The 56,301-nt window shown below is 56.7% G+C and carries 57 protein-coding genes (2 of these 57 running past the window's edge); 34 read left to right on the forward strand and 23 right to left on the reverse strand.

Annotation, left to right across the window (positions count from 1 at the left end; translation table 11 throughout):
• The 4 genes in view from mmsB to Q0915_RS12195 are tightly spaced (at most 54 nt apart) and all read right to left on the reverse strand, a layout consistent with a single transcriptional unit that may run on beyond the window.
• Window positions 1-227 carry the 5' end (the start) of a 3-hydroxyisobutyrate dehydrogenase gene (gene mmsB / locus Q0915_RS12180; protein WP_299471771.1) on the reverse strand. The gene continues 763 nt to the left of window position 1, outside the view, so the window shows 227 of its 990 coding nt (coding positions 1-227); the start codon lies at window positions 225-227; its stop codon lies off the left edge, out of view.
• A complete protein-coding gene (locus Q0915_RS12185) occupies window positions 224-643 on the reverse strand; it encodes a DUF6163 family protein (RefSeq protein WP_299471773.1) in 420 nt (139 codons plus the stop codon). Before Q0915_RS12185 ends, mmsB begins: the two co-directional genes overlap by 4 nt.
• Window positions 644-661: 18 nt before the next feature.
• On the reverse strand, window positions 662-1,696 hold the full coding sequence (locus tag Q0915_RS12190; protein WP_299471775.1) for an enoyl-CoA hydratase/isomerase family protein: 1,035 nt from the start codon (window positions 1,694-1,696) through the stop codon (window positions 662-664).
• 54 nt (window positions 1,697-1,750) lie between these two features.
• Window positions 1,751-2,890, reverse strand: a complete 1,140-nt coding sequence (locus Q0915_RS12195) for an isobutyryl-CoA dehydrogenase (RefSeq protein WP_299471777.1) — start codon at window positions 2,888-2,890, stop codon at window positions 1,751-1,753.
• Between the two features lie 271 nt (window positions 2,891-3,161).
• Between Q0915_RS12195 and hemB the strand changes: the two genes are divergently transcribed.
• The 3 genes from hemB (at window position 3,162) to Q0915_RS12210 (ending at window position 6,026) form a co-directional block, all read left to right on the forward strand.
• The gene (gene hemB, locus Q0915_RS12200; protein ID WP_299472322.1) at window positions 3,162-4,157 is read left to right on the forward strand and encodes a porphobilinogen synthase; all 996 of its coding nucleotides are present in this window, start codon (window positions 3,162-3,164) and stop codon (window positions 4,155-4,157) included.
• The gene (locus tag Q0915_RS12205; RefSeq protein ID WP_299471779.1) at window positions 4,154-5,407 is read left to right on the forward strand and encodes a threonine ammonia-lyase; all 1,254 of its coding nucleotides are present in this window, start codon (window positions 4,154-4,156) and stop codon (window positions 5,405-5,407) included. The genes hemB and Q0915_RS12205 overlap by 4 nt, the downstream gene beginning before the upstream one ends.
• A 112-nt stretch (window positions 5,408-5,519) precedes the next feature.
• Window positions 5,520-6,026, forward strand: a complete 507-nt coding sequence (locus tag Q0915_RS12210) for an RDD family protein (RefSeq protein ID WP_299471781.1) — start codon at window positions 5,520-5,522, stop codon at window positions 6,024-6,026.
• A gap of 74 nt (window positions 6,027-6,100) precedes the next feature.
• On the opposite strand, the gene Q0915_RS12215 is transcribed toward Q0915_RS12210, so the two are convergent.
• The gene (locus Q0915_RS12215) at window positions 6,101-6,586 is read right to left on the reverse strand and encodes a TspO/MBR family protein (RefSeq protein ID WP_299471783.1); all 486 of its coding nucleotides are present in this window, start codon (window positions 6,584-6,586) and stop codon (window positions 6,101-6,103) included.
• Window positions 6,587-6,861: 275 nt separating this feature from the next.
• Between Q0915_RS12215 and Q0915_RS12220 the strand changes: the two genes are divergently transcribed.
• From Q0915_RS12220 to Q0915_RS12240, 5 genes are all read left to right on the forward strand, one after another.
• Window positions 6,862-8,013 carry an ABC transporter substrate-binding protein gene (locus Q0915_RS12220; RefSeq protein ID WP_299471785.1) on the forward strand — a complete coding sequence of 384 codons (1,152 nt, stop codon included), beginning with the start codon at window positions 6,862-6,864 and terminating at the stop codon, window positions 8,011-8,013.
• Between the two features lie 62 nt (window positions 8,014-8,075).
• Entirely contained in the window at window positions 8,076-9,149 is a 1,074-nt protein-coding gene (locus Q0915_RS12225) for an iron ABC transporter permease (protein WP_299471787.1), read from the forward strand.
• Window positions 9,146-9,919: an ABC transporter ATP-binding protein gene (locus Q0915_RS12230; protein WP_299471789.1), complete on the forward strand. Its 774-nt coding sequence runs from the start codon at window positions 9,146-9,148 to the stop codon at window positions 9,917-9,919. Before Q0915_RS12225 ends, Q0915_RS12230 begins: the two co-directional genes overlap by 4 nt.
• The gene (locus tag Q0915_RS12235; RefSeq protein WP_299471791.1) at window positions 9,903-10,382 is read left to right on the forward strand and encodes a pseudoazurin; all 480 of its coding nucleotides are present in this window, start codon (window positions 9,903-9,905) and stop codon (window positions 10,380-10,382) included. Before Q0915_RS12230 ends, Q0915_RS12235 begins: the two co-directional genes overlap by 17 nt.
• 7 nt (window positions 10,383-10,389) lie before the next feature.
• A complete protein-coding gene (locus Q0915_RS12240; RefSeq protein WP_299471793.1) occupies window positions 10,390-11,070 on the forward strand; it encodes a class I SAM-dependent methyltransferase in 681 nt (226 codons plus the stop codon).
• 186 nt (window positions 11,071-11,256) lie between these two features.
• Here Q0915_RS12240 and Q0915_RS12245 read toward each other — a convergent pair whose 3' ends face one another.
• Window positions 11,257-12,159, reverse strand: a complete 903-nt coding sequence (locus Q0915_RS12245) for a LysR family transcriptional regulator (protein ID WP_299471794.1) — start codon at window positions 12,157-12,159, stop codon at window positions 11,257-11,259.
• A gap of 98 nt (window positions 12,160-12,257) precedes the next feature.
• On the opposite strand from Q0915_RS12245, the gene Q0915_RS12250 reads away from it, so the two are divergent.
• The 5 genes from Q0915_RS12250 (at window position 12,258) to Q0915_RS12270 (ending at window position 16,949) form a co-directional block, all read left to right on the forward strand.
• Window positions 12,258-12,662 (forward strand): MAPEG family protein, encoded by a 405-nt coding sequence (locus Q0915_RS12250; protein ID WP_299471796.1) that lies wholly within the window; start codon window positions 12,258-12,260, stop codon window positions 12,660-12,662.
• Window positions 12,662-13,336 carry an SDR family NAD(P)-dependent oxidoreductase gene (locus Q0915_RS12255; protein ID WP_299471798.1) on the forward strand — a complete coding sequence of 225 codons (675 nt, stop codon included), beginning with the start codon at window positions 12,662-12,664 and terminating at the stop codon, window positions 13,334-13,336. Before Q0915_RS12250 ends, Q0915_RS12255 begins: the two co-directional genes overlap by 1 nt.
• Window positions 13,336-14,001, forward strand: coding sequence for a cupin domain-containing protein (locus Q0915_RS12260; RefSeq protein WP_299471800.1), 666 nt, complete (start codon window positions 13,336-13,338; stop codon window positions 13,999-14,001). The genes Q0915_RS12255 and Q0915_RS12260 overlap by 1 nt, the downstream gene beginning before the upstream one ends.
• Before the next feature lie 307 nt (window positions 14,002-14,308).
• Window positions 14,309-16,144 carry an SLC13 family permease gene (locus Q0915_RS12265; RefSeq protein ID WP_299471802.1) on the forward strand — a complete coding sequence of 612 codons (1,836 nt, stop codon included), beginning with the start codon at window positions 14,309-14,311 and terminating at the stop codon, window positions 16,142-16,144.
• A gap of 31 nt (window positions 16,145-16,175) precedes the next feature.
• On the forward strand, window positions 16,176-16,949 hold the full coding sequence (locus tag Q0915_RS12270) for an arginyltransferase (RefSeq protein WP_299471804.1): 774 nt from the start codon (window positions 16,176-16,178) through the stop codon (window positions 16,947-16,949).
• A gap of 18 nt (window positions 16,950-16,967) precedes the next feature.
• Here Q0915_RS12270 and Q0915_RS12275 read toward each other — a convergent pair whose 3' ends face one another.
• Complete coding sequence (locus Q0915_RS12275) at window positions 16,968-17,636, reverse strand: uracil-DNA glycosylase (RefSeq protein ID WP_299471806.1); 669 nt, start codon at window positions 17,634-17,636, stop codon at window positions 16,968-16,970.
• Window positions 17,637-17,645: 9 nt separating this feature from the next.
• Entirely contained in the window at window positions 17,646-18,239 is a 594-nt protein-coding gene (locus Q0915_RS12280) for an NYN domain-containing protein (RefSeq protein WP_299471808.1), read from the reverse strand.
• Between the two features lie 377 nt (window positions 18,240-18,616).
• On the opposite strand from Q0915_RS12280, the gene rpoZ reads away from it, so the two are divergent.
• The 9 genes from rpoZ (at window position 18,617) to recO (ending at window position 26,564) form a co-directional block, all read left to right on the forward strand.
• Complete coding sequence (gene rpoZ / locus Q0915_RS12285; protein ID WP_299471810.1) at window positions 18,617-19,018, forward strand: DNA-directed RNA polymerase subunit omega; 402 nt, start codon at window positions 18,617-18,619, stop codon at window positions 19,016-19,018.
• Window positions 19,019-19,126: 108 nt separating this feature from the next.
• The gene (locus Q0915_RS12290; RefSeq protein WP_299471812.1) at window positions 19,127-21,373 is read left to right on the forward strand and encodes a bifunctional (p)ppGpp synthetase/guanosine-3',5'-bis(diphosphate) 3'-pyrophosphohydrolase; all 2,247 of its coding nucleotides are present in this window, start codon (window positions 19,127-19,129) and stop codon (window positions 21,371-21,373) included.
• Between the two features lie 30 nt (window positions 21,374-21,403).
• Complete coding sequence (pyrE, locus tag Q0915_RS12295; RefSeq protein ID WP_299471814.1) at window positions 21,404-21,985, forward strand: orotate phosphoribosyltransferase; 582 nt, start codon at window positions 21,404-21,406, stop codon at window positions 21,983-21,985.
• Window positions 21,986-22,019: 34 nt separating this feature from the next.
• Window positions 22,020-22,622, forward strand: coding sequence for a DUF2062 domain-containing protein (locus Q0915_RS12300; protein ID WP_299471816.1), 603 nt, complete (start codon window positions 22,020-22,022; stop codon window positions 22,620-22,622).
• A 61-nt stretch (window positions 22,623-22,683) separates the two neighbouring features.
• Complete coding sequence (gene acpS / locus Q0915_RS12305) at window positions 22,684-23,115, forward strand: holo-ACP synthase (RefSeq protein WP_299471817.1); 432 nt, start codon at window positions 22,684-22,686, stop codon at window positions 23,113-23,115.
• Between the two features lie 116 nt (window positions 23,116-23,231).
• Window positions 23,232-23,984 carry a signal peptidase I gene (gene lepB / locus Q0915_RS12310; RefSeq protein WP_299471818.1) on the forward strand — a complete coding sequence of 251 codons (753 nt, stop codon included), beginning with the start codon at window positions 23,232-23,234 and terminating at the stop codon, window positions 23,982-23,984.
• A 46-nt stretch (window positions 23,985-24,030) separates the two neighbouring features.
• Window positions 24,031-24,738, forward strand: a complete 708-nt coding sequence (gene rnc, locus Q0915_RS12315; protein ID WP_299471819.1) for a ribonuclease III — start codon at window positions 24,031-24,033, stop codon at window positions 24,736-24,738.
• 109 nt (window positions 24,739-24,847) lie between these two features.
• Window positions 24,848-25,747 carry a GTPase Era gene (gene era, locus Q0915_RS12320; protein ID WP_299472323.1) on the forward strand — a complete coding sequence of 300 codons (900 nt, stop codon included), beginning with the start codon at window positions 24,848-24,850 and terminating at the stop codon, window positions 25,745-25,747.
• A 58-nt stretch (window positions 25,748-25,805) separates the two neighbouring features.
• Entirely contained in the window at window positions 25,806-26,564 is a 759-nt protein-coding gene (gene recO, locus Q0915_RS12325) for a DNA repair protein RecO (RefSeq protein WP_299471820.1), read from the forward strand.
• Window positions 26,565-26,568: 4 nt separating this feature from the next.
• Here recO and lepB (Q0915_RS12330) read toward each other — a convergent pair whose 3' ends face one another.
• Window positions 26,569-27,231 (reverse strand): signal peptidase I, encoded by a 663-nt coding sequence (lepB, locus tag Q0915_RS12330; RefSeq protein WP_299471821.1) that lies wholly within the window; start codon window positions 27,229-27,231, stop codon window positions 26,569-26,571.
• 233 nt (window positions 27,232-27,464) lie between these two features.
• Between lepB (Q0915_RS12330) and parC the strand changes: the two genes are divergently transcribed.
• Window positions 27,465-29,717 carry a DNA topoisomerase IV subunit A gene (gene parC / locus Q0915_RS12335; RefSeq protein ID WP_299471822.1) on the forward strand — a complete coding sequence of 751 codons (2,253 nt, stop codon included), beginning with the start codon at window positions 27,465-27,467 and terminating at the stop codon, window positions 29,715-29,717.
• Window positions 29,718-29,726: 9 nt separating this feature from the next.
• On the opposite strand, the gene Q0915_RS12340 is transcribed toward parC, so the two are convergent.
• Complete coding sequence (locus Q0915_RS12340) at window positions 29,727-30,632, reverse strand: AraC family transcriptional regulator (RefSeq protein WP_299471823.1); 906 nt, start codon at window positions 30,630-30,632, stop codon at window positions 29,727-29,729.
• Here Q0915_RS12340 and Q0915_RS12345 point away from each other — a divergent pair.
• The 3 genes from Q0915_RS12345 to Q0915_RS12355 all read left to right on the forward strand — a co-directional run bounded on the left by Q0915_RS12345 (window position 30,631) and on the right by Q0915_RS12355 (window position 32,749).
• Window positions 30,631-31,038: a DUF2000 family protein gene (locus Q0915_RS12345; protein ID WP_299471824.1), complete on the forward strand. Its 408-nt coding sequence runs from the start codon at window positions 30,631-30,633 to the stop codon at window positions 31,036-31,038. The genes Q0915_RS12340 and Q0915_RS12345 overlap by 2 nt on opposite strands.
• 92 nt (window positions 31,039-31,130) lie before the next feature.
• Entirely contained in the window at window positions 31,131-32,294 is a 1,164-nt protein-coding gene (locus tag Q0915_RS12350) for an iron-containing alcohol dehydrogenase (protein WP_299471825.1), read from the forward strand.
• The gene (locus tag Q0915_RS12355; RefSeq protein ID WP_299471826.1) at window positions 32,291-32,749 is read left to right on the forward strand and encodes a thioesterase family protein; all 459 of its coding nucleotides are present in this window, start codon (window positions 32,291-32,293) and stop codon (window positions 32,747-32,749) included. The genes Q0915_RS12350 and Q0915_RS12355 overlap by 4 nt, the downstream gene beginning before the upstream one ends.
• 186 nt (window positions 32,750-32,935) lie before the next feature.
• On the opposite strand, the gene smpB is transcribed toward Q0915_RS12355, so the two are convergent.
• Window positions 32,936-33,415: an SsrA-binding protein SmpB gene (gene smpB, locus Q0915_RS12360; protein ID WP_299471827.1), complete on the reverse strand. Its 480-nt coding sequence runs from the start codon at window positions 33,413-33,415 to the stop codon at window positions 32,936-32,938.
• A 34-nt stretch (window positions 33,416-33,449) separates the two neighbouring features.
• Window positions 33,450-34,328, reverse strand: coding sequence for a 4-hydroxy-tetrahydrodipicolinate synthase (dapA, locus tag Q0915_RS12365; protein WP_299471828.1), 879 nt, complete (start codon window positions 34,326-34,328; stop codon window positions 33,450-33,452).
• Between the two features lie 269 nt (window positions 34,329-34,597).
• Between dapA and Q0915_RS12370 the strand changes: the two genes are divergently transcribed.
• Complete coding sequence (locus Q0915_RS12370) at window positions 34,598-35,527, forward strand: alpha/beta hydrolase (RefSeq protein WP_299471829.1); 930 nt, start codon at window positions 34,598-34,600, stop codon at window positions 35,525-35,527.
• Between the two features lie 149 nt (window positions 35,528-35,676).
• Here Q0915_RS12370 and Q0915_RS12375 read toward each other — a convergent pair whose 3' ends face one another.
• Entirely contained in the window at window positions 35,677-36,837 is a 1,161-nt protein-coding gene (locus tag Q0915_RS12375; protein WP_299471830.1) for a porin, read from the reverse strand.
• Between the two features lie 566 nt (window positions 36,838-37,403).
• On the opposite strand from Q0915_RS12375, the gene Q0915_RS12380 reads away from it, so the two are divergent.
• Window positions 37,404-37,688 (forward strand): hypothetical protein, encoded by a 285-nt coding sequence (locus tag Q0915_RS12380; protein WP_299471831.1) that lies wholly within the window; start codon window positions 37,404-37,406, stop codon window positions 37,686-37,688.
• Here the strand turns inward: Q0915_RS12380 and pbpC are convergent.
• From pbpC to phnC, 9 genes are all read right to left on the reverse strand, one after another.
• Complete coding sequence (gene pbpC / locus Q0915_RS12385) at window positions 37,671-39,788, reverse strand: penicillin-binding protein 1C (RefSeq protein WP_299471832.1); 2,118 nt, start codon at window positions 39,786-39,788, stop codon at window positions 37,671-37,673. The genes Q0915_RS12380 and pbpC overlap by 18 nt on opposite strands.
• Window positions 39,789-39,808: 20 nt before the next feature.
• A complete protein-coding gene (locus Q0915_RS12390; RefSeq protein ID WP_299471833.1) occupies window positions 39,809-45,301 on the reverse strand; it encodes an MG2 domain-containing protein in 5,493 nt (1,830 codons plus the stop codon).
• A 140-nt stretch (window positions 45,302-45,441) separates the two neighbouring features.
• Window positions 45,442-46,083, reverse strand: a complete 642-nt coding sequence (gene parA / locus Q0915_RS12395; protein WP_299471834.1) for a ParA family partition ATPase — start codon at window positions 46,081-46,083, stop codon at window positions 45,442-45,444.
• Between the two features lie 138 nt (window positions 46,084-46,221).
• Window positions 46,222-47,421, reverse strand: coding sequence for a lytic murein transglycosylase (locus Q0915_RS12400; RefSeq protein ID WP_299471835.1), 1,200 nt, complete (start codon window positions 47,419-47,421; stop codon window positions 46,222-46,224).
• Between the two features lie 140 nt (window positions 47,422-47,561).
• On the reverse strand, window positions 47,562-48,110 hold the full coding sequence (locus Q0915_RS12405; RefSeq protein ID WP_299471836.1) for an isochorismatase family cysteine hydrolase: 549 nt from the start codon (window positions 48,108-48,110) through the stop codon (window positions 47,562-47,564).
• 73 nt (window positions 48,111-48,183) lie between these two features.
• The gene (gene phnE / locus Q0915_RS12410) at window positions 48,184-49,521 is read right to left on the reverse strand and encodes a phosphonate ABC transporter, permease protein PhnE (RefSeq protein ID WP_299471837.1); all 1,338 of its coding nucleotides are present in this window, start codon (window positions 49,519-49,521) and stop codon (window positions 48,184-48,186) included.
• An 11-nt stretch (window positions 49,522-49,532) separates the two neighbouring features.
• Window positions 49,533-50,381, reverse strand: coding sequence for a phosphonate ABC transporter, permease protein PhnE (phnE, locus tag Q0915_RS12415; RefSeq protein ID WP_299471838.1), 849 nt, complete (start codon window positions 50,379-50,381; stop codon window positions 49,533-49,535).
• 271 nt (window positions 50,382-50,652) lie between these two features.
• Window positions 50,653-51,570 (reverse strand): phosphonate ABC transporter substrate-binding protein, encoded by a 918-nt coding sequence (gene phnD, locus Q0915_RS12420; protein ID WP_299471839.1) that lies wholly within the window; start codon window positions 51,568-51,570, stop codon window positions 50,653-50,655.
• A gap of 55 nt (window positions 51,571-51,625) precedes the next feature.
• Window positions 51,626-52,459 (reverse strand): phosphonate ABC transporter ATP-binding protein, encoded by an 834-nt coding sequence (gene phnC / locus Q0915_RS12425; RefSeq protein ID WP_299471840.1) that lies wholly within the window; start codon window positions 52,457-52,459, stop codon window positions 51,626-51,628.
• Between the two features lie 392 nt (window positions 52,460-52,851).
• On the opposite strand from phnC, the gene Q0915_RS12430 reads away from it, so the two are divergent.
• From Q0915_RS12430 to Q0915_RS12455, 6 genes are all read left to right on the forward strand, one after another.
• Entirely contained in the window at window positions 52,852-53,478 is a 627-nt protein-coding gene (locus tag Q0915_RS12430) for a DapH/DapD/GlmU-related protein (RefSeq protein ID WP_299471841.1), read from the forward strand.
• A 143-nt stretch (window positions 53,479-53,621) separates the two neighbouring features.
• A complete protein-coding gene (locus tag Q0915_RS12435; protein WP_299471842.1) occupies window positions 53,622-53,996 on the forward strand; it encodes a GFA family protein in 375 nt (124 codons plus the stop codon).
• On the forward strand, window positions 53,993-54,403 hold the full coding sequence (locus tag Q0915_RS12440; protein WP_299471843.1) for a VOC family protein: 411 nt from the start codon (window positions 53,993-53,995) through the stop codon (window positions 54,401-54,403). The genes Q0915_RS12435 and Q0915_RS12440 overlap by 4 nt, the downstream gene beginning before the upstream one ends.
• Before the next feature lie 78 nt (window positions 54,404-54,481).
• A complete protein-coding gene (locus tag Q0915_RS12445; protein ID WP_299471844.1) occupies window positions 54,482-55,054 on the forward strand; it encodes a helix-turn-helix transcriptional regulator in 573 nt (190 codons plus the stop codon).
• 48 nt (window positions 55,055-55,102) lie between these two features.
• Entirely contained in the window at window positions 55,103-55,723 is a 621-nt protein-coding gene (locus tag Q0915_RS12450; RefSeq protein ID WP_299471845.1) for an HD family hydrolase, read from the forward strand.
• A 130-nt stretch (window positions 55,724-55,853) separates the two neighbouring features.
• On the forward strand, window positions 55,854-56,219 hold the full coding sequence (locus Q0915_RS12455; protein WP_299471846.1) for an STAS/SEC14 domain-containing protein: 366 nt from the start codon (window positions 55,854-55,856) through the stop codon (window positions 56,217-56,219).
• A gap of 72 nt (window positions 56,220-56,291) precedes the next feature.
• On the opposite strand, the gene Q0915_RS12460 is transcribed toward Q0915_RS12455, so the two are convergent.
• Window positions 56,292-56,301 carry the final stretch of a hypothetical protein gene (locus tag Q0915_RS12460; RefSeq protein WP_299471847.1) on the reverse strand. Its footprint extends 1,106 nt past the window's final position, so only the last 10 of its 1,116 coding nucleotides appear in the window; its start codon lies beyond the right edge, outside the window; the stop codon is at window positions 56,292-56,294.

A 56,301-nucleotide genomic window follows, 5' to 3' on the forward strand; every position in this document is an offset into this window, starting at 1 on the left:
TCGGCATGAGCCGACATTGCATCCCCAGAGAGATCAAATCCAATGACGCGGTGTCCGGCCTTGACAAGATTGGCAGCCATCGGGCCACCCATGTTTCCAAGGCCGATAAAGCCGATTGTGCTCGCCATGTTTTTTCTCCCAGGTGAATTTCGTGAATGTAAAGAGTCCCTTGGATGGCTCTTTTGATGATTTGATTCAGCGCGCGCAGATCCGCCGCGGAACCTCAACCGGTTGCTGTGCGGTTTTCCTTGTGCATGAGGTAAGCGAGTCCAGCATAGATCGCGACCGTCACCACATAGAAGGTGATTTCGTAGGGTCTGCGGCCATAGAGATCGCTGAAGGCCGTGTGCATCACGATCTGGCATCCGCACCGGAAGACCCACATCACCGTGCCCCATGACACCGTGAGCCAGAGCCCGGTTGCCGCAACAAGATCCAGCACCGCAAAAAAGACGGTTGCTCCTTGCAGCGTGACCGGCATGTCCCAGAAAAAATTGCCGTGCCACTCGACGACGCCGATGATGCGGGCCCAATAGATAACGCCACCGCCAATCAGGATGATGGCGATACAGCGCAGATAAAGAATGAGGATCGTGCTCCAGGGTGGGCGGGCGTCGATGAGGTCCTGAAAGCTGGTGATCATGGCCGGTCCGGTCGCGGGTTAAAGAGGAAGGTCTCCGTCAGACGGTTCCTCGAAATACGATGCCAAATTGGCGCTGTCCACTTGTCCGAGTTGCGTAGGCGTCCATTTTGGCGCCTGGTCCTTGTCGATAACGACCGCGCGAATGCCTTCAAAGAAATCGACGCCATGCAGGAGACGCGATACGATCCTGTATTCGAGTTTCATGCACTCGTTGAAGGAAAGATGCGCTCCGCGACGCATCTGTTCAAAGGTTATCAGGATGCTTGTTGGGGATTTTGTGCGGATTGCTGTCGAGGCCTTCCGGCCAAAATCCGTATCAGAGCGTTGCAGCCGCTCAAGCACTTCACCGACAGAACCAGCCGAAAATGCCTCTTCGATGATGGTTTCGTTTTCTTTCACCGGGCCCGGTTCAGGAACAACGAGAAAAGCCTCAAGTGCCGCATCAATGTCTTCGGCTGTCTCCAACGCACGCTCCAGTTCAGTCAAACTGGATTGCGCGACAGCGTGGGTCAGGACGCCCGTTGCGAGCGCATCACCCTGTTTGAGCCTGCTCGCCGCCAGGGCACAATAAACCCCCGTCTTTTTTGGCATGCGCGGCAGGAAATAGGTGCCTCCGACATCAGGAAAGAATCCGATCCCGGTTTCCGGCATGGAAAATAGGGTTTTTTCGGTTCCGATCCTGTGGCTGCCATGCACGGACACGCCGACACCGCCGCCCATGACGATGCCGTCGATCAAGGCGATATAGGGTTTCGGGTATGCCTTGATATAGGCATTCAAGGTGTATTCATCGCGGAAGAACTGCTTAAGTCCGTCCACCTCGCCTGCCTGTTTCGCGTCATAAATGCTGCGGATGTCCCCGCCTGCGCAAAAAGCCTTGTCCCCTGCTCCCTTTATGACGACACGGGCGACGGTGGGGTCGTCCGCCCAGCGCTTTAACTGTTCGGCTAGCGCGATAACCTTTGAATGTGTCAGCGCATTGAGCGTTTGCGGCCTGTTCAGCGTCACGAAGCCGGCCTTGCCACGAACTTCAAAAAGGATCTCGTCGCTCATCAGTGCGCTTTCTGGAAAGAGAGTCGTTTCAACGGTTAAACAGGCGGATTTCAATCAGTCTTTCAACAGATCGCGGGCGATGATCAAGCGCATGATCTCGTTGGTGCCTTCCAGGATCTGATGCACCCGGACATCGCGGAAATAGCGTTCAATGGGATAATCGCGCAAGTAGCCGTAGCCACCGTGCAGCTGCAGCGCCTCATTGACGACCTTGAACCCCGTGTCGGTTGCCAGTCGCTTTGCCATGGCCGCGAGACGCGTCGCCTCATGCGACTTGGCGTCAACAGCGACGGCCGCCTTGTGCAAAAGCAGGCGCGCAGCCTCAAGCTCCGTTGCCATATCGGCAAGGCGGAACTGAAGCGCCTGAAAGTCGGCGATCGGCCGTCCGAACTGTTTGCGCTCCTTCATGTAACCGAGCGCGAGGTCCAGACAGGCCTGCGCGGCTCCGAGCGAGCAGGCGCCAATGTTCAGCCGCCCGCCATCGAGAGCCGACATGGCTATCTTGAACCCCTCTCCTTCCTCTCCGATCAGGTTTGTCTTTGGTACGCGGCAATCCTGGAAATTCACCTGTGCCGTAGGTTGGCTTTTCCAACCGAGCTTAACCTCGTTGGCGCCGAAGCTGAGGCCCGGCGTGCCCTTTTCAACCAGAAGACAGGAAACGCCGGACGGCCCCTCGCCGCCTGTTCGCACCATCACCGCGTAGAGGTCGCTCACACCGCCACCGGAAATGAACGCCTTTGAGCCGTTGAGAACATAGTGGTCGCCATAATCTCTGGCGCTTGTCCGCAGGCTGGCCGCGTCAGAGCCGGAACCGGGCTCCGTCAGACAATAGCTCGTGAGGAGTTCCATGGAGCAAAGGCTCGGGAGAAATTTCCGGCGCAGATCGTCTGAAGCATATGTGTCGATGATCCACGCGACCATATTGTGGATCGAAAGATATGCGGCCGTTGATGTGCAGCCCTTGGACAGTTCTTCGAAGATCAATGCCGCGTCCAGGCGCGATAGTGCGGATCCGCCCACGTCTTCGGTCACATAGATGCCGCCGAAACCGAGTTCCGCCGCCTTGCGCAGCGTCGGCACCGGAAAGACACTGTCCTCATCCCACTGTTTGGCGTTGGGCGCGAGTTCGTCCCGGGAAAAACTTGCGGCCATGTCCTGAAAGGCGCGCTGATCTTCGTTCGGTGAAAAGTCCACGTGTGTCCTCCCTTCGCGCTGGCGCGACTGCTCCTGGAACGCCAGTTATCCTCCAAGCGTTGCGTGCGCACTAAAACACATTTGACGCGAACGTCAAACAATCTCTTTTTTGTTTTTATTTTCAGTTATTTTACAGACTGTTGGACTGCGTCAATCTGCGTGATAGATTGACGTCTCACTTCCGCCAGAATGAATCTCGCCATCAATAACTATCGAGCCAACAGATCCGATGCCGTCCAAACCGCCTCTTCCGCCGATCACATCCGACCATATGGATACGCTGCTCGCCGGCACCCGCATGAGACGCAACCGCCAGACGGACTGGTCGCGCCGGCTCGTGCGCGAAAACGCACTTACAACGGACGATCTGATCTGGCCGATTTTTCTGGTGGACGGCACGAATGTGCGTGAACCGGTTGCCTCAATGCCGGACGTATTTCGTCTCTCGGTCGATCAGGCAGTCCGTGAGGCAACGCGTGCGGCCGAGCTTGGCATTCCGGCCCTGGCCCTCTTTCCCTACACCGATCCTGACCTTCGTGACGACATCGGTTCGGAAGCGCTGAATTCACAGAATCTGACCTGCCAAGCGCTTCGCGCGATAAAGGCGGAGGGGTTGAATATCGGTCTGATGACTGACGTAGCGCTCGATCCCTATACCAGCCACGGCCATGACGGGCTGATGGACGGCGACACGATCCTCAATGACGAAACCGTCGATCAGCTTTGCCGCCAGGCGCTGGTTCAGGCGGAGGCCGGATCGGACGTCATTGCCCCATCGGACATGATGGACGGCCGGATCGGCGCTATCCGGCAGGCGCTGGACAGCCAGGACTTTCGCGGAACGCAGATCATGGCCTATTCGGCAAAATATGCATCCGCCTTCTACGGACCGTTCCGGGACGCCGTCGGATCATCCGGAACGCTCAAGGGTGACAAGCGCACGTACCAGATGGACCCGGCAAATACCGATGAAGCCCTGCGCGAAGCGGAGCTCGACATCGCCGAGGGCGCGGACATGGTCATGGTCAAACCCGGCCTGCCCTATCTCGACATCGTCCGGCGCATCAAGGACGAGTTCCAGGTCCCGACCTACGCCTACCAGGTCTCAGGTGAATACGCGATGATCAAGGCGGCCGGCGCCAATGGCTGGCTCGACGGCGACCGCGCGATGCTCGAAAGCCTTCTTGCCTTCAAGCGTGCCGGCGCGGACGGGATCCTCACCTATTTCGCGCCCAAAGTCGCCGAGATGCTGGCGCCGGGGAAATGACCGCGTCTCCAGTTCAAGCGGACGCATCCGAAGTCACATTCGAGCGCATTCAGGCAGCTGCTGACCTCCTCAAGGGTGCCGTGCTTGAAACGCCGTGCCTGCCCGCACCGCGCCTGTCACTGCTGACCGGCGCGGATGTTTTCGTCAAGTATGAGAACATGCAGGTGACCGGCGCCTTCAAGGAACGCGGCGCGTTGGTGAAACTTACCAGCCTGAACGAGCAGGAAAAGGCACGCGGTGTCATCGCGGTGTCCGCGGGCAACCATGCACAAGGTGTTGCCTATCATGCCGGGCGCCTCGGCATTCCGGCAACGATTGTCATGCCGGTGCTGACCCCGTTCGTGAAAATTTCCGCAACAAGAGGCTACGGTGCGGAAGTGGTTCTGGCGGGAAACACCCTGGCGGAAGCCAAGGCCGAGGCAGACCGGCTTGCCGCGGAAAAGCATCTTGTCTGGGTTCATCCCTATGACGACATGCATGTCATTCACGGACAGGGAACCATCGCGCTTGAGATGCTTGCCGCCCAGCCTGATCTTGACGCGATCGTGGTGCCGATTGGTGGCGGCGGGCTGATCGCAGGCATTGCCACGGCAGCGAAAGCGATCAAGCCTTCGGTCCAGGTAATCGGCGTTGAAACAACGCTCTATCCCGGCATGTGGGGCGCGTTTTATGGCAAGGAAGTCATGTGCGAGGGCGCGACGATCGCGGAGGGTATCGCCGTTCGCGACATTGGGCTTCTGACCACCGAGGTCGTCAAGAGATCCGTCGATGACGTTGTCCTTGTTTCGGAAAGCAGCATTGAGCAATCGATCAATGCCTATCTGACGCTACAGCGCACCATCGCCGAGGGCGCCGGTGCTGCCGGTCTGGCTGCGCTTCTCTCCGACAGAGCCCGGTTTGAGGGCAAGAAAGTCGGCCTGGTGCTGTGCGGCGGCAATATCGATCCCCGGCTTCTTTCCAAGATCGTGGTGCGCGAACTCGCGCGAGACGGCAAGCTCGTCTCCATCCGGATCGACACGCCGGACCGCCCCGGCACACTCGGCGAAATCGCAACGGTTATCGGCGACATGCAGGGCAACGTCGTCGACGTGGAACACCACCGGCTCTTCCTGAACGTTCCCGCCAAGGGCGCCACGCTGGATGTCTCCTTCGAAGCCTTCGACCGCGAACACGGCGAGCGCATCGTCGCGGCCCTGCGCGACCGAAGCTACGTCGTCCGCTATCTGGAGATCGGCGAGCGGATGGACTAGGCCTTCTAAGGTCTCGTGGTCGTTGCTTTTACTGTTTTCGCTGAAGCAGCACATTTGCGTTTCCGCCTCACAATCCCCACATCAGCGTCATCACGTTTTCGGGAGCCGATTTATGTCAGCAGAGACTTCGACCGACTATGTCCGCCAGGACGTTTTTGACCCTGCCCGCCATCCGGAATTGTTTTCAGGCGTCCGCAGCCGGCGGATCTTTGCGTTTTTTATCGATGTGATCGCTATCGCGATTTTTACTGTTCTTGCAGGCATCGCGGTGTTTTTCCTGGGCGTCTTCACACTCGGTCTCGGCTTCCTGCTCTACGGCATCCTGCCGGCAACGGTCGCACTACTTTACGTCGCCTTCACGCTCGGCGGACCGCAGGCCTCGACCCTCGGCATGCGCGCCATGGGACTGGAAATGCGCCTTTGGTACGGCGCTAAGCCCTATCCCCTGCTCGCGGCCGTGCACGCGCTGCTGTTCTGGTTCTCTGTTTCGCTGCTGACGCCGCTGATCCTGCTGGTCTCCCTCTTTTCAGACCGCAAGCGCCTTTTGCACGACATCATCCTGGGCGTCGTCGTGATCAATTCGGACTATCACCGACAGTATGTGGACGGGCGTTACTGAGCTGGGCAGGTCTGCCAAAATCTGCAGACCCTCGCCTTCGTTGATTATTTCAGCCTCGAACGACACTTGGCCTGTCAATTCATCAGCGCCAGCGACAGGTTGAGCAAACCGGCAAACCCAACCCAGGTCGCATAAGCGCAAAAGAGCAGAGCGGAGGCCGGGTCGGGGTGCCAGCGATCCTTGATGAAAAGCAGGATCAGCGCAAACATGCAGGCGATCACCGCGAACGCGTTCCAGACCTGATGCAGCACGAAAAAGAGCGGTGACCAGGCCCAGTTGAGGGCCATCTGGCCATACCAGAAGACCATTGCTTTCGAGCGCGGGGCCGCCCGAAAGGTTCTCCATCCGGCGACTGCAATGAAGACATAGAGAACGGTCCAGACCGGTCCGAAAATCCAGTTGGGAGGGTTGAAGAACGGTTTGTTCAGGTTCGCGTACCATGCCCCCGGTGCCGACTGCGTTCCGATAAAGATCCCCATTCCAAGAACGACGATCAGGAACAGCGCCAGAAGCGCCATTGCGCCCGGACCGCGCAGCCGGGGTGACGTGTTATTTGTCATTTCTTTGCAATTTCTCCCGTTCTCGCTTCACACATACTCGATACAGTTTTCATTGCCGATGAACGGCTTGCCTAACATACGCAGTTGACGTGTCCCGAGACTTCCCAGGCCACGAGAATACGGATGCGATCCGAAACCAGGGGCGTAGTTTTTGTTTTTTTCTCCGGGCTCTACCGCAACGGGCAAGCCTGATTAGAATAAACCTGAATATTTTAGTCGACTTTAAATTTCGAACCTGTTATTGCTGCGCAGCAATCTAACTAACGGAAAACGCTATGTCTTTCTTCAAACGCGTAGGCGCACTGACGTGCGCTGTCGTGGCCGGCACCTTGTTGACTTCTCAATCGACAACCGCCCACGCCGAGGCCCTCACCTTCACCGATATCGCGGGGCGTGAAGTCACCCTGCCGGAAATGCCGGACAAGATCATCCTTGGCGAGGGTCGGATGATGTATGGCATTGCGCCGCTGATCGAGGGCAACCCGTTCGAGAAAATCGTCGGCTGGAAGAGCGACCTGGTTCAGTACGATCCGGATGCCTTCCGCAAGTATGAGGGCGCTTTTCCGGAAGACACTGCGCGGATGATCGACTTCGGCAACCCTTATGCGGGCGACTTTTCCGTCGAGGCTGTTCTGGAAGCGGAAACCGACCTTGTCATCCTCGATGTCGGCAACCTCTTCAAGGCAGAAGAGACCGGCCTTATCGAAAAGCTCGGCAACGCTGGCGTACAGGTGGCCTTTATCGATTTCCGCCGAAACGCGACTGAAAACGCCGTTCCTTCAATGCTGATTCTCGGCCGGATCTTCGGCGAGGAAAAGCGCGCCGCGGAATTCATCGACTTCTATATTGCGCAGATGCGCAAGGTGACGAATATCGTCGACACCATTCCGGCGGAAGACCGTCCGCTCGTCGTCGTTGAGAATGCCGCCGGCTGGCAGGATGATTTCTGCTGCTGGTCGTTTGGCCCCTACAACTATGGCCGGTTTGTTGAACTTGCCGGTGGCAAGAACCACGCCTCAACGCTTGCTAACGCCTATTCTGTTGACCTCAGCCTGGAAGGCATCATTGAGGCGGACCCGGATGTTGTCTTCGGGACAGGTGCCAACTGGAAAGAAGCGCGTCCGGAAGTCACGTCGACTTTGCTCGGCTATGAGGGCGATCCGGAAGTCAACGCTGAACGTCTCGCTGCCCTTGCCGCGCGCCCGGGGTTCGCTGATCTACGCGCCGTCAAGGACGGGCGTTTTCACTCGATCTATCACCAGTTCTACAATTCGCCCTACCATTTCGTTGCGATCCAGGTGCTGGCGAAGTGGTTGCATCCGGACGACTTTGAAGATCTGGACCCCGAGGCGACCTTCCAGGAGCTGCATGACCGGTTCCTGCCTTACGAGACCTCCGGTCAATTCTGGATCACGCTCAACCAATAAGGCAGTTCATTGCACAAGGCTCCGCGGCGGTTTGCTGCGGAGCCCATTTCCATGGGTCATTTATGTCTGACAGTTCACTTGTCTCCGGCGAAGCGTTGTCGCTGGTGCGTGCCTACAAGCTTCGCAATGTGCGCAGGGCCGCGCTTATCGGAATTGCCTTCCTGCTTCTTGCCGCTCTCGTCGTCATCGACGTTACGACCGGTCCGGCGAATCTTTCGATCTGGCGAACGATCGAGGTCATCTTCGACCGCTCGCTGGCAACACCAAAGGAAGACGTCATCATCTGGCAGCTTCGATTGCCCGTAGCCATCATGGCGATTGCGGTCGGCGCCATGCTCGGCGTCGCCGGTGCGGAGATGCAGACGATCCTCAATAATCCGCTGGCCGATCCGTTCACGTTGGGCCTGAGCTCTGCAGCCGGTTTCGGCGCCGCCCTTGCCATCGTTTTGGGTTGGTCCGTCATCCCCGGCGTCGGCGGCCTGTTCGTTTCGGTCAACGCGTTCATTTTTGCCATGTTGACCTCATGCGCGCTGTTCCTGTTCACGCGGCTGCGCGGTGTCACGCCTGAAGCGATGATCCTGGTCGGCATTGCAATGCTCTTCACATTCAATGCCCTACTGGCGTTTCTGCAATACGGCGCGTCCGAAATTCAGCTGGCGCAGTTGATTTTCTGGCAGCTGGGTTCCCTGGCGCGCGCAACCTGGACGAAGGTTGGCGTCTGCTTTGTCATCCTCGCGCTCATTTTGCCGTGGTTCATGTATCGCTCCTGGGCACTGACGGCCCTGCGTATGGGTGAGGACAAGGCGGCTGCTCTTGGTGTCAATGTCGGGCTCTTAAGGATCAGCGTCCTTGCCGGTGTCTCGCTCCTTTCGGCGGTCGCCGTCTCCTTTGTCGGAGCGATTGCCTTTGTCGGGCTCGTCGGACCGCACATCGCACGTATGATTGTCGGCGAGGATCAGCGCGGGTTCCTTCCCCTCTCAGCACTGTGCGGCGCGCTCATCCTGTCCGGCACCTCCATCGCCTCCAAGGCCATCACACCGGGGATCGTCTATCCCATCGGCATGATCACATCGCTGATAGGCATACCGTTCTTCATTCTGTTGATCCTCGGTCAGCGCAAGAGGCACTGGCAATGAGCGCTCTAACGGCAGAAAACCTCACATTTTCATACGGTGCGCGGCGGATATTCGACGGTGTTGGCTTCGACCCGATCATACCCGGCCAGCTGACCGCGCTCATCGGCCCGAACGCGGCAGGCAAATCGACGCTTTTCCGGCTGATTGCAGGCCTTTTGAAACCGGAAACTGGCAAAGTCCATCTCGGAGATACCGATCTCGACACGCTATCAACGCGCCGCCGGCTGGAGCGTGTCTGCTTCATGCCCCAGTTCTTCACCGCCAATGCCGCCCTTTCCGTCTTTGACGTCGTCATGATGGCGCATAAGCAACTGAAGGGCTGGCGGGTGAGCGAAAACGACATGATCATTGTCGGCACGGCTTTGCAGGAAGCCGGTATCGGTCATCTCTCGGAAGCCTATGTCAGCGAACTTTCCGGCGGCCAATCCCAAATGGTTTCCGTGACACAGGCACTGATCCGAAAATCTGATGTCTACCTGTTCGACGAACCGACTTCGGCGCTTGACCTCAGGCACCAGCTGGAAGTGCTGGGGCAGATCAAATCCGCTGTGGCGGACAGAGACGCAATCGGCGTCGTCGCCTTGCATGATCTCAATCTCGCAGCGCGCTTTGCTGACAACCTGATCCTCATTGGCGAAGGGCGGATCCTTGCGCAGGGACCGCCTGCGGAGGTGCTGCGCGCCGATGCCATTTCAAACACTTACGGTGTTGCCATCGAAACAACTATAGGCCCGAGAGAGGAACTGATTGTTCATGCTTACGCGTCGTAATTTCGTGTGCTCGGTTGCAGCGATGGCCGGTGCCGGATCTGCGCTCGCCTGCCCGGCTCCGGAACAGACCGGAAATGCGCACGGGATCCTCATGCTGAACGCGGCCTGCGGCGATCCGGATGCGCCCAATGTCTTCGAACCGGCGATCTTACGCATCAACACAGGCGACAGCGTCACATTTGTTCCGACCGACACAGGGCACAATTCAGCCTCCAAGCGCGGGATGATCCCCGATGGCGCGGAACCCTGGAACGGTGCGATCGATGAGAACCTGACAGTCAAATTCACGGTTCCAGGTATCTACGGGCATATATGCGTGCCTCACTATGAATGGGGCATGGTCGGGCTGATCGTCGTTGGAAACGACTTCTCCAACTTCAAATCAGCCAAGAAAGTCAGGCACCCGGGCAGCGCGCGCAAAGTCTTTCGCGCGCTCCTGAAGGAACTGGAAGCAGAGGCCTAGACCCAAAGTGAAAGCGAACCTGATCGACACCTGGTCCAACATTTCCTCGGAAGAAGACACAATGACGGCGGATCACACCTGGATCTGGTGTGAGATGATCGAGGCGATGGACGAACGCAATCTTGCGAACGCGACCGTCCTTGATTTCGGCTGCAACCAGGGCGGCTTTCTGAGGCTGCTTTACGATCTGCGCCATTTCAAATCCGCCGTAGGCGTGGATATTGCCCGTCATGCCGTCGACCTTGCCGAGGCAGCAAAGGGAAACCGGCCGATTACGTACCGGTCGACAACCGACATATTAAAACTGGAGGAACGCTTCGATCTGGCGTTCAGCCATGAAGTCATCTATCTGATCGACGACCTCAAAGAGCACGCCAAACAGATTGCCGGTGTTCTGAAAGCGGGCGGGAGCTACTATGCAGTAACCTGCTGTCATCGCGACAGCCCGCTCTGGGGGATGTGGCGGCCCCAGATCCAGGCGTTTTCGAACGTTCCGGTTCCCAATCACAGCGTCGCAGACATTGCAGGTGCATTCCGGAAATCAGGGTTCAACGTGTCTGTACGCCGGTTCCTGGCCAACGCTTTCATCCCGCTTGCCGAACCAAGCGACTATTTTCCGACCGATGTTGACCGGCTCGAAGTCTACAGCCGATGGAAGCTGATGTTTCGCTTTGAATTGGAAGCTTAGCGAAAAGCGTCGTCTGCCGATCTAAATCGCCGCGCGCTTACCAGGCAACACCGGCGGCCGAGTTCGAGATGCGGAGTTGGCATGGGGGGCCGGAACTTGTGGCAATCCGCAAGGCTGTTTTCTCATTCCCGCGCGACAGAGCCATGTACTGGCAATATCTGTTGGCGATACAAAGGCCTGATCAACTCAGCTGCCGTCAAGAGTGCCGTTTTCGAGTAGAGAAACCAGCCTGGCGACATGCCGTGCCTCTCTGGGTGTTGCGGACCAGCACGCAAAGAGCTCCAGCATCGCCGCCCGCCCATCCGTTTCCAGGATCGGAAGGCACGGTCCCTGCCGCAATCTGGAAACCTTGCTTGCCGGCAACAAGGCAGCGCCCAATCCGAGATCGGCCCAGTTTTCCAGTGCCGCATAGGAAATCGCACGCCCTGGATAAAGATCAAGCGACAGGCCCTCAGTCTCAAACATCGCTTCTGTCGCCTGCGACAGGCCGCAATGTCCGGAGGTCAGGATCAAGGTCTGACTCTCGAGTTCACGAAGCGATACGGCACCGTCGCCAAAACGATCGAGCTCGGCACCACTTGGCAGAAAAACCCAAGGGTCTTTGTAAAGCCGGGACGTTGCAATCCCCTTTCGCTCGATGGCGGTTTCCGGAAGGATTGCCAAATCAAGGGTCTCTGAGTGCAACCGGTCATGCAGGTCGTCGATGAAACACTCCTTGAAGACAAACTCCACTCCAGGATACTGCTGTTGATAGTCCGCAAAAAGGTCCATGATCCGTGGAACTTCGACGATGGGCGACACGCCGATACGGATCAGTTTGACCTCGGGCTTCAAGAGCTGCCTCACCTGAGCCAAAAGCGCCTCTTCCGATGCAACAACGTCTGAAATTGCCGGAAGAACCTGTCGACCGAATTCGGTTATGGCAACGGAGCGCGTACTGCGCTGGAAAATCTTCGCGCCGAATTGATGCTCGATCTGCTTGATCCCGGCGGAAAGCGTCGGCTGGGTCACGTTGCAGGCGTCCGCTGCCGAACGGAAAGATCCTGTTTCTGCAACGCTCAATACGAACGCCAAATGCCGTATATTCATTGATAGAATTCTCCTATCAATAATTAAGATTATTCAATTTCTCCGAAATTACGGCAAATGATACCCAGTGATCAACCGAAAATCACAAGAGGTTCCAAATGCAAACCACTCCTGAACTTGCCTGGTTGATCGCAATCTCCATTTTTACCGCAGCGTTGTGGATGCCTTACGTTCTTGAAAGCTTCGTGCGGCGGGGCGTCTTTGTCACAATGGGAAATCCATCGCCGGATGATCATCCGATGCCTGCCTGGGCGGACCGGGCGAAACGGGCTCACCTCAATGCCGTGGACAATCTTGTCGTCTTCGCAGCCGTCGTTCTTGCGGCCGTGCAGCTGGGAACGACTGGCGGCGCTATCCTCACAGCAGTTCAAGTCTATGTCCTGGCGCGCATCGCGCACTATGTCGTTTATGTCGCGGGCGTGCCCGTCGCACGAACGCTGACATATCTGATCGGCTTTTTCGCAACGCTGTTCATAGCTGTTGACGCTCTGGGAGGTATTTGATGAAGAACAATCTCGCAATCATAGCAGGTGCCGGAGGCGCGCTCGGGCCAACGCTCGCACACGCTCTTGACCAGGCCGGCTACGACACGGTCGGCGTTGCCCGCAACAATCCGGGTGACGCCTTCAAGGAATTCGTGCAGGCCGATCTGTCTGCGCCACAAGATGTCGAGAGTGCGTTTTCTTCCATTCTCTCGCGTCACGGGGCTCCGGCGGTATTGATCTACAATGCGCACAAGTTCCTGATTGAAACCTTCGAAGATACTTCGATCGAGCAATTCGAGGCCGTCTGGCGAACCGATACCCTCGGCGCGTTTGCCGCGGTCAAGACCGTGCTTCCGGCGATGCTGGAAAGAGGCGGCACAATCCTCTTTTCGGGCGCGACTGCGTCGACCCGTGGCAGCGCAAAATTCGCCGCGTTTGCCTCTGCGAAATTCGCCCTGCGCGGGCTCGCGCAAAGCCTTGCCAGAGAATACGGGCCAAAGGGAATTCACGTTGCCCACGTCATTATCGACGGGCTGATCGACGGTGGCCATGCGCAACAACTGTTCAGCGTCCCGGCAGTTGACTGCATTCCAGCCGATGCTCTGGCCAGGCAATATCTCGACCTGATCCGGCAGCCGAGCGGCGCCTGGACACATGAAATAGACATACGCCCTTCGGGTGGGAAATTCTGATGCAGCTTCGTGCCGATTTCGCGCGCCGGGAAGTCGTTCGGCCCGAAGACGAGGCTTGGCGCCCCTCCCCGTCCCCAGGGGTCGACAGGCGTATGCTGGACCGGATCGGGAATGAGGTGGCGCGTGCGACAAGCATTGTCCGCTATGCACCGAACACCCGGTTCAGCGCGCATGCACATGATGGCGGCGAAGAATTCCTTGTATTGGAAGGAACGTTTGCCGACGAACACGGCGCTTACCCGCAAGGCACCTATGTGCGTAACCCGGTGGGGACATCGCACAGCCCAACGGTTGGGAGTAAAGGCTGCACGATTTTGGTAAAGCTGTATCAATTTGACCCCGAAGACCAGACGCAGACAGTGATCGACACGCGATCTTCAGACTGGATTGAAGGCACTGATCCGGGGCTCAGACTGCTTCCATTGCATAAATTCAAATCGGAGCGGGTCGCCTTGGTCCACCTGGAGCCGAACACACGGCTTGATCCGCGTGAATTTCGCGGTGGCGAGGAAATTCTGGTTCTTGAGGGCGCGTTTCGCGACGAGTTCGGCTGCTATCCCGAGGGTACCTGGATCCGCTCTCCACATCTTTTCAAACATGCGCTGTTTACGGAAACGGTCAACGCTCTGCTCTATGTGAAGACGGGGCATCTGCCGGAAAACTGACAGGTGTTTACTAACGACCACGCATTTTGTTCACCTGCTTGCAAGGCAGGTCAAACGACGGTTGACCGTCAATTTCACTCTTTTGCCATGGCGCGACAAGCGGCTCATTCAATGCAGTAAGCCAGCGTCGTCAATCGCTTACAAACACCTGTTCCGAGTTCGATTCATCTCGAAGAAAAGCGCAATAATCGGTGTGCATGCACTTCTCAATCAACGCATTCTCACCCGCCTGCCCTTCCAATCGCCCGTCGGCCTGTTCTAAACTGCAAGTTCGTTAAGAATGGCCATGGTGGCTATGGGCAGGTGAATGCATTCAGTTGATATTGCGATGGCGCTCACCTTTGTGGTGATCGCGTCAACCGTCATCCTGTACGCTGTAGAGCGCTATCCGATCGAGACGGTCGCTCTTGGATCCGTGACAGCTTTTATTGTCATCTTTTCTTTCATCCCGGTTGAAACTCCGGACGGCGGGACCGTCGCTACCGGCGACTTTCTCATGGGGTTCGCCAATCCAGCCCTCGTTACGGTCATTTGCCTGTTGATCATTGGCCAGGGCCTGTTCCAGACAGATGCACTGGAAGGGCCGGCAAAAGCGATTGTCCGCATGACACGCGGACGCTCGGCATTTGCGACCATTCCCATTCTGCTTGCAGTGGCGGTGTTGAGCGCGTTTTTGAACAACACACCTGTGGTTGTCATGTTCCTGCCCATTCTGACAGCAGTTGCCGCGACTGTCGGGCAGTCACCTTCTCGCGTTCTGATGCCGCTCTCCTTCATCGCGATCCTCGGCGGCATGACCACATTGATCGGATCTTCGACCAACCTGCTGGTTGCCAATTACGCCGCCCAGACCTCCGACCTCAGGCTTACTTTTTTCAGCTTCACGCCGATCGGCCTGATCATGGCGGGGGTTGGCGCGATCTATGTGTTTTTCGTTATGCCCAGACTGATGAAAGCGCGAAAAACCATGGCGGAAGAATTCCAGGCCACTTCGGGAAAACAATTTATTGCGCAGATCGAAATCACATACGGGCATCCGCTTGTCGGGGTTGAAGCTGTCTCGGGCATGTTTCCGAAACTGAAGGACATGACGGTGCGCCTGGTGCAGCGCGGTCAAAAACCGCTTCTGCCTCCGTTTGAAAACGTGGTGTTGTCCCCCGGCGACACGGTCATCGTGGCCGCGACGCGTAACGCCCTTGCAAATGCGCTTGCGCGCCGGCAGCCGCTTATGGAAACGGAATCCGATCCGGCGAATTCGGGCCGGGAACAACAGGCGGCACAGCCCGGTTCGATCAGTCTTGCCGAGGCTGTGGTTGCGCCCGCATCCCGGCTCATGGGCAGAACGCTGCCGCAGTCGGGATTTTATGCCGATACAGGTTGCCTTGTCATGGGTATCCAGAGGCGAAGCCGCATGCCCCGCATGGCGATGAACGACATCCGTCTTGAAGCCGGTGACGTGCTTCTGGTCGCCGGAAATGAAGATGATATCGCACGCCTGCGCGGCAACCGGGATGTGCTTCTTCTGGACTGGTCGACGGCCGAGGTGCCCAGGCGTCGCTTAGCACCGCACGCCCTAGCGATTTTCGCATGTGTGGTTTTTCTTGCTGCGACCGGTCTGGTGCCGATCGTATCTGCCGCAATCGGCGGAACGTTTGCTATGATCGCGTCCGGTTGCCTGAACATCCGGCAGGCGATGCGGGCGATCGACAGCCGGATCTTTATGCTGGTCGGTGCGTCCCTGGCAGCTGCCGTCGCACTTGAAGCAACGGGCGGGGCGACCGCGATCGCCACCGGGCTCGTTTACATGCTCCAAGGCGCGTCTGCGGCGACAATGCTGTCCGCTCTTTTCTTTCTCGTGATGGTGCTGACGAACTTCCTGTCCAACAATGCCGCCGCAGTCCTGTTCACGCCGATTGCGATCAATCTGGCAAATCAGATCGGTCAGCCCCCCGAAGCCTTTGTTGTCTGCCTCATTATTGCTGCCAATACATCTTTTGCCACGCCGGTCGGCTATCAGACCAACCTGATCGTCATGGGCCCCGGCCACTACAGGTTTATCGACTTTATCCAAGCCGGTGCTCCGCTCGCCGTTATTTTATGGTTGACCTTCTCGTTGGTCGCGCCATGGTACTATGGGATCTAGAGCAAGAATTGAGGTATTGCGGGACAACAAGGTGACACGACACCCCACAGATCATCCCCAGTTCTATCTAACAGCACCGGCGCCCTGCCCGTATCTTGAAGGCAAGCAAGAACGCAAGGTGTTTACGCATCTCGTTGGGCATGGTGCGCCTGCGCTCAATGAAGTGCTGACGCAGGGCGGTTTCCGGCGAAGCCAGAACATTGCCTACCGCCCGGCTTGCGAACAATGTCAAGCCTGTGTCTCGGTGCGCGTTCGCGTAAACGAGTTCAAATGGAGCAAGTCGTTCAAACGCGTGTGGAAGTCCGCCTCGGACCTGATTGGGGCAAGGCTTCCAGCCAGCCCGTCAGCTGAGCAGTACGACCTGTTCAGGGACTACCTCCAGGAACGTCACGAAGACGGTGGCATGACGGAAATGAGTGTCCTGGACTACGCCATGATGGTCGAAGACACGCATGTCGAAACCCTCGTGATCGAATATCGCCGGCGGGGACCGGACAGCTTTGTCACCGGAACCGGCGAAGGTCCGCTCCTGGGCGTCGCGCTCAGTGACCAGCTCTCCGACGGCCTGTCGATGGTCTACTCGTTTTACGATCCCACCTACGCCGACACTGCCCTTGGCACTTATATGATCCTGGATCACATTGAGCGCGCCCGGAAACTGAGGCTGCCATACGTCTATCTCGGGTATTGGGTCGAAGGATCCGCGAAGATGGCCTACAAGGCGCGTTTCAAGCCGCAGGAACATCTTGGTCCCAACGGCTGGACGATTGTTGCGGCGGACGACACCGCCGCCCGAGAAGACTGAAGTCGTCTCCTCAACCTCTTACTTTTCCGCAGGTAATTGTGCCCGTATCTTGTCAAAGACCGCGCGGAACATATCCTCGGTCAATCGGCCTGTATTCGTGTTGTAGCGCGAGCAATGATAGCTGTCGAAAAGCGACATTGCGTATCCGGGCAAGGCATGCTCGGCCGCGTGTGCGAACGGAAAATCCGCGCGGCGCTGCCCAAGTGCTGTCAGAAAGGTTTCGTGAGCAATTCGACCCAAGGCAAGAACCGCACAGATGGACGGATTGGCGGCAAGCGTCGACAGGAGGTAGGGCCTGCAGGTTTTGATTTCCAATCCTGTCGGCTTGTTCTGCGGCGGCAAGCAGCGAACGGCATTGGTGATCATCGCATCCTTGAGGACCAGTCCGTCATCCGGACGTGCGTCGTAGCGGCCCTCTGCGAAGCCGTATTCCAAAAGCGTCTTGTAAAGGAGATCACCTGCGTAATCGCCAGTGAAAGGACGCCCAGTGCAATTGGCCCCCTTCATCCCCGGCGCCAGCCCGACAATAAGCAGCCTTGGCGCGTTCGATGTAAATGAAGGCACTGGCGCATTGTGCCAATCCGGGTGCGCCACTTTCAGCTCGTTACGCAATGCCACGAGCCTCGGACATTCCGGACAATCCAGTGGAGGATCGACCGGACCCGGATCTGCAAAATTGTGCGGCATCAAAGCGCCTTAGTAGTCATCGTCCTCGTCATCGTCGTCGACATGCGACGACATTTGCGGGCGCACCGGCCGTTCGGACGGATCCCGGCCGATCTTGTTGGCAAGGCTTGCCAGATCGATGAAGTGATCGGCCTGACGGCGCAGATCATCGGCGATCATCGGCGGCTGTGTTTTGAGCGTGGATACAACACTCACCTTACGCCCCTTGCGCTGAAGCGCCTCAACGAGCGATCTGAAATCACCATCCCCGGAAAACAGAACGATATGGTCGACAGACTCGACCAGTTCCATGGCATCGACTGCAAGTTCGATATCCATGTTGCCCTTGACTTTCCGGCGCCCTGCACTGTCCACGAATTCCTTGACCGGCTTAGTAATGACTTTGTAGCCATTGTAATCCAGCCAATCGATAAGCGGCCGGATGGACGAGTATTCCTGATCCTCAATCAACGCCGTATAATAGTACGCGCGCAAGAGATATGCCTGTCCCTGAAACTCCTTCAACAGCCTTTTGTAATCGATATCAAAACCGATCGCTTTAGCCGTCGAATACAAGTTGGCTCCGTCAATAAACAAAGCAACTTTTTCTCGAGCGTCAAACATATTATTTGAAACCTTTCCGAGTTAATGCGTCGTCAAAGGAAAGTCATTGTTGATCTGGCGTCCCGCAGCCAAATCCGAAATGTCTACCACTCGGCCAACGCATTTTCGCTGAGAATACATCTATCGCGTGTCGCCGCTTAACTCAGCTTATTGTTTTCTTTTTCCCACCGACCCTATTGATTCTTGTAGGTCCTAAATAGTGCCCTACACTATAATATTGGACAGCTGCAATGCAAAAGCGAGCGGTGCTGAAAAAAAATCGATAAAACCTAGCCTGAAGCAGCGCGTTCCTCTCAAATCAAACAAGGGGTTGCTTTTTGGAATTCTGATCACTATACGCTTTTTTTTCAAGTTCCTTTAGCCTATGGAGACGTCGAATGGCGCGCGTGACCGTCGAGGACTGCATCGACAAGGTCGAAAACCGGTTTGAGCTGGTGCTGATTGCTGCGCATCGCGCTCGCATGATCTCGAGCGGTTCGCCGCTGACAATCGAACGCGACAACGACAAAAATCCCGTCGTTGCCCTGCGCGAGATCGCCGAGCAGACCGTCAGCCCGGAAGACATGAAAGAAGACCTTATTCATTCTCTGCAGAAATTTGTGGAAGTGGACGAGCCGGAAACCGAAGCTGTGCCGGTTGTACCTTCTGCAAACCAGCACCAGGTGACACAGGTCAACAATGTAGACGACAGTGCGGTTGAATTCGATCGCATGTCGGAAGAAGACCTGTTGCGCGGTCTTGAAGGTCTGGTTCCGCCGGAACGGACCGACGACGTTTGAATTTCCGTCAAGTTCCCGTCTGAAACGCGGCTTTCCCGCCCCGGCGTTTCAGGCGGATTTTCTTTTTCGCGCTGATGTCTCAGCCGGTTGCGTGGGTCGGTTGCGGCCATGATGCGTCAATATGAACTCGTTGAACGGGTTACGCGTTATAATCCGGAAGCAGACGAAGCCTTGCTCAACAAGGCCTACGTCTACGCCATGCAAAAGCATGGCTCGCAGATACGCGCCTCAGGCGATCCCTATTTTTCCCATCCTCTTGAAGTCGCCGCGATCCTGACGGACCTGCGTCTGGATGATGCGACAATTGCCGTCGCCCTTCTTCACGATACGATTGAAGACACCGACGCGACCCGATCGGAAATAGATTCGCTGTTCGGCGAAGAGATCGGCAAGCTCGTCGAGGGGCTGACGAAAATCAAGCGGCTCGACCTGGTTTCGCAAAAGGCGAAGCAGGCCGAAAACTTCCGAAAGCTGCTTCTTGCGATCGCCGACGATGTCCGGGTGCTTTTGGTCAAGCTTGCCGACCGGCTGCACAACATGCGCACGCTGAAGCACATGCCTCAGCATAAGCGCGGGCGCATCGCCGAAGAGACCATGGAAATCTATGCGCCGCTGGCCGGGCGCATGGGCATGCACGACATGCGCGAGGAACTGGAGGACATCTCGTTCCACACGCTCAATCCGGAAGCCTACGAAACGATCACCGACCGCCTCGCGGACCTGAGAGAAAAGAACCGCGATCTGATTGCGGACATCGAAACAACGCTTTCGGAACGCCTCAGCGAAAGAGGCATGGCGGCCGAGGTCAAAGGCCGGGAGAAACGGCCTTACTCGATCTTTCGCAAGATGCAGCGCAAGGCCATCGGTTTTGAACAGCTTTCAGACATTTACGGTTTCCGGGTCACGGTCGGCACAATGGAAGCCTGTTACAGGGTCCTTGGCGTGATCCACACAACCTGGCCGACGGTACCCGGCCGGTTCAAGGACTACATTTCCACTCCCAAGCAGAACGACTACAAATCGATCCACACCACAATCGTCGGTCCTTCCCGTCAAAGAGTGGAGCTGCAGATCCGAACGATTTCAATGGACAGGGTTGCCGAGTACGGCATCGCCGCACATGCCCTCTACAAGGACGGAGAACTGGGCGGGCGGAACATTGCACGCCATACTGACGATTGCCGGGCCTTTGAATGGTTGAGGCGCACGACGGAGCTGCTGGCGCAAGGCGACACGCCTGAGGAGTTTCTGGAAAATACCAAGCTCGAGCTTTTCCACGATCAGGTCTTTTGTTTCACACCAAAGGGACGTCTTATCGCACTCCCGCGCGGCGCAACGCCCATCGACTTCGCCTACGCGGTGCATACGGGCATTGGCAACACCTGTGTCGGCTGCAAGATAAACGGCAAGATCATGCCGCTTGTCACCGAGCTTCATAACGGCGATGAAGTTGAAATCATTCGCTCGCCGGCGCAGACGCCTCCCCCGGCTTGGGAAGCCATCGCCGTTACGGGCAAAGCGCGGGCTGCAATCAGACGGGCGACCCGCGAATCGGTGCGCAAACAGTACGGCGCGCTTGGCGAACACATTCTCAAGCGGGCCTTTGCGCGTGCCGACAAGGCGTATTCCGAAGACCTACTGGATGCGGTTCTTGGTGAGCACCACCAATCAAGCGTTGCCGACCTTCTGGCCGCCGTCGGACGGGGTGATCTCAGCGCGCAGTCGGTGCTGAAGTCGGCTCATCCGGACTATCAGGACGAGCGCGTGGCGGTTACAGGCCCGCCCATGGAAGAAGGCTGGTTCGGTCTGAAAAAGGGCCACGGTCTCAAGTTCCGGATACCGCCAGCGGATCTGCAAGGTGACCGGAAACCGGACGAAGGCTCGACGGACTATGGCGAAGGTCCCGCACTTCCTATTACCGGTTTGTCCGGCGATATTCCTGTGAGTTTCGCCCCTGACGGAGGTGCCGTTCCAGGTGACAGGATCGTTGGTATCTTGACCCCTTCGGAAGGACTGACCATCTATCCCATACAATCGCCGTCACTCAAGGAATTCGATGACCAGACGGAACGCTGGGTCGACGTGCGTTGGGATATCGACGTCAACAATCCGGAGCGCTTTCCGGCAAGGCTTGATATCTCGGCCGCGAACGAGCCGGGGTCGCTGGCTGCGATTGCTCAGGTCATCGGTGAGAACAGCGGGAATATCGACAATGTGAAGATGCTGCAAAGGGCACCGGACTTTCACCAGATGATGATTGACCTGGAAGTGTGGGATCTGAAGCATCTGAACCGGATCATCAACCAGTTACGTTCCAAACCGAACGTATCAAGTGTCAGCCGGGTGAACGGCTGAGCGCATCCCGAGCCAAAAGGATCTCGATTTATGACCCGCGATGAAGTTCTGGCGCATTTCCGCGAAGCCGGTGCCATCCTGGAAGGACATTTCATCCTGACCTCGGGACTTCGCAGCCCCATTTTCCTGCAAAAAGCCCGTGTTTTCATGTATCCGGACAAAACGGAAGTACTTTGCAAAGCCCTTTCCGACAAAATTAAAAATACCGGTCTCGGACAGATTGACTACATCGTGTCTCCCGCGCTTGGTGGCCTTATTCCCGGATATGAAACCGCGCGGCATTTGGGCGTTCCGGCAATGTGGGTGGAGCGCGAAGACGGTGAATTCCGGCTGCGCCGCTTCGACCTACCAAAAGGTGCCCGGGTCATCGTCGTTGAGGATATAGTTACCACAGGTCTATCTAGCCGCGAGACGGTAACTTCGTTGAAAGCTCTTGGTGCTGAAGTTCTCGGCGTGGCCTGCCTGATCGACCGGTCAGGTGGCGAGGCGGATGCATCGGTTCCCATCATTGCGCTGGCAGACTACAAGGTGCCGGCGTATGAACCCGACAATCTGCCGCCGGAATTGGCCGCCCTTCCGGCGGTCAAGCCGGGCAGCCGCGGACTGAGCTGAAAACGAACGAGCCGAAAGGACTAGAATAGACTTTATGCTGTTCCAACGCAGAAATAGACCTTCGCGCATCGAGCGCTTGCGCGTTGCAGTCTGGCCGCGGAACAGCTGGTCCAGGTCGACCAGGTATTTCGGCAAAAGGGTTCTGAGGCTCACAGCGACACCCCATGCGATTGCTATCGGGTTTGCAGCCGGCGCATGTGCCTCCTGTACGCCACTGGTCGGATTTCATTTTCTGACCGCTTTCGCCGCAGCGTACGTGGCGCGCGGTAACATGATCGCCGCCGCGCTTGGCACTTCGATCGGCAACCCGCTGACATTCCCTTTCATCTGGGCGTCGACTTTCAAGATCGGTCAATGGATCCTGCATGGCCGAGCGCCAAAAGCCGATCCACATCAGGTACAGCAACGTTTTCAGGAGGGTCTTTTTGAGAAATCGCTGGACTCTCTCTGGCCAATGCTCAAGCCGATGTTCATTGGCGCTGTTCCCCTTGGTCTCGTGGTGGGAAGCGTCTCCTACGTGATTGTGTATAAAAGCGTTGAAGTCTATCAGCGGCGGCGGCGCGTTACGCTTGAAAACAGGAACAAGCGCGACTACACACCGCCGCCCGGCACCATGGAAGAAGATGGAAGCGCTTGAGTTCCGGTGACACGACCCCCAAGTAAGCGTGAGCGCACCTGAAATACGGATCAACAAAAACATGATCTTGGGAATTGGCAGTGACCTGATCGACATCCGGCGGATCGAAAAGACACTCGATCGTTTCGGCGAGAGGTTCACGAACCGGGTTTTTACCGAAATTGAACGGACCAAGTCCGACAAGCGTGCGCAGCGCGCGGCCTCCTATGCGAAACGTTTCGCGGCCAAGGAAGCCTGTTCGAAAGCACTCGGAAGCGGGATTCGAATGGGCGTTGCCTGGAGAGAAATGGGTGTGGTCAATCTCCCCTCCGGCAAGCCGACCATTTCATTGACCGGCGGAGCCGCCGAGCGCCTTGCGGCCATGACGCCGGACGGATTCCGGACAACCATTGATCTGACGATTACGGACGATTTTCCTCTCGCGCAGGCTTTTGTCGTGATTTCAGCATGGCCGTCGGACTGGCCTCAACCACCATCAACAGGTTCTTCATGAAGAGGTCCCTGCTGACCAGCGCCACTGCATTGCTTCCGTCGGCATGAACCGTTAAGAGTTCCGCTCAACAGCAGGCGGGCGAAGCGGAACCACCGAGAAGATTTTTAAGGGATATTATGAGCGTGTCGGAGAACAAAAAAGAGAAGGACGGTGGTCTCTATGAGACAGTGAAGGTCGTCGTCCAGGCGCTGCTGCTTGCCCTGATTGTGCGCACATTCCTGTTCCAGCCGTTCAATATTCCCTCCGGTTCGATGAAAGATACCCTGCTGATTGGAGACTATCTCTTCGTCTCCAAATACAGCTACGGATACTCGCGCTATTCGTTCCCTTTCGGTCTTGTTCCCTTTTCCGGACGCGTTTGGTCGGCTGAACCGGAACGCGGTGACGTGGCGGTGTTCAAACTGCCGACGGACACATCCATCGATTACATCAAACGTGTGATCGGATTGCCGGGAGACACCATTCAGGTCCGCGAAGGCGTAGTCTACATCAATGGCGAAGCCGTGAAGCGGGAACGCATTGACGATTATATCGAAACCTCCGCGTCAGGCGCCGTTCGCCGTGTGCCCCGTTTCCGGGAAACGCTGCCGAATGGCGTCACTTACGACACGCTCGATTTGACCACCCGCGGCCAGCTGGACAACACACGGGAATACGTCGTGCCGGAAGGCCACTTCTTCATGATGGGCGACAACCGCGACAACTCGGTGGACAGCCGCGTCCTTTCCAAGGTCGGATATGTACCACTCGAAAACTTCATGGGACGCGCCGAGATCCTGTTCTTCTCAATTGGTGATGGAACGCCGGCCTGGCAGATCTGGACCTGGCCGTGGACCGTTCGCTGGGATCGCATCGGCAAGTCCCTTTGACAAAACCTATGTGGGCCCTTTTGCACTTGGTGCCTAAGCAGGCTGAATGACACAAAAGCAAAAACCAAATGCTGTATCGGCGCTCAAGGCGGCACTCGACCATGAGTTCAGGGATCTGGACCTTTTGCGAACCGCGCTGACCCACGCAAGCGCCCTTGCCCCCTCCGAGACCGTTTCCGGCAGCTATCAGCGTCTTGAATTTCTCGGGGACCGGGTTCTTGGTCTCGTAATAGCGTCCATGCTCCACCAGCATTTCCCCAAAGCCGATGAGGGAGAGCTTGCGCGGCGTTTCAATCATATGGTGAAACGCGAAACCTGCGCCGAAATCGCACAGGAGCTCGGTGTCGGCGATGCCATGCGGATCGGACTTGCCGAAGCCCAGACAGGCGGCCGCAAGAAAACGGCCCTTCTTGCAGACATATGCGAGGCAGTGATCGCCGCCATCTACCTTGATGGAGGATTTGAAGCTTCCGAACGGTTTGTAAGGCGCTTGTGGGAACCGCGTATGCTATCGTGGACAGGGCCGCTGCGGGACGCAAAAACAACGCTTCAGGAATGGGCGCAGTCCAAGAGCATGCCGACACCGCACTACGAGGTGACAGGCCGCGAAGGACCCGACCACGCCCCGAGCTTTACCGTTTCGGTTATTTTGAGGGGTCTGCCCGCTGGCGAAGGTCAGGGCGGTTCGAAACGCATAGCGGAACAAAATGCGGCCGAGGCCGTGTTGCGCCGGGAAGGCGTTTGGAAGGATTGAGAACACCTTGAGCGACGAGAACAACCCAGATGAGCCGAATGACGAGGAAGACGGTTTCGTCCCGGCAAAAGGCCGTTTTGACATACCCCTTCCCGAACCTTTGGCAGATATGCCAAGCGATACCAAGGCGGGCTTTGTTGCTTTGATCGGAGCACCCAACGCGGGCAAGTCCACACTGATCAACCAGCTCGTCGGCACCAAAGTTTCCATCGTCACGCACAAGGTTCAAACAACAAGATCCATCGTGCGCGGCGTCGCCATGCACGGCAAGACGCAACTCGTCTTCATCGATACACCGGGAATTTTCAAACCAAAACGGCGCCTTGACCGGGCAATGGTCGATACGGCCTGGGGCGGTGCGCGAGATGCGGATCTGATCGCGCTTCTCATTGATGCCCGCAAAGGCATCGACGAGGAAGTGGAGAACATTTTCAAGCGTCTCAAGAGCCAGTCCGCACCGAAGGTCCTGATCCTCAACAAGACTGATGTCGCCAAGCGAGAAAAGCTTTTGCAGATCGCTCAAAAGGCAAACGAATATCTTGAGTTCGAAGAAACCTTCATGATTTCCGCACTCACCGGAGACGGCACCGAGGCGATACTGGACCATTTCGCCTCGAAAGTGCCGAGCGGCCCGTGGCTTTATCCGGACGACCAGCCCTCCGATCTTCCATTGCGTATTCTGGCTGCGGAAATCACCCGCGAAAAACTGTTCGAACGCCTGCATCAGGAGCTGCCCTACATTTCGACGGTTGAGACCGAACAGTGGCAAAGCCGCAAGGATGGATCTGCGCGCATCGAGCAGACAATCTATGTTGAAAGGGACAGCCAGAAAAGCATAGTGCTCGGCAAACGGGGACAGACGATCAAAGCAATTTCACAATCCGCACGCGAGGAAATCTCCGAGATTATCGAAGCGCCCGTGCACCTGTTCCTGTTCGTGAAGGTTCGCGAGAACTGGGCCGATGATCCTGAACGGTATCGCGAAATGGGACTTGAGTTTCCGAAGTAAAAGGATGCACGCTCGCCGTCCAACGATGGTCGACTTGTCCTAACCCAGGGTATTGCACGTGGAATGGAACGACCGCGGCGTGGTGCTCACCACCCGCAAACACGGCGAAAACGACATTATTCTGGAAGCCTTGACCACTGATCACGGTCGGCATCTGGGTCTCGTGCGCGGTGGCCGGTCTCAGCGGCATCGTCCCGTCTTGCAGCCGGGCAATGAGTTGAACCTGACCTGGAAAGCCCGGCTCACGGACCACCTCGGCAGCTTTCAGGTTGAAGGCAATACGCTGCGTGCCGCCAACCTCATGACAACCGGGGTCGGGCTTGCGGGGCTTCAACATCTGGCCTTCCTTCTGAAGCTCCTGCCCGAACGTCACCCATATCCGCGCCTCTACGATGCCTTGAACGTGGTGCTGGACCATCTCGATGCACCGGACGCAGCCGCCGCCCTTCTGATCCGTTTCGAGCTGGAGCTTCTCCGCGATCTCGGCACAGGCCTCGACCTCAGCACCTGCGCGGCAACGGGACAAAGTGACGATCTGGTCTATGTGTCTCCAAAGTCGGCACGTGCGGTCAGCCGGGATGCCGGCAAGCCCTATCACGACCGACTGCTTCCCCTGCCCTCGTTTCTGGTGGAAGGCCAGCGTCAGGCCGGAAGTGAACTCACCTGGCTAGATGTCACACAAGGGTTCACCCTGACCGGCTTCTTCGTGACCCGCCACGTGGAGGAAAACAATCGAACGGCCGCTGGTACACGTGAACAGCTCTTGAGCGCACTGGAGCGGCGCTACCGCGAAGACTTTCCCTGGAATTTCGGCTAGCCGGTCAATGTCCGTCATCGCCAATGCGCCGCCAAATAAAACTTTTTTCCGGTCCGGAATAATAGACGTGCCTGGCAACTCCCTTGACATCCTCGATTGGCACAAAACCTACAGTGGACAAGACTCTGCTATCGACCGAGTTGTCCCGATTGTCACCGAGAACAAACAAATGCCCGTCAGGCACTACATACTCTTTCGTATTGTCGAGCTTTTCTGAATCGCTCAGTTCCAGTATTTCGTATTCTACTGCGTTCGGGAGTTTTTCGTTGAAGCGGCTGAATGAATCTCCGGCGTAGGAACCGTTCCTGGCGGTGTATGCGCTGCCCTCGGTACGTGATATGGCAACTCTGTTGATAAAGACGATACCATCTTGAATCTGAACGGTTTCTCCCGGCAGTCCGATAAGCCGCTTTACATAGTCGGCACTGACTTTTTCATTCCAGAAAACAATTACATCGCCTCTAATTGGTACGTATCGCTCTCCAAAACCTGAAAAAATTCGCTTCACCAGAAACTCGTCGCCAACTTCCAGGGTCGGCAACATACTTCCGGCAGGCATGATGTAGTGCTTTGCCCTGTAAAAATAGTAATCATTACGCTCACTCAAATAAATAACAAACACTAAAAGACTAAGAGCAAATAACGACCAGATTATTTTCTTTGACATTGGTGAGTCGCCTAAGTTCGCGTAATTCAAAAGTAATTGCAATTTAAACTCACTACCCAACGCCAAATGCAACTAATTTTTTAACCGCAGACCTGCACTCAAAACTGAACGCGTGGTGACAAACATGCTCTGGCGACGAGAGGTTGATAAAATCCGTTGAAAATCAGCCATTTTCAACGCTTCTAGAGGGCTGATGAATTGCGCCGCCCCCCTGAAACGGCTAGCAAGCAGTTATGGGAAAAGAGACGACACCACCGCCGAGCGGCATTGAGGGGATCAGCCTTAGGGACGCCCTCGAAGAACGCTATCTGGCTTATGCCCTTTCGACGATCATGCACCGGGCCCTGCCCGATGTCCGGGACGGCCTGAAGCCGGTCCACCGGCGTCTTCTATACGCAATGCGTCTTTTGAAGCTGGATCCGGGCGCAGGCTTCAAGAAATGCGCGCGCGTGGTCGGCGACGTCATCGGTAAGTATCACCCCCATGGTGACCAGGCAGTCTACGATGCCCTGGTACGTCTTGCGCAGGACTTTGCCCAACGCTACCCGCTGATCGACGGCCAGGGCAATTTCGGCAATGTCGACGGCGACAACGCGGCGGCCATGCGATACACCGAAGCGCGCATGACCGATACGGCCAAGCGCCTGCTCGACGGGCTCGACGAAAATGCCGTCGACTTCCGGGAAACCTATGACGGGGAAGACAAGGAACCGATCGTTCTTCCCGGCGGCTTTCCGAACCTTCTGGGAAATGGGTCTTCAGGCATTGCGGTTGGCATGGCGACATCCATTCCGCCGCACAATGCCTATGAACTTTGCCAGGCGTGCCTTCATCTTATCAAGAACCCGAAAGCGGAAATCGACGACCTTCTGGAATATATCCAGGGACCGGATTTCCCGACCGGCGGCTTGCTCGTGTCCGACAAGGGTTCCATCCGCGAAGCTTATGCTACCGGTCGCGGCAGTTTCCGCGTTCGGGCGCGATGGGAGGTCGAAGACCTCGGGCGCGGGCAATGGGCGATTGTTGTCACTGAAATCCCCTATCAGGTTCAAAAGTCGCGCCTTATCGAAAAGATTGCCGAGTTGCTGACGGCGCGCAAATTGCCATTGCTTGACGATGTGCGCGACGAGTCGGCCGAAGACATCCGTATCGTTCTCGTTCCCCGTTCGCGCAATGTCGACGCCAGTCTTTTGATGGAATCCCTGTTCAAGCTGACCGATCTCGAAAACCGGTTCTCGTTGAACATGAACGTTCTTTCCATGGGCAAGGTGCCCATGGTCATGGGACTGAAACAGGTTCTTCGGGAATGGCTCGATCACCGAAAAGTCGTGCTGATCCGCCGCTCGGAACACCGGCTCGGGCAGATCAATCATCGGCTTGAAGTCCTTGAAGGTTACCTGATCGCCTATCTCAACCTCGACGAGGTGATCCGGATCATCCGCGAAGAGGACGATGCCAAAGCCGAGTTGATCCGGACCTTCGAACTGACGGATGTCCAGGCCGAAGCAATCCTCAACATGCGTTTGAGATCCTTGCGCAAGCTGGAAGAACTGGAAATCCGCAAGGAACACGAAAAACTCACCGACGAGAAAAACGAGCTGATCAAGCTGCTTGGATCGGACGGCCGGCAGTGGACCAGAATTTCAAAGGAAATTGCAGAAATTTCAAAGGTCTATGGGCCTGAGACCGAGATCGGCCGGCGCCGTACGGATAAATCCGAGGCACCGGAAGCGGATCTGGTCGACATCCAGCAGGCAATGATCGAAAAGGAACCGATCACTGTAATCATATCTGAAAAGGGCTGGATACGCGCGCTCAAGGGACACCAGAACGACCTTTCCGCGCTCTCATTCAAGCAGGGCGACAAGCTGAAACTTTCCTTCCACGCGGAAACGACAGACAAGATCCTGGTCTTTTCAACCGGCGGCAAGTTCTTCACGCTCGGGGCGGACCGGCTGCCGGGCGGCCGCGGACACGGCGAACCGATCCGACTGATGATCGAAATGGACGAAGCTCAGGATGTGGTCAATGCCTTCGTGCATAAGCCGGGACGGAACCTGCTCTTGTCCAACAACGAAGCACGCGGCTTCGTCGTCTGTGAAGACGATGTTGTTGCAAATACGCGAAAGGGCAAGCAGGTCCTTAATTTGACGGCACCAGCAGAAGCCACTCTATGTGTCGATGCCACAGGCGACCAGGTCGCCATAATCGGCGAGAACCGGAAGCTGATGGTCTTCCCGTTGGCTCAAGTTGCGCAAATGGCGCGCGGGCGCGGCGTTCGCCTTCAGCGCTATCGTGATGGAGAAGTCTCCGACATCAAGGTCTTTGGTGCTGCGGAGGGATTGACCTGGACCGACAGTTCAGGGCGCAGCTTTACGCGCTCCATGGAAGAGCTTGCCGATTGGCGCGGCGACCGCGGCAATGCCGGCAGATTGCCGCCGACCGGATTTCCGCGGTCCAACAAATTCGGCCCGACAAAACTCTGAGAATGGTCATCAAGTCCTGGCGGCGTTCAGATTTCGCCAGGTTCCAGGCGTCATACCGAATGCACGTTTGAATTGCCGCGTCATGTGGCTCTGATCCGCAAATCCGCTTTCCATTGCCGCATCAACAAGCGAAGTGCCCTTCGCAAGCAGGCCTTTTACGCTCTCCAGTCTGCGCATGATTAAATAGCGGTGGGGACTGGTGCCAAACGCTTGTCTGAATTGTCTCGACAACGTGAAGCGGTCCAGGCCGCAGAGGTTTTCCAGATCCTTGACCGCAACGGGTTGCTGATGGCATTCCTTCAGGAAATCAGTGCATTGCCACAAGGCGCGCCAATCCAGGCATCGTTGTTTCAGCGGCCTACTGGCTGCCAGTCTCGTAAAGCAACTTGATAGTTCTGAAACGAGGTTGCTGCGTTTCAGCTCTCCCATTTCGCAGTCAATATCTTCGAGCGCCTCGACAATGCTCAGCTGGAGTTCCGGGTCGCTTAAGACGGGATCTTTCACGAAGGGCAAGCCTTGAACGCCCGCATGATGCAGTGCTTCAGCAAGAAAATCTGGCTGCAGATAGATCATTCGGTACCGTAGACCCGTTTCAGTCCCGGCCCCGCCATCATGAAGTTCGTCGGGATGTATGACGATGATTTGCCCAGGCAGAGACGCCCGCGTCTCACCTCGATACCTGAACGACTGTACACCACTCAAAGTCAAGCCGATCGCATACGTATCATGCCGGTGAAGGTCGAAACCGTTGCCGGAAAACCGTGCCTCGATCCGCTCGATCCCCTCTTCGGCCGGCGCGAGATGAATAGCGTCGGTCTTAACTTTGCACAAACGTTCAAGACCCGCGTTCTCATCGCATCCTAGGTTCGCGCAAACCCTTGTTGATCGAAGCCCGTTGATGGAGTTGCGAAGCATGTTCGACACCAAATTTGTCGTGGTTGTCAGGGAAGACCTGGCCGTCTGGCAAAAACTCAATATAACAGCTTTTCTGGCGACAGGTGTCGCCGCTTCTAAACCGGACATCATCGGAGAACCCTACCGCGATGCGGTAGGCAACGACTACAATGCCATGAGCGTCCAGCCGATCATCGTGTTGAGCGCCAACGAAGCGACGCTCAAGAAGATCCACACGCGCGCGCTCGAGCGCGATGTCAGGACCAGTGTGTATCTGGAGGAGATGTTCGCAACCGGTCACGACAGGGCGAATCGTGCAGTTTTCGAAAAGTTTTCACCGGAGGAAGCAAAGGTCGTCGGGTTGGCCCTCCACGCAGACAAGAAGATCTCCGACAAAATCACCAAGGGAGCACGCATGCACGCCTGATTTCCACGTCCATCGGTCCTCGGCGAAATCAGCTCTCGACGCACGCAAACACAGCGGGCAATCTGTCCGTCCGCTCGACTCCGGGGGAACAGATGATCAGTCCTTTCGCTTTCAACACCAGCCAACGCATATTGTTTGAAACAGGAGCAGCATCGCGGATCGAAAAGCATGCAGCTTTTTGCCTTGGACCAAGACCATTTGTTGTTACGGATCCCGGTATCGTTTCGTTGGGCCTGCTCGAACCGTCCTTATCTGCCCTTCGGGACGCCGGTTATGAAGTCGGCCGATTTGAAGACGTGGTCGCCGATCCCCCAAGGTCTCTGGTCGAAACGGCGACGCAGGCCGCAAGATCGCATGGAGCAACATCGGTAATCGGTTTCGGCGGTGGCTCCTCGCTTGACGTTGCCAAACTCGTTGCCCTTCTTGCCAGGAGCGAAGAAGATCTCGACGCGGCCTGGGGCATCGGCAATGCGCAGGGTCCGCGGCTTCCCCTGGTTCTTGTTCCAACGACAGCAGGCACGGGCTCCGAAGTCACGCCCATATCAATCATCACCGTTGGTGAAGAGGAAAAACGAGGAGTTGTCTCACCATTACTTCTGCCGGACTTTGCCATTCTCGATGCAAAACTGACGCTCGGGCTCCCGGCTCCTGTGACAGCGGCAACGGGTATTGATGCCATGGTTCACGCCATTGAGGCCTACGCGTCGTTGTCGGCAAACAACAATCCGGTCTCCAAAACTCTGGCAACCGAAGCGTTGCGCCTGCTGGGAGCCAACATTGAAACCGCTGTTGCATCACCGGGCGATGAAGGCGCCAGAAGCGCCATGCTGCTGGGCTCGATGCTTGCCGGCATGTCCTTCGCCAACTCGCCTGTGGCAGCTGTCCATGCCCTTGCCTATCCTCTTGGAGGGACATTTCATATCCCCCATGGATTGTCCAATGCGCTGGTCCTGCCGCATGTCATGAGGTTCAACAGTGTCAGCGCCGCCCACGCCTACGCGGAGATCGCGCCAGCACTTTTCCCGGATCTTGGTCAGATCACCGACGTGAGCGAGCGAGCGGCGGAGTTTGCGACCAAGCTGGGTGAGCTTTCAGAAAGGCTGGGTCTCCAAACCCGGCTGAGCACGCTCGGGATTGGTGAATCCGACCTGCCGAAACTGGCGCGGGACGCCATGAAACAGACCAGACTTCTGGTGAATAATCCTCGGGAACTGACGGAAGAGGACGCCCTGGATATCTATAGGTCCGCCCTATGAACTCCACAGGTTATCCACAGGAAGAGCGCCCCAGACCACTAGCCAGATCATTCTTCAAGGCGTTCCAGGAAATCCCCACGCGGTGGATGGATGTGGACATCTATGGGCATGTGAACAACGTACAGTATCTGAGCTTCTTCGACACTGCCGTAAATGGCTGGTACGTCACAAACGGTCTTCTTGCACCACGAACGAGTGATCAGGTGTTTCTTGTTGTGGAAACAGGCTGTCACTACTTCGCGGAATTGACCTTCCCTGATGTCGTTTCCGCAGGCCTTAGAATCGAAAAACTCGGCACCAGCTCTGTTGTTTTCCGGGTTGGCTTATTTGCTGGCGAAACTTCTGAAACTGCAGCCCATGGCCGCTTTGTTCATGTTTTTGTAGATCGCAATTCCAGGCGCTCGGTCCAGATCCCGGACAGGACGCGCGGCATATTAGCAAGTTTGATGGCTTAAGAAACCAGTTGATGCACCTGAGGCAAAGCTCCACAACTTGACTTCAGGAAATCCCCGGGAAAAAGGCTAAATACGAGAAAGGCATAACCACAGCCAACGCACAGGCACTCCACATGTTATCCGCAAGATATCAACAGGTGGAGTGGATCTGCGCAAATCGAGTTTCCAACATGTGGAAAACCGGTTTCAGCCCAGGTTCTTCATAAGACGGGATTTTTCCCGCTGCCAGTCGCGTTTCTTCTCAGTTTCGCGCTTGTCATGCAGCTTTTTGCCTCGCGCTAACGCAAGTTCCAGTTTCGCCCGCCCTTTGTCGTTGAAATAGAGCTTGAGCGGCACAATTGTCTTGCCCTCCTTCTGTACAGCACCGGCAAGTTTGCCGATTTCGCGTTTATGCAGAAGAAGTTTACGAGGACGGCGAGGCTCGTGATTGAACCTGTTGGCCTGCAGATACTCTGGAATGTAGACGTTATAAATCCAGAGCTCACCGCCATATTCGGCCGCATAAGATTCGGCAATATTCGCCTTGCCATTGCGCAGGGATTTCACTTCCGTGCCCTTGAGCTCGATGCCTGCTTCCAGCGTGTCCTCTATTTCGTAGTTGAAACGGGCCTTCCGGTTGTCCGAAATAATCTTTCTTCCCGGATCGCCTCCCTTTTTCGAAGCCATTTTTGTCCTTCAGGGGGCGAAACCCCTGCCTGTGTCAGTTGATCAGACCCGCATGCGCCATGGCATGACGAATTTCGATCTGAGTTTGTTCAGTTACCGGGACCAGAGGCAGACGCATTTCTTCCTCGATCTTTCCAAGAACGGAGAGCGCATATTTGGAACCGGTCGGGCTTGGCTCCAAAAAGAGCGCGCGGTGCAGCGGTGCGAGGCGATCCTGATAGTCCAGGGCCTTGGCAAAATCACCCGCCAATGTGGCTGCCTGGAACTCGGAACACAAACGTGGTGCCACATTTGCCGTAACCGAGATGCATCCAACGCCTCCATGAGCGTTGAAAGCCAGAGCCGAAATATCTTCACCGGACAGCTGATTGAAACCCGGCCCGCACAAGTGGCGCTGACGGCTCGCCTTTGCAAGGTCTGCCGTGGCGTCCTTGACGCCTGTAATATTGGAACAGGTTTCAAAAAGTTCGGCCATTGTTTCCGGCGTCATGTCGATGATTGACCGCCCCGGGATGTTGTAAATGAGGATCGGCAAGCCCACGGCATCATTGATCGCCTTGAAGTGCGCCTTGAGACCCGCCTGGTTGGGCTTGTTGTAGTATGGTGTGACAACAAGCAAACCATCCGCCCCTGCCTTTTCCGCGTGTCTCGCAAAATCAATTGCTTCAACGGTGTTGTTCGACCCGGCGCCGGCAATGACAGGCACCCGCCCCGCCGCGGCTTCAACGCACAGTTCGATGACACGCTTGTGCTCCTCGTGGCTGAGGGTCGGGCTTTCGCCAGTCGTGCCTACCGGAACCAATCCGTTCGATCCTTCCGAAATTTGCCATTCCACAAAGTCCTGGAACCGTTTCTCATCGAGCGCTCCGTCCTTGAACGGGGTAATCAGCGCTGGAATGGAGCCTTTGAACATCTCGGTTTCCTCTTGGATTAACTTTGTGGTGACGGCGACGGCAAATCGACCGATCTCAATGGAGGCGCAACATACTCACCTGCTGCAAAAGGAGCAATCCTTCCCATTGCGTTTCAGTGCGCCCGCCGGATTTTCTTTTGCGTATTGCGTTTTTTTCGCGACACCCACCCCTTCATGACGGGAAATACGAAGTCTAACTATTGGCAGCGCACAAAGCGCCACACTATCTTTTGAGAAAATCAAAGGGTGGAAGCGTTTTGGAGACACACATGAACACTGCGCCAACAGAAGCGCTGTCCGATCTTGAGACCACAGAGGCTACCGGGTCTCGGGAATTCGAGTGGCAGAGTGCCGACGGCCTGCGCCTATGCGGGCGCGAATGGGTCCAAAGTCCCGATGGCTTACCGGATGAGGGCGCCAAGATCACAGTACTTTGCCTTGCGGGCTTGTCACGAAATTCCCGTGATTTCAATGATATAGCTACGTTTCTTTCTGAAAGACATCATCGAGTGATCGCACTTGACTATCGCGGGCGTGGCAAAAGCGACTGGGACGAAGACTGGCGAAACTACGCGCTGCCCATTGAAGAAAACGATATTTCACTTGCGATCGAGACCCTTGGGCTAACCCGTTTTGCGGTGCTTGGCACGTCACGTGGTGGGCTGCACGCGCTCGCGATGAGCTACAGATATCCTGCCGAACGAATGGCGGCTGTCATTTTCAACGATATCGGCCCCCATATCGAAATGCGTGCAATTCATAGAATTGCGGCGACTCTCGGCCACAATATGACCTGCGGATCGGCGGAAGAAGTTGCTGATCACCTGGAGCGTACAATTGGACGCCAGTTTCCCGCATTTACCAGACCGGAGTGGTTGAAACTTGCCGGTCAACTTGCATCGGCACGGAACGACAAGTTTGTGATGGACTATGATCCTGCCTTGGCACACCAGTTGGCGAGTCTTGATGACGCTGCCCCCGCCCCTGACTTATGGCCTCTTTACGAAAAGCTCACAGATAGGCCGGTCATGGTAGTTCACGGGGAGCACTCGGACCTTCTCAGTTCAGAAACTTGCAAAAAAATGATCGAGATGCATCCGAATGCAAGGCTCAAAACGATCCCGGGACAAGGTCACGCTCCGGTTTTGTGGGAATCCGACACTCACGAAGCGATCGCTGAGTTTTTGGCGCAATTGTAGAGACGTACCGAAACGCAAATGGCTCGAAAAAACAGTAGCTTTTCGAGAATCGGACGCGTAATCGAACCATCGCCGCCAACTTCAATAAACAATAAAAGAAAACCCGGCGTTTCTGCCGGGTTTTCCATCAAACCTCTTTTGAGGATTGATTAGAAAGTGCGCTGCATACGAACACCGAAGAGGAGTTCGTCAGTATCGGTGCCGGAGTTACCGTTGATACCGTCAACGTTGGTGTTGGCGTAGCCGATGTCAGCACCCATGACGAAGCCAGAGACCGGCTCCCACTGTACCGAACCGTCGATTGCCCAACGGTCAACATCACCGATGGCTGCATTCTGGTCCATGTCAACCTGTGCGTAGGATCCGTCAGCTGCCAGACCGATGGTCGGAGTAGCCTGGATGTACACACCAGCAGATACGGAGAAACCGCTGTTGGTGTCGTCGCCGGTGTAGTCGGACACACCTGTTACGCCGGTGATGCCGTTACCGATGTAGGACAGAGCGCCGTCAGCGTAGAAGCCCTGGAAGAAGAGGTTCGAACCGGAGTTGGCGAACGGCAGGTTGATGTTTACACCAGCGCCGATTGCCCAACCGTAGTTGTCTTCACCACCGGTAGCGTTGTTGTTGGCAACGTCCGGGTAGACCTGGTGCAGAGCACCGGAGAGCTGTGCAGAACCCCAGCCCTGGGACAGGCCGAGAGCAGCAACGACGTCAGGAGCACGTGTGCCGCCGTATGCGCCGACTTCACGGCCGGAACGGTCTTCAAGAGCGATCGTTGCGGAGAAGCCGTTGCCGAAAGCAGCGGTGTAAGCGATCTGGTTCATCGTGGAGTCAGACCAGTCGCGAGTGACAACACCCATGAACACCTGACCGGTGTAGATGTTGAAGTTAGAACCGAGGTAACCAGCTGTCAGGCCGCCCCACTGGATGTAACCAGCGTCAAGCTTTTCGCCGGCAACACCGTTGGTGATGTCCATGCGCAGAGCAACGTAAGCACGCAGAGTGCCGAATTCAGTTGCCGTACGAGCGTCGAGGTAAGCGTAGCCGCGTGTCAGCCAGGAGTAGCCATCCTGATCACGGTTGCCCCAGTTACCATCGTCCAGAACGTTGTTGACAACGAACTGCGTACGCAGACGGCCACCAACGCGCAGGCAGGTTTCTGTGCCCGGGATGTAGTAGAAGCGAGAGCCGTAAGCGTCACAGACGCGAACGTAGTCAACCGGCTCCGGAGCAACCGGAAGATCGGCTGCCTGAGCGGTGGTAGCGGTAGCAGCAGCTGCCACGCCGAGCATCAAGCCCTTGAGTTTCATTTCTGACCTCCAATCAGTCATTTCAATCGGCACTCAAAACAGAAGCGCCATTTGTCCCCGCGAATTTTCTCTGCGTTTGCTTCCGACCGGAGGTTGGACGTCCGAGGCATGCAAACCAGTGCGGCTCGAAGCCGCTCGCACACTGACCATACGCATCCGCTTTCCCGGTTCAACACAGAATGCGCCTGACCAAGGGTTCTGGTGCTGTTTTCAAAATACGGTGTTGCGCGAATGTCACAAAACCAGGGTGGATCTTTAGAAACTGTTAGGAAAAGAGCGGCCTAGCGGACCAAAACCGCTTGCAAACCAGCCTTAACAGAGTGTGTAGGACACATGGAATCGGCGTCAGATATAGAGGGAATCGGCCCAGCATAAACAGGGACGGTTAGGCGGATTGAAGCGTGCCGGGCCGTATATCCGACTGGAACTCAGTGTCGCCCTGTCAGTAAAAATTCAGAAGATTGGAAAGTGCGCTGCATGCGAACACCGAAATTGAGTTCGTCGAGACCGTCGATTTCTACGCCGGTGACACCCACGCCTGAGTTGGAACAGCCAACGTCTGCCTCATGAGCAAAGAAGAGACCGGCCGCCACTTTATGGAACCGTCGATTGCCCGACGTTCGATGTCAGTATCTTTCGCTCCGTCGGTTGGTCAGCCTCTATCCAAATATTACCCGGGCATCCTGATCGGCAATCGATATGCCTTCATCATGGGGCAAGGTTTTGCTCGGCAGCAACCAGATCGCTGCGATCAACGCGCTTGTTCGGCCAGAGACAAGACGGCCTTGGGTATCCTTGCAGCCGCGCAGCTAAATGTGTCTTTGGTCATCCAGTTATCGCATCTTGACTGAGACCGCAGCGCTTTCGCCCTTCGCATCCATCACCATGACGTTTGCAAATCCTGGAGCCTCGGGCTGCAAGACCAGCTGATTTTGACCGTAGTCTGTCCGGTGCGGACGCCCGTTGACCAGGACAGCGTAAGGTGCAGCGCCCCCCTTGAACTTCACAACAAGCGGTTGGGCAGAATGCAAACCCTGACTTGTTGATTCGAGACCGAGATCCAGTTCGGCCCCGTCCGGGGGATAGGCAATGGATAACGTCTCACTTGATCCAGACTCGATGCGGTGTCCTGAAGTCCGTGCAAACTTCAAAGAAGGCGGCACGGCGGATTGCCATGCCGTTGGCAGATCGGATGCCGTGTTTGGCAGCGGCACGCGACTCGGACCCAGCTTTTGAAAGACCTCGAAAAGAATTGGCACGGCGTTTTTTTGACCGGTTTGACCCGGAACTGGAGACCCATCCGTACGCCCTATCCAAACGGCAGCCACGTACCGTCCGTCGAAACCCACGGCCCAGGCGTCCCTGTAACCATAGGACGTACCCGTCTTGTAGGCGATATGCTGCGTCTCCGCGCTGCGCGCCTGCGGCATTCCCTTCAAGATATCCGCGACCATCTCCGCCGCCTTCGGCGACAGCACGGGCAAAACACGGGCTTTGCGATCGTCTTCAGGACAATCTGCGCGACAGGTTTTCAAACCAACAGGCCCACCACCGTTCGCCAGTGAGCCATAAGCCTGTGCCAGGTCCTTCAACGTGAGCCCAAGACCGCCAAGGCTTATGGCAAGGCCGAAGCTTGTGCCTTTTTCAAGTTCGGGCCGGGTGCCGGCACGTTTCAAACGGGCCATCAAGCGTGCGGGCCCCACCGATTCCAGCAGCTGGACCGCCGGGGTGTTCAAGGAAAGCTGAAGCGCTTCGCGCAAAGTCACTGTCCCCTGATAGGCGCGGTCGAAATTTGTCGGCTGATAGCCTCCGATATTTGTCGGTCTGTCGGCGATCAGGCTTTCCGGCACGCCAACACCTTCTTCAAATGCCAGCCCATAGATGAAAGGCTTGAGCGTCGATCCCGGCGAACGGATCGCACGGGTCATGTCAACATGTCCGAGACGTGTCTCATTCAGAAGATCCGGAGACCCGAGCCTTGCAAGAATGTCGCCGCTGCTGTGGTCGGCGACGATGATTGCCAATGATATTGGCGATGGAAGCGTACCGGCACGTTTGCGCGCCTGCGCCTCCAAAGTTGCCTGAAGGGTCTTGTCGAGCGTCAGACGATGAAGCGCGCGCGTTGGATATGTGTTCCGGACATGCCGGCTTTCGTGAGCCGCAAGGAGAGGCATGTCGTAGCGACGTGTGCGGACCGGTTCGGCAGACGCCGATGCAGCTTCGCCTTGAGAAATGACACCAGCCGCTGCGGCTCGGGCGAGCACCCTGTTGCGCGCTTTTCGCGCGTTCTGTGCAAAGCGGTCCGGCCGCCGGGCTTCCGGGCTTTGCGGCAGAGCTACTAGCAAGGCTGCCTCCGCCGCCGTCAATCGTCCAGGTTCCTTCCCAAACCATGTCAGGCTTGCTGCCCGGATGCCTTCAACATTTCCACCGAACGGCGCTCTTAACAGATACAGCCGAAGTATTTCCTCTTTGTCGAAAGTGCGTTCAAGTTTGAATGCCGTGAGGATCTGTTCGTATTTCCGCCGGAAACTCTTGGTCGGACGTTCGTGAATAAGCCTTGCGACCTGCATTGTAAGGGTCGACCCGCCGGAAACGACCCGGCCATGGCGCACGCTTTGGACAAGTGATCGCATGAGCGCACGGACATCAACACCGCCATGTTCAAAGAAGCGCTTGTCTTCAAAGGCCAGCAGCATTTCCACATAAAGAGGATCGACTTCCGCCAGCTTCACCGGAAGCCGCCATTTTTCATCGCTGCTGGTAAACGCCCTGAGCAGCCGGTCGCTTCGATCCAGCACGACCACTGAAAGTGGCAAATCCGCAACCGGCGGCAGCGGATCCAGACGGTCGACGTCATGCCGGACCTTCCAGACGCCCGCCCCTGCCAACACCGAAAAACATGCAGCTATGACGATGCCGGGCCGCCAGATGCGCGACCAGCCTTGTTTCAACAGGGCTGTCGCCCGCCAACTCACCTTACGGGACCGAGTATATTGAACCTGCCGGTTTGCGTGATCGCCCGGCGGTCCGGCTGGTACATGTCCTCAACGGAGGCGGGCGGATGCGCGAATTCGCCAGGCGTTGCCGCACGCGCAAGATATGCGAACGTCAACTCCTTCCCACTTTGCCGCGTCTGGTCCACCGCAACCTCAAACCTGTCATCGTAAAACGCAGCATGTTCAGGTCTGTCAATCGTTGAGAGGAATTCGAGCCCCCCCAGATCTCCGGACCGAACAAGGCGCGGGTTATCAATGACAAGACCGGCCGGCAGTCTGTCGACCACCATGAGCCGACCCGGTTGATCTGTCAGCGCGCGCACGGTGACAACGACCGCCAAGCGCGTATTCACGGGCACGGCCGAGGGATCCACCAGTATTCCGTCGAGATCATAGATTGCACGTTCAACAGAATAGTCCTGCCCTCCAGCCGGCTCGGGAACGACAGGTTGCCCGACCACCGACACGAGAAGATCTGTCGGAGACGTGCCGTTGTTCGTCACGCTAACCGGGTCTGCGTCAACGTCGCCGCCCTTGAGCGACCAAGCGAGGCGACCGGGAGTTTCGGTTCCATTAATCGAAATCCTGGCCTCATCCGCCGATTCGTTCAGCGCCTGCGCCGCGAGCAACAGCCATGCCATATCCTGCGTCGACCGGCTTGCGGTCTGCGACTGCGCTGATTTCAACAGCTCAACGGTTTCGTCCTGAAGCCGTGTCCCTGCGGAAGCTGAGACGATGTAGTCCGTAATGGCGGCACTGTCTCGCAAACGCGACCCGTAATCGCTCCTGTATGACTGCTTCCGCTCACCTGGCAGGGCGCCAAGCGCCGCGCTGAAGCCCGTTACCGCCCGCTCCCGTTCACCGTAGAGCGCAAGTCCGGCTGCGACCTGCGCCTTGGCAAGCGGCGTTGCAAAATCTTGCAGTTTGGCGTCGAGGTAGTATCGCAGATCGCCCATTGAGGCGCGGCCATTGCGTGCAAGAACGTAGAGCGCATAAGCAATGCCCTCGCCGCCGTTCTGGAAGTCGGACGCATAGGCAAGCCGGTTCTCAAGATTGTCGAGAGCCGTCGTGAAAGCGAGATCGGGAACCTGATATCCTTTCTCACGCGCTCGGGTCAGAAAGTCGGTAACATAGGCTGACAACCACGTGTCGCCTCCACCGTAGCTGTTCCACAAACCAAATTCGCCGGACGAGGATTGATTTGCCAGAACGCCGGCAATCGCCTTCACGACACGCTCACGAATGGCATCATCACCGCCAAGACCTGCAGCCTCGGCAACTTCGCTCAGGTAAAGCAAGGGAAGTGCCCGACTGGTTGTCTGCTCCGTGCAGCCATATGGGTACCTGTCGAGAGCAGCCAGCAAACCCGCGAGGTCAATGCTCGCAGCCCCTCCTGCCGTCAGCGTCACGTCTACCGTTTCTGCTCGCAACCCATCCAGGGTGTCCGAGCTGAGTGTCAGACTGCCGCCAGCAGCAAGCTGAAACGATGACCTGCGAACCACTTCCGGCTGCGTATCTTTGACGTCCAAAGCAACCCGCTTGACGGTGGTTTCTCCGTCAGGGCCGGTCAGGGCCGCAACCAGTTCGCTCTCTGCCGGTACTGATCCCGCCCGGATCGGCACCAGGGCGACGGCTTTTTCTCCTACGCCGATCTCCAGCGAGCGGACATTGCTCGAAGTGTCACCGATGAACAAGCCGTCGGCGGCTGATATTTCGAGCTCATAAGTTCCTGCTGCCCCGTCAACGTTGTCGATTTCGATTGCGAGGCGTGAGGTGTCATCAGGTGCCAGGAAAGACGGCGCGCTTGCCGTCAGGACCACAGGTGAGCGCACTTCAACGTCTTGCTCGGCGTGTCCGACGCCTTCCTTTGTCCAGGCGACAGCCATTAGTCGCAGCGCGCCATTGAACGCGGGCACATCGAAGGAAACAGTGGCCTCACCATTGGTCCCGAGATTTACCAGGCCGGAGAAAAGTGCGACAGGCTCATCGTCCGGCGGAGGTGAATCAAGGCGCACCGCCATCGCATCGCCGCCCGATCTGACACGGCCTTGCGTGCCAGCCATCCGGTCAATCAACTGTCCGTAGAGATCCCTTATGTCCGTTCCCAGGCGCCGCTGACCGAAGTACCAGGTGTCAGGGTCCGGGGTCTTGAAGTTCGTCAAGTTGAGAATGCCGACATCAACGGCCGCAACTGTCAGATAGGCTTGTGTGCCCGCTTCTAGATTTGTCAGCCGCACCGGAACGTTCAGCGTCGTTTCGGGAAGAATGCGGGTCGGGGCCGACAGTTCCACACCAAGCACGCGCTCTTCCGGATCGACTGTTAACCAGGACAGACCGACCGCACGAGACGGCATGCGCTTCTGCTCAATATCCATCGGGCGGTAGAGGCTCGCAGTCACGTATGCACCAGCCCCCCAGTCATCGTTCACAGGGATATCGATTTCGGTTTCTTCAGCAGTTACTTCCACCGTCTGACTTGCAAGCAAACCACCCGAGACCACATTGACGACCGCAATGCCGGCCATTTGCGGTTTCAGGCGCAATTTCGCGATATCGCCTGGACGATAGCTGGCCTTGTCGAGACCGACCTCAAGATAATCGGGCGTATCAGAGGTGGCGTCGGCCGAATACCAGCCTGCATTGAAGGTGAAACTCGAGACGGCCTGAAGGGTACCGCTTCCCGACACGTCAATCCGATACTCGCCCCATTCGACCGGAAGCGAAAGCTCGGCGGGCTTCGATGCGTCGAGATCAAGATTTCCGCTGGCTACGCGTTCGGACGTCGTAATCGGTTCAAAGGACCAGCGCCCGTCCAGCCTGTACCACTGGTATCTGCGATTGACCTTCGACAGCGTCCACGACAAACCGGTAGCGTCCTGCAATTTGCCATCGGCGTCGACGACGATGACGGAAAAGGCCGCTGGACCGCCTTCGTCGACACCACCGTCAAATGCGGGCCTGATACCTATTCGTGGCCCATCGAGCGCAATGGGGAGGTCCAGATCACGTTCGACATAGCGCCCGCCCGCTTCCACAAGCCGTGCCACAAGTTCACCGTCATAAAGTGCTGTGGTCTCCGGCAAGTCCGGCAGTGTTACCTCAAAGGAGAGCTTGCCGTCCTGATCCGTCTTCAAACCGGATGGCAGCGCGCCGCGCTGTGAGTAGGACTCTTCGTTTTCAAGGCCGAAAAGATAGCCGGGGAAGGCTTTCAGCGCGCGCACGGGACGTACAATGATGTCACCTTCGAGCGTTTGACCGCTTGCCGGGGAGCCGTAGAGAAATCTGGCATCCAGAGCAACCGGTGTCGGCGACGTCCGACTGAAGGTCTCTGCGTCGGTTTTCATTTCGAAGTCGACGCGTTCAGGCTGATAGTCCTCAACAAGGAAGGTTGTCTGCGTGAGAGCACTGCCCTTGGGGTTGGCGAAGACTTGCCAGGACCAGATGCCCTGCTGCGAAGACGAAGCAAGTTCAAGATCCTGCAAATGGCCGCCAAGGCCGCTGTCGGTGACCGTAAAGCGAGCGTGCTCGACGCCGTCCGGCCTTGAGAAAACGAAGGTCAGCGGGAAATCTTCCTGGGCAACAGCTTTCGCATCGCGCAACAAGGCCTGGGCATGAACCGTCTCGCCTGCCTTGTAGACCCCGCGGTCCGTCCAGGCGAAGACATCTAGCGGGCCCGGAGCGGGCCGGCCTTCGACACCCCGGTCAGACAAGTCGAAAGCGGGTTTACGCAAGTCCAGGAACGAATAGTCGCCACCGTCGGTCTCTGCAATGAGGACACCTGGCGCTTGCCCGCCGCGACCGCGTGTCAGGCCCGCCCCAAATTCGGCAAAGCCCGCTTCGTTCGTCTGCGTTTCTGCCAGAATTTCATTGTTCACTGCCAGCAGCTTGACGGACACGCCTTCGATCGCTTTTGCCGTTGACAGTGAGCGGATGTTCGCAGCGATGCCGTTGTCGCCCGTGAGCGCGGTCAGACCGAGATCGGAGACAAGGAACCATTGTGTCGCCAGCGTTCCCCACCTGTTTTGAGTGTCGAGTTTCGAGCGTGCCGTCATGGCGTAAATGCCGGGCTTCAGCTCGATTCCGGTCTCGGCAACAGGGAAGGCAGTTGTCACATCCTGATTGAGAAGGTTCTCGCTCTCCAGGATACCGGACCAGACTTTTTCGCCGAGTTCCTCTTCGATCCGATCTGCCTGCCAGGAATCGAGCTGACGCAGGAACCGGTTATCGCGAAGCACGTCGGCGACCGACCTGGTTCCCACACGATAAATGGCCGTTTCGATCTCGTTCGTATTGACCGACACGATCGGGATCGTGGGCGTGCCGCCGGACGGCAGAACATAGGAACGGCTCAGAAAATGCACCGACGGAGACCGGTCTTTCACATAGATTGACAGCTCTGCTGTCTTCTCAAGCTTTTCACCGTCAGCAGCCGGTAGCCCTGAGCGTGCGGTGACCTGATAGCGGGCTCCGTGTTCCAACCCGTCCGCGCAGATCTGAGTTCCCTCCGCTTCAATAGAAACGGTGCCTGAGCCCCTGACATTTACGTAAGGGCGAAGATCCTCACCGACAGGCAGCTTCTGGGAAAAGACAAGACAGATCCTCGGAGACACGCTGTCGGAATCAACCTGATGATCAACGATCCGGAAGCCATGCTGCGCCACAAGTTCGTCATAGCGCCTTCGCAGTGCATCATTTTCTTCAAGCGCAAGCGCGGCCCTGAGCGCCTTGATCGCAGGTTTATACTCGCTCCGACGAACCAATGATCGCCCAATCAGATCAAGCGCCAGAGCGCGTTCCTGAGGATCGATCGCACGCAGATAAGTGTTGATCGCAGCCGAAATCGCATTCTTCTGTTTGGTTTCCCTTTCCTGCCAGCTATCGGGATTTTGAAGAAGAAGAGCTGCGGTGAGCTGGGTCCAGGCTTCGAAGTCGCCAGGCTCCAGATTTATCAATTTCACAAAATCAGCTTCGGCGAGCGCACCGTCCCGGCTTCTGAGGGCCGCAAGCCCGTCTGCCCGCAGTTGCTCGACAGTAGCTCCCGACGTGCGGCGCGCATTTGCAACGCTTTGCGAATAGGTTTCCGCGCTTTCCAAACGCTCCCGGGACAGGAATGCCAGTTCTGCCTGGCGATCTGCGCTGAGATCAGCGCGCGGGGCTTGCAACTCGACAACTCGACCGGCAATTGCTCCGCTGAAACCTTGCAGCTGACCAAAATCGGACTTCAGAAAGCACCAGTTTGCGGATGTATTGTAGGTGAATGCGCGGCACTGATTGTCCTGGAGGCACGCGGATTTGCAGCCGTCCAGATCGACGTCCTTCACTGTTCTGTAGTCACCGCCAAAGAAGTCGGCATCATCGATCGTGACGATGCGTTTTTCCTGAGCACTGACCGGTGTGCCTTGAAGTGCGGTAGCACCCAACAGAATCAGGCTGAAGAGAAGGGCGGGTGATCGGCGGATTTTAAACACTGAAGATGACCGTTCTGGATTTAAAAACTTGGAAAAAAGAAACATGACTGTCCTCCCGGACCGAGAATTTCTTCTATCAAGGCACCGGAACGTGACAAGGACAAGGCATAAAATTGTATCAGGCGGTCCTGTCCAGACTGCTAGCCGATCCTGGCGACCAGTTCATCAATCAAAGCGGCGACTTCCTGCGACGCCTTGCTGGAAGGAGCATCTTCAGTCACCGCAAATCCCTTGCCCATCGCTGAGGCGAAGACGGTCCGGTTTCCAAGGCGTGTTTCGAGCGTGTCATAGCCGGATTCGGCAATCGCCTCAGCCATTTCACCTGTCAGGGAGGCGCGTGGTGGAACGCGGTTGAGAACCAGCAAAGCAGGCGTACTCTCGCGCGCGGCAAGCTCGATCGTTTGCGATGTTGCCCAAAGATCAATGGGTGTCGGTTGAACAGGTACAATAACGTAGTCAGCCGCGTCGATGGCCGGTTTTGCATCCGTGTCGGTTTTCGGCGGCGTGTCGACCACGACATATCCATGTGAGCGCGCCAGTGATCTGGCCTCTCGCCGCGCTCCCCAGCCCGATGCCGTGCGAAATTCCAGGCCGGTTTCATCTTCGCCGAGATTTTGCTCGCGTGCTTCGAACCAGGTCCCCAGTGAGCCCTGCGGATCGACGTCCAGAATGGCAACCGGTTCGCCCGAGTGCCTCGCAAGCGCAACGGCAAGATGGGCCGCAAGCGTCGTTTTGCCAGACCCGCCCTTTTGCTGAGCAACTGTCAATATTCGACCGGACATCGCAATTCTCCACAATTTGCGGCGTATATTGCGACGCGATTTTTCGCAGTGCAACAAAACAATGCTGAAAACGGAGAATTCACGCAAAGTCAGAATGCGACAGAATGTCCGGTCTGCGCCTGAAACCGGATCTGACGGCTATTTGCCTCCTAGAGCCGAGTAGACTTTCCAGGACGGTCGCCCTGTGACGGGCAACCCGTATTTGGCTTCGGCCTTGCGAATTCCTGCGCGGGTCAGCGGCCCAACTTTTCCGTCGGGCTCACCAACATTGAAGCCATTTTTGTTCAACAGTTTTTGTAATTCCAGCCGCTGAGCCCTGGAAAGTCCGGGATTATCGGTCGGCCAGGGTGTCTTGAACGGATCACCGTCGGAAACGAGTTCCGACAAAAGGGCAATCGCCAGACCGTAGGAGGTCGACGCGTTGTATGAGCGCAAGGCATTGAAGTTACGCGTCACCAGAAACGCAGGACCGTTTGCACCAGCCGGGCGGATCAGAGCTGCTTCGGTCTTGCCGGAGAGACCTCCACCGCCGATTTTCTTAAAGCCCCGCTGGCCCCAAGTCGATAACGCAGCCCGTTTCTTCAGACCCGAAGGTCCGGAATAACCGGAAGGCACCTGGACCTCATAGCCCCAGGCACGGCTGTCCCGCCAACCGGCATTTTTCAGGAAATTGGCGGTTGATGCCAAGGCGTCCGGAACCGAATTGACAAGGTCTTTGCGACCATCGCCATCAAAGTCGACGGCAAGGCTGTTATAGGTACTGGGCATGAACTGGGTCTGCCCGAAGGCACCCGCCCAGGAGCCCTGGAAGTCGCCGACCGGAACGTCACCGCGCGAGGCTATCTGGAGTGTCTTGATCAATTCACCCCTGAAATACTTCTGCCGTCTTTTGCCAGCACACACCAAGTTCGCAAGTGCGTGAGGCGTATAAAAATCACCCTTGAACTGACCGAAATCGCTTTCGATCCCCCACACCGCGAGGACCACGTGGCGGTTGACGCCATATCGCTGCTCGATCGCGCTGAGCGTCTTTCGGTGCTTTTTAAGGTTTTTCTTGCCGTCCTTGATGCGTTCCGCGTCGACAAGAAAGGCCATGTAGTCCCAGATCTCGGTCTTATACTCCGGCTGCGAGGTCGAGAACCTGATCACTTTCTCATCGAAAGAGGCATCTTTCAGCATGCGATCGGCGATGTCGGGCCGCACGCCCGCCGAAACAGCCTGTTGCTTCAAAGACGCAACGCAACTTTCGATCGCCAACGCACTTCCGGAATTGGCGCTCAGTACCAGTCCCGACCCAAGTGTCAGTGCTGCCAGTCTCTTCCAGCCTGTTGACGGCATGTGCCCCTCCAAGAGCGTTGAATCGTCATTTCGATGCTGTGACCATGCCACGACGGAAATGCGGCGAAAAAGGGATGACTTCTGACTTAACCCCATTCATCCGATGGCGAACGGGAAAAACAGCGCATGCGCTGGCAAAATCACTCTTGGTCAATGTCAAAACAGCTTTTACCGGACCCATCGGCCCAGACGTTGTCGCGGCCAATCAGACGGCGAAGAGCAACGAGCCCGGCCGCATGACCTTCCGCACCTCCACCAGACGCGCAGGCCCATGCAAGCACGACTGGTTTGACGGAAACTTCAAACAATGCCGTTGCCGAGGTCAGAACACAAATTTCGGTATCGATGCCGCACAGGTGAACTTCCGAAAGCCGATTGAGATGGATCCACCGCAGCAAATCGTACGAAACCGCCGAGTATTGTGGTTTTTCAAAGACGAACGCCCCCGATGAAGGCGTGAAGGCAAGCTCGGTTTCTTCAGTGTCCGGCAGCAAGCGGTTCCAGCCGAGAAACCGCCGATGTGGCGAGTTGGGCCGGTTGATAAATCTTGAAGCCGCTACATGAGCGTATGAATCCTGGAGCTCTTCGACGATTGCCGGAATGTGCGTGGTCGCCGGGCTTACAAAGCCCTTCTGCACATCAATGATCAGCAATCCGATGTTTGCCTGCTTGCTCGGTACATCCTGCATGCAAACACCGAATCACGAAGCCCGGCAAAACGCAACGCTCAAGGCATTCGTTAATCAGCACGAGAATAGTCTTCTATTTGCCCTCGATGAGTTTGCGCCGCAGCCATCCCGATGCCTGGTCCATCATGATGACGACGACAATCGTGAGGATGATGATGTAGCTGGTGTTTTCCCAGTCGCGGGACGTCTTCATCGTCTCGACAAGCATCAGGCCAATGCCCCCTGCCCCAAGGGCCCCTATCACGGTTGCAGATCGTGTGTTGGATTCCAGATAGTAGAGAACCTGGGACACGAAAACCGGCAGGATCTGGGGAATGACGCCGAACCTGTAGCGCTGGATCTGGCTGGCACCCGTCGCCCTGACGCCTTCGACCTGTTTGTTGTCGATGTTCTCAAGCGCTTCGGAAAACAGCTTGCCCAGAGTGCCGGTATCGGTGAATGCGATCGCAAGAGCTCCTGTCAGAGGTCCGAGGCCAAAGGCGCGAATGAAGATCAGCGACCAGATGAGCATATCGATACCGCGGAGAAAATCGAACACTCGCCGCATGCCGAACCGCAAGATGAGGGATGGCGTGAAATTGCGCGCAGCCAGAAACGCCAGCGGCAAACCGACAAGCGCAGCAATCAGAGTACCAAGAACGGCCATCATGATCGTTTCGAACAGAGCCGTGAACACCTCGCCATGCTGCCAGTCGGGATTTCCGAGAAAATCGTGCATGATCAGCGACATATTGGACTGCGACGGATCTATGCGCTCGTTCGAAAGCGCGAGTGCCCAAAGCTGGCTGAAGGAAATGCCGTGCAGCTCCGACTGAAATGAGAACCAGAAATTCTCCCAACCGCCGAAATAGTTGTGCACTTCGATCTTTGTCTTTGTCACCTGAACGCGCCGATCAAGCGTTGGACGCGCATTGAACTTTCTCGGATCGTCCTTAAGCCACTCCGGAACGGGACCGGGCGGCAATTCCGTCGTGACGCCGCTATTCGTTGCCGAAACCTTGATGTTTCCGTAGCCGGGAACAAAGAACTCCATCACCTTGCCGGTGATCGTGACTTCATACCCGTCGCCGAGATCGACAGTCGCATCCGTGCCATCAACTTGGACCCAGTCAGGCAGATCCTCTTGCGCATATGTCGCGCGGCGCTCGCCTTCGATGGCGACTTCCATGATGTCGCGGCGCAAAAGCTTGGTGACATGAACCTTGTAGGCGACACTGTCAGTCGCAAGGATAACTGCTCTTTCGGGCTGCGCTTTTGCGAGCAATTCCGGTACGCCAAAGGCAAACCAGGTGTAAGTCAGATAAAGAATGATCGCCAATGGCGCGCCGATGGTTATCCAGGCCCGGCGGCGAACATTGCGGAAAACGGCCTCGCGGTCGAAGACCGGTTCATTGAGTGTGTCGACAGCCATTGTGAAGTTCCTCAATGCGCCCGGCCGGAGCCGACGAGTTTGCCACGCAGGTAGGACGAGACCTGGTCGATCATCATGATGGTGCAGAACAGAAGCACGAAGATTGCAGCGGTCTCATCCCCTGCCCCTTGCCCCCAGCCGATCGTACGGCGCAGTTCCTGTCCGATGCCGCCCGCGCCGACAAAGCCGAGAATGGCAGATGCCCGGACGTTGATTTCCAGGCGCAGCAGAAAGTAGCTCAGATAGTTCGGTGCGACCTGCGGCATCACGGCATAGCGGATACGTTGCAGCCAGCTGGCCCCACAGGCAGACAACCCCTCGATCGGCTTTCGGTCTATGTTTTCATTGACCTCGGAAAAGAGTTTTCCAAGAGCGCCTGCCGTATGGATTGCGACCGCGATCATCGCTGGAACCGGGCTGGACCCAAGAACGAAAATCAGGAACAGCGCGATGATCAGCTCGGGAAAGGCCCTTGTGATGTCCATGATGCGGCGGACGACCGGGATGAGAGGTCCCCAGCTGTCAACGTTGCGTGTCGAGGCCATCGCAAGCACAACCGCCATCGCACCACCCAGAAGCGTTGCCACCGCGGCGATATTCAGCGTCTCCAGCATTGCCGGGGCAAAGGTCAAAATGAGGCCGAAAAAAGCGGGCCCTGCCTGCCAGGCTTCGGCGACAATTTCACCAGGATAGTCGAAAAATTTCGAGAGCCCCTGCAGGAAGCCGCCGGAATTCATCTCGTTGGATTTCGAAAACCCGGAAACAAGCACCGCGACGACCAGCAGCAACCCGATCAACGAGTACAGCTGGCGGCGCTTGCGCAGCGTCAGGATTTCCTGTTCGAGAGCGGCAACGGCCATGTTCGAGGAACCTTCTGTGATAAAATCTGGCGTATCAGCGACGGAAAGCTGCCTGGATAGTTCGTGGTCTTGTCACCCAAGCCCCCACATGCGCAGGTCTGGGCTGCAGCAAGGACCCGGGAGGCACAGCCTGACGGACTATGTTGCCAGCTCAATCCTGTGGGTGATTGATCCGGCCGCCCGCGCTTTGCTTCAACCGGGATGCCAATCAGCATCGCGCTGCAAGCTGACACGGGCCGGCATCCGGCCCGTGTCCGCGTTGAGTTGAACCTTAGTTCTTGTTCTTGGCCTTCCGGGCCTCAACGATGTTCACGTAAGCTTCGTGTGTGATAGGCATGAAGCCCTTGGTCTCACCGGCAGCGATGTTGTAAGCGCAATCCGGATCGATGGAGTTCAGGGACGCGACCAGACCGGTCATTTTGATTTTGACGTCTTCCGGCAGTTTTTTGGACAGAACAATCGGCCCTTCCGGGATCACCGGGGATTGCCAGATCTGACGCAGCTCGGTCATGTCGACGAGGCCTGCGTCGGAAGCCTTGCGCAGAGCGCCGGAGTTGTACCCGTCTTCCCATTCGCCAAGACCGTCGGCCCAAGTCACACCCGCGTCGATATCACCGTTGGATACGGCAACGATTGTCTGCTCGTGACCGCCAGTGAAGACGACGTCGCCGAAATAATCGCCAGCTTCCATCGAGTAGCCTTCCTGCGGGATGGCGATGGACGGGATCAGGTAGCCAGACGTGGAGTTCGGATCACCAAACCCGAAGACCTTGCCCTTCATGTCTTCCAGCGAGTTGATTTCGCTGTCATTGCGGGCAAAACCGATGGAGTAGTAGCCGTAGCCGCCGTCAACATTGACCTTGACCAGAACCGGGTCAACCGCTTCAGGGTCAGTCAGGTATACCTTGGCGTAGCTGGAGGCACCGAGCCAGGCAAGATCGAGGCTGCCACCGAGCAGACCTTCGATCACACCGTTATAGTCGGCCGGTGCGAAAAGCTTGACCGGAACGCCGAGCAGATCGGCGGTTTTCTGCTCAAGGCACTCATAAGCGCGCAAGCGGTCGGATGCATTTTCACCGCCAAGGATACCGATACGGAACTCGGTAATCTCTTCTGCGCCGGCAACGGACGCATTCAGAGCGATCATGCTGACAGCAGCGAGCGCAGCAACTTTGGAAACGATTTTCATTTGGGACACTCCCCGAGGGTCTGAAACAGATGACGTTTAAAGGTGCGCAGGCGGACTAGACCGCTGCTGCCGCCGGGGTCATCGCACCGGCGGATTCCTGGGTGCCGGCTCGGCCGGCATCGATGGCAGTGGATGTCGCTGCCTCGTTGAAACTCTCGTCAGCGCCGTAGATCTCGCGGGCGGCACTTGTGGTGAGAGCTTCCGGTTTGCCGTCAAAAACGATGAAACCGTCCCGCATTCCGATCACCCGGTCGCAATAGGTTCTTGCGGTGTCGAGTGTGTGCAGGTTGCAGATCACGACTTTATTGTCGCGTTCGTGAATCTCGCGCAGCGCGTCCATGACGATTTTCGCGTTCATGGGGTCAAGCGAGGCAATCGGCTCGTCGGCAAGGATCATGTGTGGCTGCTGCATCAAGGCGCGCGCGATCGCGACACGTTGCTGCTGTCCGCCTGACAACTCCTCGGCGCGTTTGGTCGCTTCCTGCACGATGCCGAGGCGATCGAGCGCGGCGAGCGCATCGGCGACATCGGACGCACTGAATATGTTGAAGAGGCTCTTGAGCGTGCCGTGACCATTCAAGCGGCCCAGCATCACGTTGGTCGCCACGTCAAGGCGCGGCACCAGATTGAACTGCTGAAACACCATGGCGCAATCGCGCTGCCAGCGGCGCATCATTGCACCTTTCAATCGCAGAATGTCGCGGCCTTCGAACAGGATCTCGCCGCCAGAGGCCGGGGTCAGCCTGTTGATCATCCGCAACAAGGTCGACTTGCCGGCACCAGAGCGCCCGATAATGCCGACCATTTGCGGTTCATCGATATTAAAACTGACTTTGTTTACCGCAGTCCGCGATCCGAAAACCTTGGTGACGTTCTGAAACTGAATCACGCGTTAGCCCTGTCCTTCTTGTCTTAAGCGCACGGGGGACAGAGCCACTGATCGATTACAAACACATGACAGGTTTTTAACGGTGAGGCTAAAAATTTATGTCAATTCAATGACATACTAGCCGCCCCGCTTTTTCTGAATTAGCTGGATAACTAAATTTCCGCCGCTTTGTAAAAGCACTGCGGTATTCGAACAGCACTACTTTTACGCCTAATCATCGGAATATTCGCGGCAACGTTGTTCGGCTGATCGCTCGGTTTTGAATCAAATATGGGTCGCTCGACAAAGCAAAAAGATTGAATCCGTCACACCACTGTTATCAAACCTTCACGAACACGACCGGCGTCCCCGCTAAAACACAGCTCCCAAAATCGACAACAGATGGACTCACCATGTCTGCGCCAACACAAAAGTCTTCGCTTACCGAGGCTCCGAACATTCACCCGGACGCAAAGGTTTTAAACTGCGACCTCGGCATCTGGACGGAGGTAGGCGCGCGAACCGAGATGCGCGAAAGCCAGATGGGAGACTATTCCTATATCGTTCAGGAAGGTGACGTCGTCTGGTCAACGATCGGCAAGTTCTGCTCCATTGCCCGCCGCGTGCGCATAAATCCGGGGAATCACGCCACCTGGCGCGCGTCTCAGCATCATTTCACCTATCGTGCAGCCGCCTACGACCTTGGTGAGGACGACACTGAGTTTTTTCAGTGGCGCAAGGATGACTGGGTCACCATCGGACACGATGTCTGGATCGGACATAACGCCACCGTGCTCGCCGGTGTTACCATCGGCACCGGTGCCATTGTCGCAGCCGGCGCGGTCGTCACCAAAGACGTTCCGCCTTACACCGTGGTCGGCGGTGTGGCGGCCAAGACGCTTAAGCGCAGGTTCACCGAAAAACAGGAAGAAGCCCTGATTGAAATCTCCTGGTGGGACTGGCCTCACACGCAATTGCGCGAAAGATTGCCTGACTTCAGAAACCTGCCGATTGATGCCTTTATTGAAAAATATCGATAGGTGTATTCGACAAAACCCCTATTGAGTTCTGCCACTATCGAGTGCTTTGGTGTTGCAAAGGCAACCTGGGAGCCGTTGGTATGGTGGAGCGACATGCATCTTGCAGATGCGGGCAACTCAATGTGGTCTGCACAGGAGAACCCGTGCGTGTTTCGGCCTGCCATTGTCTTGAATGTCAAAAGCGAACCGGCAGTGCCTTTGGTCTGCAGGCGCGCTGGCCCGACGATCAGGTGGCGCTCTCCGGAAACTATTCGGAGTGGAAGCGGGATTGCGACAGCGGGCACGTCGCGACCTATCGGTTTTGTCCGGTTTGTGGATCGACACTTGCCTTCGTGATCGAAGGCTGGCCCGGTGTCATCGCCGTCCCGGTTGGTTCCTTCGCGGATCCGGATTTTCCAAGACCACGATTTTCCGTTTACGAACACCGCAAACATGACTGGGTTTCCATAGAAGGCGACAATGTCGAGCACTCATCCGATCCTTCGATCGCTTTTACGCAAGGCGAACTGAGAAAATGAGCGCAACGGAAGGACTGGCGGCGCCGAATCAAAGCCAAGCGCCGAACCTTGGCATCAATCGGATCATTCTCTACGTTCGAGACGTGGAAATGAGCGCTTCCTTTTATGCGTTCTTTTTCGGCTTCAAGGTGATGACGACACCGAAAGACAGGCTCACCGAGCTCTTCATGGAAGACGGCGGCGTCCGGCTTCTGCTTCACAAGGCCGGAAAGGCCCAGAAACTCGGGCAGGTTTCCCTAAAGCTTGTCTTTGATGTGGAAGACGTCTGCGCTTTCAGCAGCGCTTGCGCTGACAAAGGTCTGAAGTTCGGGACAATCCACCAGGCAGACGGTTATGAGTTTGCCAACGCAAAGGATCCGGACGGCAATGCCATCCAGATTTCCAGCCGGGCTTTCAAGACGCCGTGAATTGCGTCCAAGTGCCGTCCCCTAAATCCGCCACCTGATGCACTCCCATGGCCCAATGAATGGCGCTATGATAGCGCCATGACGGAAGAGACCGCAGTATTACAATCCAGCCTTGGCCCTTCCCTGCGCAGATGGAGGGTCCTGAATCGCTTAAAACAAGAAGCACTCGCAGCAGATCTGGGTGTTTCGCAGAGCCGGATTTCGAGATGGGAAGGCGGCGTCTTGGAACCGGACGAAGCAGATCGGCGCAAGATCACGCGCCTTTTGCAGGCGCGCCCGGAAACCGCTTCCGACCGGGCTCTGCTGGAGCTTGTTTCGTGCGCCTCAACACCTGTGCATCTGGTGTGCGACCTTACCCATCGCCTGCTTGCCGTTTCTCCAGCGCGCACCCGGCTTTGGCATGTGCCGGTCGCCGACCTGATGGACAAACCTTTGTGGCGCTTCGCATCGCACAGTATTCGCGAAGTTGAGCACAAGCTTGAGGACAAAGGCTGGTTTGAGCCGCTTGGACCGGACATTGTGTACCAGACCGAGCGCGCCGACTTTGCGGAACTCACCATTCCGCAGAGCCGGATCCGGATATCACGTCTTGCGCTTTCCGATGGCCGGTATGCACGCCTGGTGCGTGACGACACGGTAACCGCCGAATAAAATATTCGGACCGTCGCATTCCTCCATCAGATCGCTAGTATCTGCACCATGACCAAAAGCGATCTTGCAACCACACCGGCAGCCATTCCCCATCAAAGGCTGGAAGGCATCCTCGCTTTCCTGCAGGAAAGCGAGAAACTCAAAGACACACTGCGTTCCGGCACAACACGCCAGGGACGACCGGAAAGCACAGCCGAACACAGCTGGCGGCTCTCGCTCATGGTGCTCTTGTTCGAAAGAGAACTGGCCGGCATCGACCTCCTGAAGCTGGTCAAACTGTGTCTGGTACATGATCTGGGAGAAGCGATATCAGGCGACGTCCCTGCCCCATTGCAACAAGAAGGCGATGATCGCGAGGAACGCGAGCGCCGGGACTTTCTGATCCTTTGCCGTGAACTCCCCGACGAAATCGGCCAAGACCTGCTGGCGCTCTGGGACGAATATGCACAGGCGGAAACACCGGAGGCGCAGCTTGCCAAGGCTTTTGACAAGCTCGAGACGATTTTACAGCATCAGCTTATGCCTCCCCAAAGTGTCGAATTTCACGAGTTCAACATGACCTACGGGCGTTCACGCACCGATGTGTCCGCCCTGACATCGCAGATCCGGGACTATGTCGACAGAAACACGCAGGACATCATTTCAGCCTTAAATGACGGGGCTGCCTGACATACGAAGCCGGAAGCGCCGGGCGAGAGCGAACCCGTGTTGGCGTGTCTGCCTCTTGCTATGGCAGCGCCGGGTGCTCTAGCATCCGGTACCATCGTCAGTCGGCGGTACGCAACAGAGGAAATCGGCCATGTACACGATCCTCCCCCGCAGCAACGGTCCGGTTCTCGGTGTCGAGATCACGGGCAAGATCGGCATCGAGCAGGAAAAGAAACTCATTGCCGCAGCAGAGGACCTGATCGAAAAACACGACAAAATCAGCGTCCTCATTGTGCTTGGCGATCACGCGTTCATGTCGATCGAAGCCGCAACGGCCGACGTCAAATGGGCGTTGACCCACATGGCGCATCTGCACAAGGTGGCCATCGTAGCAGACAGTAAATTAATCGCTGCGCTTGTCGCCATTGACGCAACTTTCGCCAAATTGGCCGGGATACACGAAATGCATTTCGCGACCGACGAAATTGAAACAGCCTGGCATTGGATTGAAAGCTGAGGATCGCCTGTTCGCTCGTTTACGGAGACGACAGGCAGATCCTGAATGCGTGCCAACCGAAGACCTCGCTTTTCAGCACTGT

The organism is uncultured Roseibium sp., from assembly GCF_947494555.1.
Lineage (GTDB): Bacteria > Pseudomonadota > Alphaproteobacteria > Rhizobiales > Stappiaceae > Roseibium.

What these genes read in the sequence shown, in the direction of transcription:
- Q0915_RS12245 (WP_299471794.1), bottom strand. Translation starts at nt 12,159, where the DNA reads ATGAATATACGGCATTTGGCGTTCGTATTGAGCGTTGCAGAAACAGGA.
- Q0915_RS12225 (WP_299471787.1), top strand. Translation starts at nt 8,076, where the DNA reads ATGTCTGACAGTTCACTTGTCTCCGGCGAAGCGTTGTCGCTGGTGCGT.
- era (WP_299472323.1), top strand. Translation starts at nt 24,848, where the DNA reads ATGCCAAGCGATACCAAGGCGGGCTTTGTTGCTTTGATCGGAGCACCC.
- Q0915_RS12230 (WP_299471789.1), top strand. Translation starts at nt 9,146, where the DNA reads ATGAGCGCTCTAACGGCAGAAAACCTCACATTTTCATACGGTGCGCGG.
- Q0915_RS12250 (WP_299471796.1), top strand. Translation starts at nt 12,258, where the DNA reads ATGCAAACCACTCCTGAACTTGCCTGGTTGATCGCAATCTCCATTTTT.
- Q0915_RS12405 (WP_299471836.1), bottom strand. Translation starts at nt 48,110, where the DNA reads ATGCAGGATGTACCGAGCAAGCAGGCAAACATCGGATTGCTGATCATT.
- parC (WP_299471822.1), top strand. Translation starts at nt 27,465, where the DNA reads ATGGGAAAAGAGACGACACCACCGCCGAGCGGCATTGAGGGGATCAGC.
- Q0915_RS12375 (WP_299471830.1), bottom strand. Translation starts at nt 36,837, where the DNA reads ATGAAACTCAAGGGCTTGATGCTCGGCGTGGCAGCTGCTGCTACCGCT.
- rnc (WP_299471819.1), top strand. Translation starts at nt 24,031, where the DNA reads ATGACACAAAAGCAAAAACCAAATGCTGTATCGGCGCTCAAGGCGGCA.
- Q0915_RS12355 (WP_299471826.1), top strand. Translation starts at nt 32,291, where the DNA reads ATGAACTCCACAGGTTATCCACAGGAAGAGCGCCCCAGACCACTAGCC.
- Q0915_RS12345 (WP_299471824.1), top strand. Translation starts at nt 30,631, where the DNA reads ATGTTCGACACCAAATTTGTCGTGGTTGTCAGGGAAGACCTGGCCGTC.
- phnE (WP_299471838.1), bottom strand. Translation starts at nt 50,381, where the DNA reads ATGGCCGTTGCCGCTCTCGAACAGGAAATCCTGACGCTGCGCAAGCGC.
- lepB (WP_299471821.1), bottom strand. Translation starts at nt 27,231, where the DNA reads ATGTCAAAGAAAATAATCTGGTCGTTATTTGCTCTTAGTCTTTTAGTG.
- acpS (WP_299471817.1), top strand. Translation starts at nt 22,684, where the DNA reads ATGATCTTGGGAATTGGCAGTGACCTGATCGACATCCGGCGGATCGAA.
- Q0915_RS12290 (WP_299471812.1), top strand. Translation starts at nt 19,127, where the DNA reads ATGATGCGTCAATATGAACTCGTTGAACGGGTTACGCGTTATAATCCG.
- Q0915_RS12430 (WP_299471841.1), top strand. Translation starts at nt 52,852, where the DNA reads ATGTCTGCGCCAACACAAAAGTCTTCGCTTACCGAGGCTCCGAACATT.
- phnE (WP_299471837.1), bottom strand. Translation starts at nt 49,521, where the DNA reads ATGGCTGTCGACACACTCAATGAACCGGTCTTCGACCGCGAGGCCGTT.
- parA (WP_299471834.1), bottom strand. Translation starts at nt 46,083, where the DNA reads ATGTCCGGTCGAATATTGACAGTTGCTCAGCAAAAGGGCGGGTCTGGC.
- Q0915_RS12340 (WP_299471823.1), bottom strand. Translation starts at nt 30,632, where the DNA reads ATGCTTCGCAACTCCATCAACGGGCTTCGATCAACAAGGGTTTGCGCG.
- Q0915_RS12265 (WP_299471802.1), top strand. Translation starts at nt 14,309, where the DNA reads ATGCATTCAGTTGATATTGCGATGGCGCTCACCTTTGTGGTGATCGCG.
- Q0915_RS12370 (WP_299471829.1), top strand. Translation starts at nt 34,598, where the DNA reads ATGAACACTGCGCCAACAGAAGCGCTGTCCGATCTTGAGACCACAGAG.
- smpB (WP_299471827.1), bottom strand. Translation starts at nt 33,415, where the DNA reads ATGGCTTCGAAAAAGGGAGGCGATCCGGGAAGAAAGATTATTTCGGAC.
- Q0915_RS12205 (WP_299471779.1), top strand. Translation starts at nt 4,154, where the DNA reads ATGACCGCGTCTCCAGTTCAAGCGGACGCATCCGAAGTCACATTCGAG.
- Q0915_RS12280 (WP_299471808.1), bottom strand. Translation starts at nt 18,239, where the DNA reads ATGTTTGACGCTCGAGAAAAAGTTGCTTTGTTTATTGACGGAGCCAAC.
- dapA (WP_299471828.1), bottom strand. Translation starts at nt 34,328, where the DNA reads ATGTTCAAAGGCTCCATTCCAGCGCTGATTACCCCGTTCAAGGACGGA.
- Q0915_RS12350 (WP_299471825.1), top strand. Translation starts at nt 31,131, where the DNA reads ATGATCAGTCCTTTCGCTTTCAACACCAGCCAACGCATATTGTTTGAA.
- Q0915_RS12440 (WP_299471843.1), top strand. Translation starts at nt 53,993, where the DNA reads ATGAGCGCAACGGAAGGACTGGCGGCGCCGAATCAAAGCCAAGCGCCG.
- rpoZ (WP_299471810.1), top strand. Translation starts at nt 18,617, where the DNA reads ATGGCGCGCGTGACCGTCGAGGACTGCATCGACAAGGTCGAAAACCGG.
- lepB (WP_299471818.1), top strand. Translation starts at nt 23,232, where the DNA reads ATGAGCGTGTCGGAGAACAAAAAAGAGAAGGACGGTGGTCTCTATGAG.
- phnD (WP_299471839.1), bottom strand. Translation starts at nt 51,570, where the DNA reads ATGAAAATCGTTTCCAAAGTTGCTGCGCTCGCTGCTGTCAGCATGATC.
- Q0915_RS12235 (WP_299471791.1), top strand. Translation starts at nt 9,903, where the DNA reads ATGCTTACGCGTCGTAATTTCGTGTGCTCGGTTGCAGCGATGGCCGGT.
- Q0915_RS12185 (WP_299471773.1), bottom strand. Translation starts at nt 643, where the DNA reads ATGATCACCAGCTTTCAGGACCTCATCGACGCCCGCCCACCCTGGAGC.
- hemB (WP_299472322.1), top strand. Translation starts at nt 3,162, where the DNA reads ATGGATACGCTGCTCGCCGGCACCCGCATGAGACGCAACCGCCAGACG.
- Q0915_RS12220 (WP_299471785.1), top strand. Translation starts at nt 6,862, where the DNA reads ATGTCTTTCTTCAAACGCGTAGGCGCACTGACGTGCGCTGTCGTGGCC.
- Q0915_RS12215 (WP_299471783.1), bottom strand. Translation starts at nt 6,586, where the DNA reads ATGACAAATAACACGTCACCCCGGCTGCGCGGTCCGGGCGCAATGGCG.
- Q0915_RS12190 (WP_299471775.1), bottom strand. Translation starts at nt 1,696, where the DNA reads ATGAGCGACGAGATCCTTTTTGAAGTTCGTGGCAAGGCCGGCTTCGTG.
- Q0915_RS12255 (WP_299471798.1), top strand. Translation starts at nt 12,662, where the DNA reads ATGAAGAACAATCTCGCAATCATAGCAGGTGCCGGAGGCGCGCTCGGG.
- Q0915_RS12455 (WP_299471846.1), top strand. Translation starts at nt 55,854, where the DNA reads ATGTACACGATCCTCCCCCGCAGCAACGGTCCGGTTCTCGGTGTCGAG.
- Q0915_RS12445 (WP_299471844.1), top strand. Translation starts at nt 54,482, where the DNA reads ATGACGGAAGAGACCGCAGTATTACAATCCAGCCTTGGCCCTTCCCTG.
- Q0915_RS12260 (WP_299471800.1), top strand. Translation starts at nt 13,336, where the DNA reads ATGCAGCTTCGTGCCGATTTCGCGCGCCGGGAAGTCGTTCGGCCCGAA.
- Q0915_RS12300 (WP_299471816.1), top strand. Translation starts at nt 22,020, where the DNA reads ATGCTGTTCCAACGCAGAAATAGACCTTCGCGCATCGAGCGCTTGCGC.
- Q0915_RS12380 (WP_299471831.1), top strand. Translation starts at nt 37,404, where the DNA reads ATGAGCAAAGAAGAGACCGGCCGCCACTTTATGGAACCGTCGATTGCC.
- Q0915_RS12400 (WP_299471835.1), bottom strand. Translation starts at nt 47,421, where the DNA reads ATGCCGTCAACAGGCTGGAAGAGACTGGCAGCACTGACACTTGGGTCG.
- Q0915_RS12210 (WP_299471781.1), top strand. Translation starts at nt 5,520, where the DNA reads ATGTCAGCAGAGACTTCGACCGACTATGTCCGCCAGGACGTTTTTGAC.
- Q0915_RS12275 (WP_299471806.1), bottom strand. Translation starts at nt 17,636, where the DNA reads ATGCCGCACAATTTTGCAGATCCGGGTCCGGTCGATCCTCCACTGGAT.
- Q0915_RS12450 (WP_299471845.1), top strand. Translation starts at nt 55,103, where the DNA reads ATGACCAAAAGCGATCTTGCAACCACACCGGCAGCCATTCCCCATCAA.
- pyrE (WP_299471814.1), top strand. Translation starts at nt 21,404, where the DNA reads ATGACCCGCGATGAAGTTCTGGCGCATTTCCGCGAAGCCGGTGCCATC.